This is a genomic window from Nocardia sp. NPDC056564 (assembly GCF_042793755.1).
Lineage (GTDB): Bacteria > Actinomycetota > Actinomycetes > Mycobacteriales > Mycobacteriaceae > Nocardia.
The window spans coordinates 226,392-284,062 of the sequence record NZ_JBHTUR010000009.1; the positions used below are offsets into that span (position 1 = coordinate 226,392).

Annotated in this window: 48 protein-coding genes (2 of these 48 cut by a window edge); 24 read left to right on the top strand and 24 right to left on the bottom strand. The window is 69.5% G+C overall.

What is annotated here, in order from left to right:
- Positions 1 to 609, top strand: partial view of an alkyl/aryl-sulfatase gene (locus tag ACFQ9K_RS23480; protein ID WP_378720791.1) — the 3' portion only. Its footprint begins 1,434 nt before the window's first position; only the last 609 of its 2,043 coding nucleotides appear in the window; its start codon lies off the left edge, out of view; it ends in the stop codon at positions 607 to 609.
- A gap of 288 nt (positions 610 to 897) precedes the next feature.
- Positions 898 to 1,764 carry a hypothetical protein gene (locus tag ACFQ9K_RS23485; RefSeq protein WP_378720792.1) on the top strand — a complete coding sequence of 289 codons (867 nt, stop codon included), beginning with the start codon at positions 898 to 900 and terminating at the stop codon, positions 1,762 to 1,764.
- Positions 1,765 to 1,952: 188 nt separating this feature from the next.
- Here ACFQ9K_RS23485 and ACFQ9K_RS23490 read toward each other — a convergent pair whose 3' ends face one another.
- Complete coding sequence (locus ACFQ9K_RS23490) at positions 1,953 to 3,077, bottom strand: BTAD domain-containing putative transcriptional regulator (protein ID WP_378720793.1); 1,125 nt, start codon at positions 3,075 to 3,077, stop codon at positions 1,953 to 1,955.
- Between the two features lie 351 nt (positions 3,078 to 3,428).
- On the opposite strand from ACFQ9K_RS23490, the gene ACFQ9K_RS23495 reads away from it, so the two are divergent.
- The 8 genes from ACFQ9K_RS23495 (at position 3,429) to ACFQ9K_RS23530 (ending at position 19,354) form a co-directional block, all read left to right on the top strand.
- Entirely contained in the window at positions 3,429 to 4,361 is a 933-nt protein-coding gene (locus ACFQ9K_RS23495; RefSeq protein ID WP_378720794.1) for a LysR family transcriptional regulator, read from the top strand.
- 88 nt (positions 4,362 to 4,449) lie between these two features.
- Positions 4,450 to 6,192, top strand: a complete 1,743-nt coding sequence (locus ACFQ9K_RS23500; protein WP_378720795.1) for an AMP-dependent synthetase/ligase — start codon at positions 4,450 to 4,452, stop codon at positions 6,190 to 6,192.
- A gap of 103 nt (positions 6,193 to 6,295) precedes the next feature.
- Complete coding sequence (locus ACFQ9K_RS23505) at positions 6,296 to 7,546, top strand: NAD(P)/FAD-dependent oxidoreductase (RefSeq protein ID WP_378720796.1); 1,251 nt, start codon at positions 6,296 to 6,298, stop codon at positions 7,544 to 7,546.
- A complete protein-coding gene (locus tag ACFQ9K_RS23510) occupies positions 7,543 to 8,148 on the top strand; it encodes a GDSL-type esterase/lipase family protein (protein WP_378720797.1) in 606 nt (201 codons plus the stop codon). The genes ACFQ9K_RS23505 and ACFQ9K_RS23510 overlap by 4 nt, the downstream gene beginning before the upstream one ends.
- A 29-nt stretch (positions 8,149 to 8,177) precedes the next feature.
- Positions 8,178 to 14,534, top strand: a complete 6,357-nt coding sequence (locus tag ACFQ9K_RS23515; RefSeq protein WP_378720798.1) for a beta-ketoacyl synthase N-terminal-like domain-containing protein — start codon at positions 8,178 to 8,180, stop codon at positions 14,532 to 14,534.
- On the top strand, positions 14,531 to 16,660 hold the full coding sequence (locus ACFQ9K_RS23520; RefSeq protein WP_378720799.1) for a beta-ketoacyl synthase: 2,130 nt from the start codon (positions 14,531 to 14,533) through the stop codon (positions 16,658 to 16,660). The genes ACFQ9K_RS23515 and ACFQ9K_RS23520 overlap by 4 nt, the downstream gene beginning before the upstream one ends.
- Positions 16,657 to 18,237: a PfaD family polyunsaturated fatty acid/polyketide biosynthesis protein gene (locus ACFQ9K_RS23525; RefSeq protein WP_378720801.1), complete on the top strand. Its 1,581-nt coding sequence runs from the start codon at positions 16,657 to 16,659 to the stop codon at positions 18,235 to 18,237. Before ACFQ9K_RS23520 ends, ACFQ9K_RS23525 begins: the two co-directional genes overlap by 4 nt.
- A gap of 112 nt (positions 18,238 to 18,349) precedes the next feature.
- The gene (locus ACFQ9K_RS23530; RefSeq protein ID WP_378720802.1) at positions 18,350 to 19,354 is read left to right on the top strand and encodes an acyl-ACP desaturase; all 1,005 of its coding nucleotides are present in this window, start codon (positions 18,350 to 18,352) and stop codon (positions 19,352 to 19,354) included.
- 18 nt (positions 19,355 to 19,372) lie between these two features.
- Here ACFQ9K_RS23530 and ACFQ9K_RS23535 read toward each other — a convergent pair whose 3' ends face one another.
- From ACFQ9K_RS23535 to ACFQ9K_RS23580, 10 genes are all read right to left on the bottom strand, one after another.
- A complete protein-coding gene (locus ACFQ9K_RS23535) occupies positions 19,373 to 20,098 on the bottom strand; it encodes a DUF998 domain-containing protein (protein WP_378720803.1) in 726 nt (241 codons plus the stop codon).
- Entirely contained in the window at positions 20,095 to 21,267 is a 1,173-nt protein-coding gene (locus tag ACFQ9K_RS23540; protein ID WP_378720804.1) for a lipase family protein, read from the bottom strand. The genes ACFQ9K_RS23535 and ACFQ9K_RS23540 overlap by 4 nt, the downstream gene beginning before the upstream one ends.
- A 220-nt stretch (positions 21,268 to 21,487) precedes the next feature.
- Entirely contained in the window at positions 21,488 to 22,300 is an 813-nt protein-coding gene (locus tag ACFQ9K_RS23545) for a carbohydrate ABC transporter permease (RefSeq protein WP_378720805.1), read from the bottom strand.
- Complete coding sequence (locus tag ACFQ9K_RS23550) at positions 22,290 to 23,252, bottom strand: carbohydrate ABC transporter permease (protein WP_378720806.1); 963 nt, start codon at positions 23,250 to 23,252, stop codon at positions 22,290 to 22,292. The genes ACFQ9K_RS23545 and ACFQ9K_RS23550 overlap by 11 nt, the downstream gene beginning before the upstream one ends.
- A gap of 4 nt (positions 23,253 to 23,256) precedes the next feature.
- Entirely contained in the window at positions 23,257 to 24,117 is an 861-nt protein-coding gene (locus ACFQ9K_RS23555) for a metallophosphoesterase (protein ID WP_378720807.1), read from the bottom strand.
- A complete protein-coding gene (locus tag ACFQ9K_RS23560) occupies positions 24,114 to 25,487 on the bottom strand; it encodes an ABC transporter substrate-binding protein (RefSeq protein WP_378720808.1) in 1,374 nt (457 codons plus the stop codon). The genes ACFQ9K_RS23555 and ACFQ9K_RS23560 overlap by 4 nt, the downstream gene beginning before the upstream one ends.
- 47 nt (positions 25,488 to 25,534) lie before the next feature.
- Positions 25,535 to 26,662: an ABC transporter ATP-binding protein gene (locus tag ACFQ9K_RS23565; RefSeq protein ID WP_378720810.1), complete on the bottom strand. Its 1,128-nt coding sequence runs from the start codon at positions 26,660 to 26,662 to the stop codon at positions 25,535 to 25,537.
- A gap of 9 nt (positions 26,663 to 26,671) precedes the next feature.
- Positions 26,672 to 27,562: an alpha/beta fold hydrolase gene (locus ACFQ9K_RS23570; protein ID WP_378720811.1), complete on the bottom strand. Its 891-nt coding sequence runs from the start codon at positions 27,560 to 27,562 to the stop codon at positions 26,672 to 26,674.
- Positions 27,559 to 28,083, bottom strand: coding sequence for a PaaI family thioesterase (locus tag ACFQ9K_RS23575; RefSeq protein WP_150406938.1), 525 nt, complete (start codon positions 28,081 to 28,083; stop codon positions 27,559 to 27,561). Before ACFQ9K_RS23575 ends, ACFQ9K_RS23570 begins: the two co-directional genes overlap by 4 nt.
- A gap of 29 nt (positions 28,084 to 28,112) precedes the next feature.
- The gene (locus tag ACFQ9K_RS23580) at positions 28,113 to 29,270 is read right to left on the bottom strand and encodes an acyl-CoA dehydrogenase family protein (RefSeq protein WP_378983587.1); all 1,158 of its coding nucleotides are present in this window, start codon (positions 29,268 to 29,270) and stop codon (positions 28,113 to 28,115) included.
- A 147-nt stretch (positions 29,271 to 29,417) separates the two neighbouring features.
- Here ACFQ9K_RS23580 and ACFQ9K_RS23585 point away from each other — a divergent pair, with 147 nt between their 5' ends.
- Positions 29,418 to 30,347 carry a PDR/VanB family oxidoreductase gene (locus ACFQ9K_RS23585; RefSeq protein ID WP_378722789.1) on the top strand — a complete coding sequence of 310 codons (930 nt, stop codon included), beginning with the start codon at positions 29,418 to 29,420 and terminating at the stop codon, positions 30,345 to 30,347.
- 13 nt (positions 30,348 to 30,360) lie between these two features.
- Here the strand turns inward: ACFQ9K_RS23585 and ACFQ9K_RS23590 are convergent, their stop codons facing one another.
- A complete protein-coding gene (locus tag ACFQ9K_RS23590) occupies positions 30,361 to 30,798 on the bottom strand; it encodes a hypothetical protein (RefSeq protein WP_378722788.1) in 438 nt (145 codons plus the stop codon).
- 245 nt (positions 30,799 to 31,043) lie between these two features.
- Between ACFQ9K_RS23590 and ACFQ9K_RS23595 the strand changes: the two genes are divergently transcribed.
- A complete protein-coding gene (locus ACFQ9K_RS23595) occupies positions 31,044 to 32,588 on the top strand; it encodes a phytoene desaturase family protein (RefSeq protein WP_378722787.1) in 1,545 nt (514 codons plus the stop codon).
- A gap of 4 nt (positions 32,589 to 32,592) precedes the next feature.
- Here ACFQ9K_RS23595 and ACFQ9K_RS23600 read toward each other — a convergent pair whose 3' ends face one another.
- The 3 genes from ACFQ9K_RS23600 to ACFQ9K_RS23610 are packed head-to-tail and all read right to left on the bottom strand — an operon-like array spanning position 32,593 to position 34,466.
- Positions 32,593 to 33,576, bottom strand: coding sequence for a zinc-binding dehydrogenase (locus ACFQ9K_RS23600; protein WP_378722786.1), 984 nt, complete (start codon positions 33,574 to 33,576; stop codon positions 32,593 to 32,595).
- A gap of 15 nt (positions 33,577 to 33,591) precedes the next feature.
- Positions 33,592 to 34,014 carry an organic hydroperoxide resistance protein gene (locus ACFQ9K_RS23605; protein WP_378722785.1) on the bottom strand — a complete coding sequence of 141 codons (423 nt, stop codon included), beginning with the start codon at positions 34,012 to 34,014 and terminating at the stop codon, positions 33,592 to 33,594.
- Positions 34,011 to 34,466 (bottom strand): MarR family winged helix-turn-helix transcriptional regulator, encoded by a 456-nt coding sequence (locus ACFQ9K_RS23610; protein WP_378722784.1) that lies wholly within the window; start codon positions 34,464 to 34,466, stop codon positions 34,011 to 34,013. Before ACFQ9K_RS23610 ends, ACFQ9K_RS23605 begins: the two co-directional genes overlap by 4 nt.
- Positions 34,467 to 34,717: 251 nt before the next feature.
- On the opposite strand from ACFQ9K_RS23610, the gene ACFQ9K_RS23615 reads away from it, so the two are divergent.
- The gene (locus ACFQ9K_RS23615; RefSeq protein ID WP_378722782.1) at positions 34,718 to 35,515 is read left to right on the top strand and encodes an SAM-dependent methyltransferase; all 798 of its coding nucleotides are present in this window, start codon (positions 34,718 to 34,720) and stop codon (positions 35,513 to 35,515) included.
- Here the strand turns inward: ACFQ9K_RS23615 and ACFQ9K_RS23620 are convergent.
- Positions 35,512 to 36,294, bottom strand: coding sequence for an IclR family transcriptional regulator (locus ACFQ9K_RS23620; RefSeq protein ID WP_378722781.1), 783 nt, complete (start codon positions 36,292 to 36,294; stop codon positions 35,512 to 35,514). The two genes, ACFQ9K_RS23615 and ACFQ9K_RS23620, sit on opposite strands and share 4 nt — an antisense overlap.
- Before the next feature lie 87 nt (positions 36,295 to 36,381).
- On the opposite strand from ACFQ9K_RS23620, the gene hutH reads away from it, so the two are divergent.
- The 5 genes from hutH (at position 36,382) to hutI (ending at position 43,324) form a co-directional block, all read left to right on the top strand.
- Positions 36,382 to 37,929: a histidine ammonia-lyase gene (gene hutH / locus ACFQ9K_RS23625; RefSeq protein ID WP_378722780.1), complete on the top strand. Its 1,548-nt coding sequence runs from the start codon at positions 36,382 to 36,384 to the stop codon at positions 37,927 to 37,929.
- A 64-nt stretch (positions 37,930 to 37,993) separates the two neighbouring features.
- A complete protein-coding gene (gene hutU, locus ACFQ9K_RS23630; RefSeq protein ID WP_378722779.1) occupies positions 37,994 to 39,646 on the top strand; it encodes a urocanate hydratase in 1,653 nt (550 codons plus the stop codon).
- Between the two features lie 50 nt (positions 39,647 to 39,696).
- The gene (locus tag ACFQ9K_RS23635) at positions 39,697 to 40,878 is read left to right on the top strand and encodes an allantoate amidohydrolase (RefSeq protein WP_378722793.1); all 1,182 of its coding nucleotides are present in this window, start codon (positions 39,697 to 39,699) and stop codon (positions 40,876 to 40,878) included.
- Positions 40,875 to 42,179 carry a formimidoylglutamate deiminase gene (locus tag ACFQ9K_RS23640; RefSeq protein ID WP_378722777.1) on the top strand — a complete coding sequence of 435 codons (1,305 nt, stop codon included), beginning with the start codon at positions 40,875 to 40,877 and terminating at the stop codon, positions 42,177 to 42,179. Before ACFQ9K_RS23635 ends, ACFQ9K_RS23640 begins: the two co-directional genes overlap by 4 nt.
- Positions 42,167 to 43,324: an imidazolonepropionase gene (gene hutI, locus ACFQ9K_RS23645; RefSeq protein WP_378722776.1), complete on the top strand. Its 1,158-nt coding sequence runs from the start codon at positions 42,167 to 42,169 to the stop codon at positions 43,322 to 43,324. Before ACFQ9K_RS23640 ends, hutI begins: the two co-directional genes overlap by 13 nt.
- Before the next feature lies 1 nt (position 43,325).
- Here the strand turns inward: hutI and ACFQ9K_RS23650 are convergent, their stop codons facing one another.
- Positions 43,326 to 44,447 carry a PQQ-dependent sugar dehydrogenase gene (locus ACFQ9K_RS23650; protein ID WP_378722774.1) on the bottom strand — a complete coding sequence of 374 codons (1,122 nt, stop codon included), beginning with the start codon at positions 44,445 to 44,447 and terminating at the stop codon, positions 43,326 to 43,328.
- Positions 44,448 to 44,564: 117 nt separating this feature from the next.
- Here ACFQ9K_RS23650 and ACFQ9K_RS23655 point away from each other — a divergent pair, with 117 nt between their 5' ends.
- The 3 genes from ACFQ9K_RS23655 (at position 44,565) to ACFQ9K_RS23665 (ending at position 47,624) form a co-directional block, all read left to right on the top strand.
- A complete protein-coding gene (locus ACFQ9K_RS23655; protein ID WP_378722773.1) occupies positions 44,565 to 45,464 on the top strand; it encodes a LysR substrate-binding domain-containing protein in 900 nt (299 codons plus the stop codon).
- A gap of 73 nt (positions 45,465 to 45,537) precedes the next feature.
- A complete protein-coding gene (locus ACFQ9K_RS23660; RefSeq protein WP_378722772.1) occupies positions 45,538 to 46,119 on the top strand; it encodes a TetR/AcrR family transcriptional regulator in 582 nt (193 codons plus the stop codon).
- 8 nt (positions 46,120 to 46,127) lie between these two features.
- Positions 46,128 to 47,624, top strand: a complete 1,497-nt coding sequence (locus tag ACFQ9K_RS23665; RefSeq protein ID WP_378722792.1) for an FAD-dependent monooxygenase — start codon at positions 46,128 to 46,130, stop codon at positions 47,622 to 47,624.
- 3 nt (positions 47,625 to 47,627) lie between these two features.
- Here the strand turns inward: ACFQ9K_RS23665 and ACFQ9K_RS23670 are convergent, their stop codons facing one another.
- Positions 47,628 to 48,533, bottom strand: a complete 906-nt coding sequence (locus ACFQ9K_RS23670; protein WP_378722770.1) for a dienelactone hydrolase family protein — start codon at positions 48,531 to 48,533, stop codon at positions 47,628 to 47,630.
- A gap of 352 nt (positions 48,534 to 48,885) precedes the next feature.
- Here ACFQ9K_RS23670 and ACFQ9K_RS23675 point away from each other — a divergent pair, with 352 nt between their 5' ends.
- A complete protein-coding gene (locus ACFQ9K_RS23675) occupies positions 48,886 to 50,883 on the top strand; it encodes a CocE/NonD family hydrolase (protein WP_378722769.1) in 1,998 nt (665 codons plus the stop codon).
- 1 nt (position 50,884) lies between these two features.
- Here ACFQ9K_RS23675 and ACFQ9K_RS23680 read toward each other — a convergent pair whose 3' ends face one another.
- Both ACFQ9K_RS23680 and ACFQ9K_RS23685 read right to left on the bottom strand, forming a co-directional pair.
- Positions 50,885 to 51,745: a class I SAM-dependent methyltransferase gene (locus ACFQ9K_RS23680; protein ID WP_378983591.1), complete on the bottom strand. Its 861-nt coding sequence runs from the start codon at positions 51,743 to 51,745 to the stop codon at positions 50,885 to 50,887.
- Position 51,746: 1 nt separating this feature from the next.
- The gene (locus ACFQ9K_RS23685; protein WP_378726833.1) at positions 51,747 to 52,667 is read right to left on the bottom strand and encodes an LLM class F420-dependent oxidoreductase; all 921 of its coding nucleotides are present in this window, start codon (positions 52,665 to 52,667) and stop codon (positions 51,747 to 51,749) included.
- A gap of 81 nt (positions 52,668 to 52,748) precedes the next feature.
- Here ACFQ9K_RS23685 and ACFQ9K_RS23690 point away from each other — a divergent pair, with 81 nt between their 5' ends.
- Both ACFQ9K_RS23690 and ACFQ9K_RS23695 read left to right on the top strand, forming a co-directional pair.
- Positions 52,749 to 53,639, top strand: a complete 891-nt coding sequence (locus ACFQ9K_RS23690) for a dihydrodipicolinate synthase family protein (RefSeq protein WP_378726835.1) — start codon at positions 52,749 to 52,751, stop codon at positions 53,637 to 53,639.
- 301 nt (positions 53,640 to 53,940) lie between these two features.
- Positions 53,941 to 54,417: a gluconokinase gene (locus ACFQ9K_RS23695; protein WP_378726842.1), complete on the top strand. Its 477-nt coding sequence runs from the start codon at positions 53,941 to 53,943 to the stop codon at positions 54,415 to 54,417.
- Between the two features lie 97 nt (positions 54,418 to 54,514).
- On the opposite strand, the gene ACFQ9K_RS23700 is transcribed toward ACFQ9K_RS23695, so the two are convergent.
- The 4 genes from ACFQ9K_RS23700 to ACFQ9K_RS23715 form a co-directional block, all read right to left on the bottom strand.
- Positions 54,515 to 55,078, bottom strand: a complete 564-nt coding sequence (locus tag ACFQ9K_RS23700) for a DJ-1/PfpI/YhbO family deglycase/protease (protein WP_378726837.1) — start codon at positions 55,076 to 55,078, stop codon at positions 54,515 to 54,517.
- Between the two features lie 67 nt (positions 55,079 to 55,145).
- The gene (locus ACFQ9K_RS23705) at positions 55,146 to 56,030 is read right to left on the bottom strand and encodes a DUF5995 family protein (RefSeq protein ID WP_378983595.1); all 885 of its coding nucleotides are present in this window, start codon (positions 56,028 to 56,030) and stop codon (positions 55,146 to 55,148) included.
- 170 nt (positions 56,031 to 56,200) lie between these two features.
- Positions 56,201 to 56,941, bottom strand: a complete 741-nt coding sequence (locus ACFQ9K_RS23710) for a M50 family metallopeptidase (RefSeq protein ID WP_378983598.1) — start codon at positions 56,939 to 56,941, stop codon at positions 56,201 to 56,203.
- A gap of 57 nt (positions 56,942 to 56,998) precedes the next feature.
- A protein-coding gene (locus ACFQ9K_RS23715; RefSeq protein WP_378722721.1) for an AMP-binding protein crosses the window boundary here: on the bottom strand, positions 56,999 to 57,671 show its final stretch. It continues 881 nt past the right edge of the window; the window shows 673 of its 1,554 coding nt (coding positions 882-1,554); its start codon lies off the right edge, out of view; it ends in the stop codon at positions 56,999 to 57,001.

A 57,671-nucleotide genomic window follows, 5' to 3' on the forward strand; every position in this document is an offset into this window, starting at 1 on the left:
CTGAAGAAGGCGCAAACCGCCTACGACACAGGTGATTACCGCTGGGCCACCCAGCTGGCCAACTATGTGATCTTCGCCGACCCGCGCAACGACACCGCGAAACGCTTGCAGGCGAGCATCTTCGAACAACTCGCCTACGGTGCCGAGAACGCCACCTGGCGCAACTTCTACCTCAGCGGCGCCGCCGAACTGCGCAACGGTTCGTTCGGTACGCCGACCCAGGGCAACTCCCTCGGCGTGCTCGCCGCGCTCACCGTCGACCAGGCCTTCGACGCGATGTCGTTACGCATCAACGGCCCCGCGGCCTGGGACACCACCGTCACCTCCGACTGGCGCTTCCCCGACGACGACAACCGCCTGCACCGCGCCGAACTCCGCAACGGCGTGCTCATCCATTACGACCGCACCCCTGCCGACGGCCTGCCCGCCGCTGACGCGACGGTCACCCTGACCAGGGCCGCGTTGGCGCGAACCCTGCTGGCCGGTCAGGACTTTCAGGCCGCCGTACTCAAGGGTGACATCGCCATCGAAGGCGACATCTTCGCACTGAAGAAGCTGAAGGACCTCTTCGACAAACCGGACCCGAACTTCGCCATCGTCACCCCGTGACGGTGTGTTCCCCACTCGACTGGGGAGCCCCGCGACCGGTCCTTCGTGACATGCTTCAGTCGGCTGTCCGGAAAGTGGCGGCAGACAGCGCGGACCTGCACGTGCGCACCACGTCTCGGTAGTTCCGGCTGCGCTCATCGCGCCGGTCCCGCGCGGAATTGTCTGTCGCGCTGGACGATTCGCGAACTCGGCCGGGTGTGGTCGCGCGCCCGGCGGTGACTCCGTCGACGGCGGGACTCGGGATGCGGCCAGGCCGCGCAGCCGACGTCTACAGGGAGTGGTTGACCGATGCGAAAATCTGGCCCGATCACCGGATCGGTACTGATAGTGGCCGGGCTGCTGATCACCGGCTCGGCGGCGCAGACCACCGCGCACCCGAACACACCGGAGAACACGTCGGACAACTCGCCGGCGCTCTCGATCAGCCTGCCGGACCTGACGTCGACCGAGCCGCCGCCGACCGATCCGGCCCCGGTCGACGGCGCCCTGCCAGACGACAGCACGACACCCGCCGATCCGCCGATCGTGCCCTTGGACTCGACGCCGTCGGAATCGCTGGACTACACGCCACCGGCCGAAACCCCGGCGGACCCGGCGCCGATCGCGGACCCCGGCACGACCGATCCGCCGGTCCTCACCACGACGGACCCGCCGATCACCACGACAGATCCGCCGATCACCACCACGGATCCGCCGATCACGACGACGGATTCGCCGACGCCGACCTACACGACGGATCCCACGTTCCCGACGCAGCGACCGCGGATAGAGCTGTCGATCGAAGTGACGATCCAGGTCCCCGGCCGGTCCCCGGCCCCGTGCGGCGTCTACTACTGCCCGAGTTCGACACCGTCCGTGTCGCCGACGCCGACGACTACGCGTCCGCTGGAACCTTGCCCGACCACATCGACCCTGTCGAGCACCCCGCGACCGACCACATCGCCGCCGCGAACCCCGTCCACCGTCCGCCTCCCGCCTGGAATGTCCACCACGACACCGACATCCACCCCTACGCCGACCCCGTCATGCCGCCCCATCACCACAGTCCTGCCTTACCAGCAGCCGACTACTACGACGTCGACCACCACCCCATCGCGAACCCCCACCACAACCCCCACCCGAACGACCACCCCCACCCCCACACCACGCAGATAGAAGAGAGCGCCGAAACCGACCCCGCCGCGGATTCCCGAACACGACGGGCAGTACGCGTCAGGGGGCGAGGAGCGGCTGGTGCGGATCAGGTCCGCGGTCGTTTCAGGTGTCGACCAGTCGGTCTCGGCTGAAACCAACTCTCGCCCCACCCACCAACGGCCCACTAACGACGCACCAACGAACCGGTCTCACCCCGCCGGGACCAGCGTGAACGTCAGCTCGTAGTCGCCGATCCGGATCACTGCCCCGTCGATCAGCACCCCGGTGTCGACGATCCGCAGCCCATCGACGAAGACCCCGTTCGACGACAGCAGATCCTTGATCAGATAGGTCAGCCCGTTGTGCAGAATCGCCGCGTGATGCCGGCTGACCTTGCCGTGCTCGAGCACGATGTCGTTGTCCGGCAACCGGCCGAGCCGGGTGATCGTGCCGGTGAGCGGGTAGGTCTGGCCGGACCGCTCGCGCAGCAGCGCGGTCTGCGCACCGGAGCTCTGCTCGACGATCGTCGTCGCCCCGATGGAGGCCGCCACGGCGTGCGCCCGGCTGTCCAGGGGGTCCTGCCGGAGGATGCGCGCTTCCAGCTCACGAATGGGCGGGCTCGGATCGATGCCGAGTTCGTCGGCCAGCGTCGCCCGCAACCGCCGGGCGGCGTCGAGCGCGTCGGATTGCCGCCCGTCGGCGTACAACGCGGTGATCAGCTGCGCCCACAACGGTTCACGCAGCGGATAGTCCCGGACCAGCAGTGCGAGTTCGGACGCGACCAGGCCGGCCCGTCCCTGCGCGATGTCCGCCTCGGCCCGCGCCTCGATCGCGCTGAGCCGGTCGTCGTCGAGCACGGTCGCGTACGCGTCGGCGAAGGCGAGGCCACGCAGATCCGCGAGCACCGGCCCACGCCACTGTTCGATCGCACTGGACAGCAACTCACTGGCTTGCCGGAACTGCCCCGCGCTCAACGCCCGCAACCCGGCGTCTTTGCGCACCCGGAACCGCTGCACATCACTGGCCTCGTCGGCCACGGTCACCCGATATCCGGCGCCGACTTGGGCCAGCACGGACCGTGCATCGATCCCGTTGTCCCGCAGCGGCTTCCGCAGATTCGAGACGATGGTGTGCAAGCTCGTCCGGATGTCCGGCGGCGGATTGTCCTCCCACACCGCCTGCGCCAGCGCCTCCACCGACACCGGCCGGTTCGCGTTGATCACCAGATACGCCAGCACCGCCCGCTGCTTCGGCCCGCCGAGCGCCTGCCCGGCGCCGTCGATGGTCAACTCCACCGCGCCGAGTACGCCGAACCGCGCGCGCACCTCGGTCATGGCAGGTCTCCTCCCCACGTGCGGCATCCATCCGTCGTCTGTGAGCCTACCGAGCCCGGGACCCGCTTCCGGCGCGCGAGCGCGAAACACGCGTCGCGCGGGCGGTTCGCGACGGTATTCTGCCTGGCCCGCAACGTTTTCCGGGGGTGCGGGGGAAGTCGGGGGCTTGCCCCGCGCTGCCCGATCGGGGATGCTGATTGGTCACGGGATGCGACTTAGCACATGTCCCCGCCGGACCGGGGTGAGTTCACCCGCCCGCAACGGTCCCGGCGACATCCGTGCGATCGCGGTTCATCCGGGGTTACCCGACGCGGCCTACCTTTCGGGGTACGCGGAAAAGGAGCCTGCGGCATGGAGTTCCGACATCTGGTTTCATTCATCACGATTGCCGAAGAGCTGCATTTCGGCCGCGCAGCGCAGCGCCTGCATCTCACGCAGCCAAGTCTCAGTGCCCAGCTACAGAAGCTGGAGAAGTCGTTGGGCGTGCAATTGGTCGCACGCAACTCGCACGAGGTCAAGCTGACCCCGGCGGGCCGGGAGTTCGAGGGCCAAGCCCGCATCATCGTCGCACAAATGGACCGGGCCGCCCAGGTCGCGAAGGCGACCGCGGAGGGGCGGGCCGGCACCCTGAACATCGGCTACAACCTGCCGGCCAGCAGACACGTGCTGCCCGACGCGTTGACCAGGATGACCGAGCAGCACCCCGATATCGTGGTGTCGCTGTGGGAGAAACGCACCGGGCCGCAACTCGCGGCGCTGGCCGACGGCTCGCTCGACCTGGCCATGGTCTACGGCCACCCGAGCACCACGGATTTCCGGTACCGGCGTCTGCTGCACCGGGTTCCGCTGGTGGCGGTGGTCGGCCGGCGGCACCGATGGGCCGACCGGCCCGGTGTGCCGTTCGCCGAACTGGAGGGCCAGGAGTGTGTGCTGTTCGCGCGCGACCAGTGTCCGGCCATGTACGACTCGATCTTCCGCGCGGCGGCCGATACCCGGATCACGCTGTCGGTCGCGCAGACGGCGGACGATCCCGGCGCGACCGCGCACATGGTCTCGGTGCGGCCGCTGGTGGGGTTCGCCTCGCTGCCGCGCGCCATTTCGATGGGTATGGGCGCCCCGGGCAGCAGCTCGGTGGCGGTGAAATTGCTCGATCCGGTGCCGACGCTGGATTTGTACGCGGTGTGGCGTGCGGACGAATCGAATCCGGCGGTATCGCTTTTCCTGGAGTGCGTGGCGTCGCCGGAACCGGCACGCATCGATATTGCCCGTGCGGTGTCGGCCTAGTCTCGTCGATAGGCCATGACATTCGCGCGGTAGGAACCGCGATATCGACCGGTCCCTAATTCGGCACCGACCACCAGAATTCGACACTGTGAACAAAGTGTCTGTCACCGCGGTATCCAGCACCGAGAATGGAATCGACCTTCCGGACGACGCGAGTTTGTACTCGGTGATTTCCGGAGCGGCCGCCGAACATCCGCAACGGCTTTCGCTGTGCGGCGCCGACGGAACGCAACTCACCTGTGCCGACGTCGATCGGCAGGCCCGCGCGCTGGCGTCCGCACTGGCGGCGCGCGGGGTGACGGCGGGGGATCGGGTCGCGATCCTGGGCCGCACCGGCCTGGAGTGGGCGCTGCTCGATTGCGCCGTGCTCGCGCTGGGCGCCGTGGTGGTCCCGGTGTACCCGACCTCCTCGGCGGCGCAGATCGAGCACATCCTCGCCGACAGCGGCAGTGCGTATTTCGCCGCCGAGGACGAGACGGACGCGGTGCGCCTGAAGGCGGCCGGCGCCGAGCAGGTGTGGACGTTCGCCCAGCTCGCCACCTGGGCGGGCGGCGACGTCGACCCTGGCCTCGCCGAACGCGTCGCGGCGGTGCGCGCCGACGACCTGGCCATGATCGTCTACACCAGCGGCACCACCGGAGTGTCCAAGGGCTGCTTGATCACTCATCGCAACATGTTCGTCTCCGCGGCCAACACGGTGCGCCAGACCGGCGCGATGTTCGACGGGACGACCGTGCTCGCGCTGCCGCTTGCGCACGTGTTCGGCCAGACCATCCTGTTCGCCTGCCTGGCCGGCGGCAGCCGCACGCATCTGCTGCCCGGTATCCCGGACCTGGTGCCGGTGCTGCCGACGCTGCGCCCGACCTTCCTGGCGCTGATCCCGTTCGGGCTGGAGAAGATTCGCAAGTACTGCCGCACGCTGCTGTCCGGCGCCGAAGAAGCGGAGGCGGTGGCGCGCGGGCTGGAACTGCTGAATGCGCGCGCGACCCCGGAACTCTCGGATCATCCGGTCGCCGCCGCGCTCGGCGGGCGGCTGCGTCACGTCATCTCCGGCGGTGCGTCCCTTGATGATTCGACCGCTGGCTTCTACGCGGGCTTCGGTGTGGTGCTGCTGAACTGCTACGGGCTGACCGAGGCGGCGACCGCGGTGACCGTGAGCGCGCCGGAGACCAACCGGGTCGGCACGGTCGGCCGCCCGATCCCGGGGACGTCGGTGGCGATCGCCGAGTCCGACGGCGAGGTGCTGGTCGGCGGCCCGCACGTCTCGCCCGGCTACTGGGGTGCCGCCGCGGATCAGGCCCACCCGTCGCCCGACCACCACCCCTCATCGAGTCGCTCCGCGACGCAGCTGTCGATCGACGCCGAAGGCTGGTTGCGCACCGGCGATATCGGCGAACTCGACGCCGACGGATACCTGCGCATCACCGGCCGCAAGAAGGAAATCCTGGTGACCTCCGGCGGCAAGAATGTCGCGCCGGCCCCGCTGGAAGACCGGGTGCGACTGCATCCGCTGGTGAGCAACTGCATGGTCATCGGCGACGGCCGCGACTTCGTCACCGCGCTGATCACCCTGGATCCGATTCAGCTGCTGCGCTGGCGCGAGCAGACCCCCGACGGCGATCTGTCCGCCGCCATCCAATCCGCGGTCGACGACGCGAATTCGCTGGTCTCCCGGCCCGAGTCGATTCGGGCTTTCCGGATCGTAGACGGTGATTTCACCGTCGAGGACGGATTGTTGACTTCGTCACGGAAATTGCGCCGGGCCGCGATCGCCGCCGCATATGTCGCGGATATCGACGTCCTGTATCAGCCGCGGCAACCCGCTGTATAGGCGACACCGATCGCCCGATGAATTACGGCTTCCCCGGTGGTTATCGCCTCCGGCGGGCCACAGACTCAATTTCAGTATTCGACTACCGGAAAGTGATGCGAACATGTACGACGTCATCGTTGTCGGAACTCGGGTCGCGGGTTCTCCGCTGGCCATGCTGCTCGCCAGGAAGGGCTACCGGGTCCTCGCGGTGGACCGCGCCACCTTCCCCAGTGACACCCCCTCGACCCACTACATCCACCAGGCCGGCCTCGGCCTGCTGCGGCAGTGGGGCCTGCTGGACCAGGTCGTCGCCGCCGGCACCCCGGCGATCCGGCACCTGAACTTCTCCTACACCGACATCGTGATCAAGGGCTTCGCCGACGTGTCGGCCGACGGCATCGACGCCGTCTACTGCCCGCGCCGCACCGTGCTGGACAAGATCCTGGTCGACGCCGCTGGCAACGCGGGCGTCGAGGTGATCCACGGATTCACCGTCAACGAGCTGATTTTCGACGGCGACACGGTGGCCGGCATCCGCGGCCGGGTCGGCGAGGGCGCCGAGCAGGAGTTCCGGGCCAAGCTGGTGATCGGGGCCGACGGCTCGAACTCGACGGTCGCCAAGGCGGTCGGCGCCGAGGTCTACGCGGGGTCCCCGGCGGCCTGCTTCATCTACTACTCCTACTACGACGGCCTGGACTGGGGCATGCAGCACCGCACCGGTTTCGGCGAGCAGCAGTTCGCGTCCTGGCCGACCAACGACGGCCTGGCCCTGGTCGCGGTGATGCGCAAGCGGGACCGGTTCCGCGACTTCCGCACCGACCCCGATGCCGCCGTGCAGGAGATCGTTTCTCAGATCGACCCGGAACTCGGTGTGAGCCTGAAGGATTCGGGCAAGCGGGTCGAGCAGTTCCGGCCGATGCTGTACCCGGACAACTACCGCCGCCGCTCGTTCGGTCCCGGCTGGGCGCTGGTCGGCGACGCCGGCTACCACAAGGACCCGTTCACCGGCTGGGGCATCACCGACGCGTTCAAGTACGCGCAGCTGCTCTCGGACCTGGTGCACGAGGGCCTGTCCGGCGCCCGCCCGATGGCCGAAGCGCTGGCCGAGTACGAGCGCGAGCGCGACCTGCAGAGCGCGAGCACTTACGAACTGACCGAAAGCATTTCGGGCCTGTCGCTGTCGCCGTACTACGACTCGGTGTTCCGCGCCACCAGCTACGACGCCGAGTACACCAAGGGCTTCTTCGGCCTGATCGCCGGAATCTACTCCCCGGAGAAGTACTTCGGCGAGCAGGAGCTGGCCGACCTGTACGAGAAGGTCGACTTCCCGGCCGCCGCACGGCATGTCAGCAAGGACGGGATTTCCGCATGAGCATCCCCGGCCTGACGGCGTTGGGGGACAGCTTTGTCGAGGGCCGCGGCGATGCCGCGGCCGGGGGCGGCTACCGCGGCTGGGTGCCGCGACTCGGTGGCCAGCTGGGGCTGCGGCCCGCGGCGGTGCGCAACTTCGGCGTGCACGGCGCGACCACCGCCGTGGTGGTGGAACAGCAACTGCGCCGGGCAGTTTCGGCCCGGGCGGCGCTGTTCGGGGTCGTGGTCGGGGTGAACGATCTGGTCAGCGACTTCGACGCCGCGCGCTTCGAACGCAATCTCGCGACCATCTTCGGCATGTTGCGATCCAGTGGCGCAACGGTATTCACCGCGAGCTACCCCGATATCCCGGCCCGCCTGCCGGTTCCGGACAGCTTCCGGGCACTGCTGCGGGAGCGGTTCGATTTCGCCAACCTGGTGCTCGCCGAGGTCACCGCCGACACCGGCACGCTGCTGCTCGATATCGCGACCGAACCCGAGTGGGCGCTGCCCGAGGTGTGGACCGAAGACGGCCTGCACCCGAGCTCGCTCGGCCACCACATGTTCGCTGCGGGCGCGGCCGAGCTCATCGCGTCGCGTACCGCGACCACCGTCGCCGCCTGATCTTTTCATCCGGTTCGAGAGGAACTTTCGTGACAGACGACAGACGCCTGGCGCGCAACCCGATCGCCATCGTCGGGATGTCCGGGCTGCTGCCCCACGCGCACAACCATCGTGAGTACTGGCAGAACATCGTCGACGGCGTGGACTGCACCACCGAGGTGCCCGCGTCCCGATGGAGCCTCGACGACTACTTCGATGCCGACCAGGACGCACCGGACAAGACGTACTCGCGTCGCGGCGCCTTCCTGCCCGACATCGAGTTCGATCCGCTGGAGTTCGGGCTGCCGCCGAACCAGCTCGAGGTCACCAGCACTATGCAGACGCTGAGCCTCGGCGTGGCCAGGGACCTGCTCATCGACGCCGGTGCTGTGGACTCCACCTGGTACGACCCGGGCCGCACCGGCGTGGTGCTCGGCACCACCGGACCGGTGCCGCTGATGCATCCGCTGGCCGCCCGACTTTCCACGCCGGTGCTCAAGGAGGCGGCGCGCTCGGTCGGGCTCTCCGATACCGACGCGGACGCGATCGCGGACAAGTTCGTCGCCGCGTTCGCGCCGTGGGAGGCGAATTCGTTCCCCGGCCTGCTGGCCAACATCACCGCGGGCCGGGTCGCGAACCGGTTGGGCCTGGGCGGCATCAACTGCACCGTCGACGCGGCCTGCGCGGCCTCGCTGGCCGCCTTGCGGACCGCGATCGCCGAATTGCAGGACGGCCGCGCCGACATGATGATCACCGGCGGCGTGGACACCGAGAACACCATCTTCATCTACCTGTGCTTCAGCAAGGTCGGGGCGCTGTCGTCGAGCGGGCAGATCAGCCCGTTCTCCTCGGACGCCAACGGCACCCTGCTCGGCGAGGGCATCACCATGCTGGCGCTGCGCCGGCTGGAAGACGCACGGCGCGACGGCAATCGGATCTACGCGGTGATCCGCGGTCTCGGCTCGTCGAGCGACGGCCGGGCCAAGAGCATCTACGCGCCACGGGCCGGCGGCCAGCGCGTCGCGCTCGATCGGGCCTATGCCGACGCCGAGTGCTCGCCCGCCGATGTCGCGCTGATCGAGGCGCACGCCACCGGCACGCCGGTGGGCGACAAGACCGAGCTGACCGCGCTGAAAGGGCTGCTCGCCGATGCGACCTCGGAGCCCCGGTTCGCGGCGCTCGGCAGCGTGAAGTCGCAGATCGGGCACACCAAGGGCGCGGCGGGCACGGCGAGCCTGATGAAGCTGTCGTTCGCGCTGCACCAGAAGGTGTTGCCCGGCACCATCAATGTGGCGGCACCCAACGCGGAGATCGCCCCGGCCGACGCGCCGTACTACGTGAACACCCGCACCCGTCCGTGGATTCGCGACCCGCAGCGTCCCGTACGCCGGGCCGCGGCGTCGGCCTTCGGGTTCGGCGGCACCAACTTTCACGTCGTGCTGGAAGAGGCCGACTCGACGCGCGATCAGCCGGTGCTGCACCGCACCGCACGCGCGCACCTGTGGCACGCGTCCGATGTGGCCGGCCTGGTGGACGCGGTGCGCAGCGTGGAGGCGATCGACGGCGGCGATATCCCGGAAAGCCACGCGCGCATCGGCTTCGTCTCGGTGGACGACGAGAACGCCGAGCATCTGCGCGGTCTCGCGGTCGACGAGCTGGTGCGCCGGCCAGACGCCGCGGCCTGGGATCACCCGGAGGGCGTGTACTTCCGCTCCGCCGCGCTGCCCGACCGTAAGGTCGGCGCGTTGTTCGCCGGGCAGGGCAGTCAGTACGTCGACATGGGACTGGATGCGGCACTGAACAATCCGGCGGTCGGCGCGGCCTTCGACGCGGCCAACGTCGCGTTCACCGGTGCGCCGGTGCGGGTGTCGTCGGTGGTCTTCCCGCCGCCCGCGTTCGACGACGAGACCGCGCAGGAGCAGGAAACCGTCTTGCGCCGTACCGAATTCGCGCAGCCCGCGATCGGTGCGCTGGCGGCAGGTCAGTTCCAGGTGCTGGCCGGGTACGGGTTCCGGGCCGACGGCTACCTCGGGCACAGCTTCGGTGAACTGACCGCGCTGTGGGCCTCCGGCGCCATCGGCACCGCGGAGTTCTTCGAGCTGGCCCGGGCACGCGGTGTGGCGATGACGCCGGAACCTGGTGTCGAGGCAGGCACCATGGTGTCGCTCGGCGCTACCCGGGAGGTCGCCGAGGAGCTGCTCGACGGCATCGACGACGTATGGATCTGCAACCACAACGCGCCGGACCAGGTGGTCATCGGCGGTGGCGTCGAGGGCGTCGCCGCGGTGGTGGCGCGCAGCGCGGAGCGCGACGTGCGCACCCGGGAGCTGCCGGTGTCCGGCGCGTTCCACACGCCCTATGTCGGGCACGCGGTGGCCGAGTTCGCGAAAGCCACTGCGGCGGTGCCGATCGGGGTTCCGGACGCGCCGGTCTATGCCAACACCCCCGACGCGCAGTACGGCAGTGATGTCGCGGCGAACCGGGACCTGATCACCGAACAGCTCAGCAAGCCGGTCGAATTCGCGTCGGCCTTGACGGCGATGCGGGAGGCGGGCTGCACGGTCTTCGTGGAGTTCGGCCCGAAGCAGGTGCTCACCTCGCTGGTGCGGCGCACCCTCGGTGACGACGTGGTCGCCATCGCCACCGACTCGGGACCGATCGGCAACAGCGATCTCACCCTGGCGCGGGCCGCGGTCCGGCTGGCCGTGCTCGGCTTCGGCCTGCACGAGATCAACCGGCACGCCGCCCCGGAGGCGGTGCGGCACACGCCGAGCCGTCCGATGACCGTGACGATGTCCGCGCCCGAGTACGTGCCCGCGACTCGTCGGGAGGCGTACGCCGCCATGCTCGACGACGGCTACCGGGTGAGCCTGGCGGCACCGGCCGCCGCCTCTTCTCCTGTCGACACCGTGGTCGATCGCCTGCCCGAAACACCGGTCGTGGCCCCATCTATCACCGAAGCAACGGAGACCACCGTGTATCAACCCGCTGATTCCTCCGACCCCGGAGCGGACGCGCTGGACAGCGCGCTGGTTCAGCATCTACAGACGCACCGCCAATTCCTCGACGGGCAGCTGGATATGGCCCGCGGACTGGCCGGCGTGCTCGGCAACGGTTCGCTGGACGACGCGATGGTGCGGGCGATCGAGGCGGTCAAGGACCACGGCGTCGCGATCAGCGAGAGCCACTCGCGGGCCAGCGATGTGCTCGCCCAATTGGCCGAGCTGGAAAGCGGTTTCGCGCCGGCGCAGCGGGCGGCGGCCCCGGCCCCGCGCCGGGTGGAGTCGGCGCGGCAGCCGGCCATCGAGTCGGCGCCGCAGCGCCGGCCGCTGACCACCGCACCGGCGGTGGCGCGGCCTCAGTCGGTCGCGCACGTGGAACCTGTTGCGGCTCCGGTTGTCACGGAGGTCCAGGTGGCTCCGGCGGTTCCGGCGAACGGCAACGGCAACGGCAACGGATCGCACCCGCAGGTCGCCGAGGCCGACGGTCAGGTGGCGGCCGATACGCTGCGCCTGGCGTTGCAGGAGGTCGTCGCGGAGAAGACCGGTTATCCGGTCGAGATGGTCGATCCGTCGATGGACCTGGAAGCCGACCTCGGCGTCGACTCGATCAAGCGAGTTCAGGTCATCGGTGCGCTGCAAGAGCGTTTCCCGCACCTGCCGAACCTCGGGCCCGAGCAGTTGGGCACCTTGCGCACGCTCGACCAGATCGCGAGCCTGCTCAGCGAGGCCGAGCTGAATGGAGCTGCCACCGGTCCGAACGGCGCGGATGCGGCTCCGAACGGCGCGGTTCCGGCGGACGCCGACGCGCCCACCGGCGACACCCTGCGCCGCGCATTGCAGGAGGTCGTCGCGGAGAAGACCGGTTACCCGGTCGAGATGGTCGATCCCTCGATGGACCTCGAGGCCGATCTCGGCGTCGACTCGATCAAGCGGGTGCAGGTGATCGGCGCACTACAGGAACGGTTTCCGGACTTGCCGAGCCTCGGCCCGGAGCAGTTGGGCACGCTACGTACCCTCGATCAGATCGTCGACGAGCTCGCCACGTCGGTGGGCGGTGATGTCCACCCAAAAGCTGAGGCCGCGGCCGAAACGCCGCGGCACGCCGTCGAACTGATCATCCTGCCCGCCGTCGACCGGGTTGACGCGCCCTACCGCGCGGATGCCGACATCGCGCTCCTGGACCTCAGCGGGGAGGCGGAAGCGGACTGTGCCGCACTCGAATCCGCGTTCGGCGCCCTCGGCTGGACGGTGCATCGCCGCAGCGGCCCGGATCTGGCGGAGCTCGACTCTGTCGATGTGTGCCTCGTTGTCATCGGCGATGCGGCCGACTGGGATTCGGCACAGCAGCGCCTCGGCGCGACCATCCTGGCCGCGGGTCAGGCGGTGCCGTTGTTGCGGAAGGCCGATGACCGGGCGGGCTTCGTCACGGTCACGCGCCTCGATGGCCAGCTCGGCTTCGCGGGCACGGCAGATCCGGTGAGCGCATTGCTCGGTGGCGTCGGCGGCGTGGTGAAAACGCTTGCCGCCGAACAGCCGTCGTTGTTCTGCCGGGCGCTGGACCTCGACCCGGCGATCACGCCGGCACGGCTGGCCGATCTCGTGACCGCCGAAGTGTTCGACGCGGCCCGGGACACGCTCGAGGTCGGGATCGAAGCGGCGGGGGAGCGGCGGACACTGGTCCCGAGTGCGTATGCGCCCGCCGGCTCGGTGACCATCGTGCGTCCCGGCGCCGAGCAGCAACCGAGTCTGCTGACGGCGGCGGATGTTCTGCTGGTCACCGGCGGCGCGCGTGGCGTCACCGCGACGTGTGTGAAAGCGCTGGCGCAACGCAGCGAGGCCCGGTTCGTCCTGCTCGGTCGATCCGAGCCCGCGCCCGAACCCGACTGGGCGGCAGGCGTTCCCGACGCGGACCTCAAGCCCGCGGCGGTGCGTGCGCTGGCGGGCACAGGCGTGCAGCCTCGCGAGATCGAGCGCGCGTGCTCCGGAGTGCTTGCGGCGCGGGAGATCCGGGCCACGCTGACCGAGCTGGGTTCACGGGCTGAGTATCTCGCGGTGGACGCCACCGACGAGACCGCGGTGCGGACCGCCCTCGCACCATGGCGCGACACCATCACCGGCGTCGTCCACGGGGCCGGGGTGCTGGCCGACTCGATGATCACGGACAAGACCGCCGAATCCATCGGACGCGTCCTGGAACCCAAGATCGCCGGACTGGCCGCCGTGCTCGCCGCCCTCGGCGAACTGCGGCACCTGGTGCTGTTCACCTCGGTGGCGGGCCTCTTCGGCAACGCGGGTCAAGCCGACTACGCGGCCGCGAACGAGGCGCTGTCCCGGTTCGCGGTGAGCTGGCGGCGGCATCAGCCCGACTGCCACGTCACCGCGATCGACTGGGGCGCCTGGGACGGCGGCATGGTGACGCCCGCGCTCCGTGGTCACTTCCTGGCCCGCGGCATCGCGCTGCTGGACCCGGAGATCGGGGCGGCTGCCTTCGCCGAGCAGTTCACCGCGGATCATCGCGAGGACACCGTCGTCCTCATCGGCCCCGCGAACGGACTGTCCGGCGACGCCGGAGTCGAACCGAGCGCTGTGTCCGCTCGACGGGTACTGACCGGACTCACCGACGAGCCGATCATTCAAGCCCACCGCATCGGCGAACACGTCGTGCTGCCTGCCACTTTCGGCCTCGGCGCGATGATCAACCTCGCCGAGCGCAGCCTGGCCGGCCGAACCGTGGTCGGTGTCCGGGACTTCGAGGTGCTCAAGGGAATCGTGTTCGACCGCCCGATCGACGAGGTCGAGCTCGAACTGATCCCCGGCGAGGCGGCCGACGGCCGGACGTTGGTGGAAGCGAACATTCGCGGCGGCAACATCCTGCACTTCCGTGCCACGTTGCTGCTCGGCAGCGGTGCGGAGGACGCGCCGAGCAAGCTGATCCCGAGCGGATCGGCCAGCGACGCGAACATCTATCGCGACGCCATCCAGTTCCACGCGCCGGCCCTTCAGGGTCTGCGCATGGTGCGGGCGGCCTCCGACGACGCGATCGTCTTCGACTGCTCGCTTCCGGCAGCCCGAGTGGCGAACGGCGCCTACGCGGGCCGCCTGCACGATCCGGTCCTCGCCGACCTGATCCTGCAAGGCCCGCCGGTTCTCGGCTACCGCCTGCTCGGCGGTGCCTGCCTGCCCCTCGGGGTCGGCCGGGCGGACTACTACCGGCCGTTGCCCGCGGACGAGACGTTCCTGCTCGTCGTGGACAACCCGCGCACGGGACGCGTCGATGCCCGCATCGACGCCACCGCGATGACCACGGACGGCACAGTGCTGCAACGGTTCTCGGACGTCACCGTGGTGACGACGCCGGATCTGACAGAGAAGTTCCAGACCTCGGTGAGGCGGTGGATGGCATGACAGTGCTCGAGTTCGACGGAATACCGTTCGACCCGACGGGTTCCGCGGTGGCGATGAGGTCCGAAAACAGTGGCGCGGCCCCTGATCCGGATCTGTCTGCTGAACGGGCGGACGCGGTGGCGACCAGCGGGCCGCAGTACCCGCACGGCTCGCCGAGCGGCGAACGGCAGGGCGCTGACCCGGCGGCTCCGAGCTCCGGAAACGGCGGCATCGCCGCCGGTGGTGGCCCGGCGGTCGCCTCGCCGCGCGTCGGTGCGGCACGAGTCGGTCACCCGCTCAGCGAGATTCGCTCCGGTGTGGTGACCGCGCACCGTGCGGCATTGAGCGCGCAGGTGGCCTTGCAGCGGGCGGTCTGGCAACGGACGCTGCGTGCGGCGACCGGTGGCACTCAGCCCGGCACGGCAGTCGGCGAACAGCCGGCCGGCCACGGCGACGTCCCCGGTTTCGGTGGCGGCAACGGCGCCGTCGCCGAAACCGCGGGCGTAGCAGCCGAGTCGGCGTTCAAGCCGCTGGCCCGCACCCGGCTGCGGAGTCTCGACCGCGCGGCTCTGCTGCGCCTGGCCGACGGCGAGGTCGCCGGTGTGTTCGGCGCTCGGCACCAACGAGTCGGCGTCACCTCGGTGGCGCGCCTCGCCGCGGTCGAGCCCCTGGTACTGACCGAGGTCACGGCGATCGAGCTACGCGGCGGCACCGGAAAGGGGCGCGTGGTCGCGCACTTCGACGGAGATCCACGCGCGGCGGCGGTGCAGGCAGCGGAGGTCTTCGCGCTCTTCACCGGCATGCAGCTGTGCCTGTCGGGCAGCACGCTGAACACCACTCGGCTCAGCGGCTCGGTCGAAGGCGGCGCCGGATCGGTGGAACTCGTCGTCACCGACATCGACCTGATACCGAGGCCACACGTCTCCGCGACCGCGAACTTCGCTGGCGCACAGGGACAGGTGCAGGTGACCGTCACGGTCGCCGAACCGGCAGGCGGCGGAGTCGGGCCGGGCGAGGCCGCACCGTCGCTGCTGCTCAACGAATTCCACATGGCCCACCTCGCCCGCGGTGACCAAAGCATCGCCATGGGAACCGAATTCGCCGAATACACCGGCGTGCGCGCGACCCGGCTGCCCACCGGCGGCCTGCTGCTCGTCGACCGGGTGATCCGATTCGACGGCGCGCGTGGCCGGTTGGACGGCGCGACCTACACCACCGAATACGACTCACCCGCCGACTCCTGGTATTACGGCGACACCGCCAACGAGTCCATGCCGCATTTCGTCTACATGGAGACCTCGCTTCAGGCGGCACTGCTGATGGGTTACTACGCGGGACCGACGCTCACCCAGCCGGGCGTCACGCTCAGCCTGCGCAATCTCGGCGGTACGGCGACGGTGCTCCGTCAGATCGAGCTGCGGGACAAGACGATCGAGCAGTCGTCCCGGCTGCTGTCGACCACGATCCTGCCCGGCTCGTCGCTGCAGACGTTCGACTACACGCTGAGCGTGGACGGTGAACCGTTCTACGCCGGCGAGACCATGTTCGGCTACTTCAGCGACGAGGCCCTGGCCAACCAGACCGGTCTCGACGCGGGCCGGGCGGCCCCGACCTGGCTGGACGAGCACGCGGACGCCCGGATCCGGACCATCGATGTGGCCGCGCGCCGCGCCGACCCGGCCGCCGGGCTGTGCGCGCGCCGGACCCTCGCGCTGATCGAACACCTCGACGTGGTCGACGGCGGCGGGAAATACCAAGCGGGCTACCTGCATTCGCTGCGCGCGATCGACCCGTCGGACTGGTACTTCGAACGGCACTTCCACCTCGATCCGGTCATCCCGGGCTCGCTGGGCGTCGAGTCGGTCATCCACGCGGTGCAGGAGTGGATGCTGGACGCGGGATTCGCTGCCGCGCTGCGTGATCCGGTCTTCCGCATCCCCGCCGGGTTACCGTTCGGCTGGCGCTACCGCGGCCAGTTGCTGCCCACCGACGGCACCGTGGAACTGGACGCGCACATCAAGGAGATCCGGCGCGGACCGCACGGCGTCACCGTCCTCGTGGACGGTTCGCTCTGGAAACCAGGCCTGCGCATCTACGAACTCAACGACCTCGCGGTCGAACTCGCCGAGCGAGAGGACCACCGATGACCACCGCGCAGACGAGCGCCGTCGCGCAGACGGCCGAAGAGATCGGCGCCGTGCTGCTCGAGGTACGGCAGCCGGCCTGGGTCGTCCGCCACGACGGCGGCGTCGGCGTGACCTCCGACGCGGGCATCGCCGCCCGCGCGGAGGTGCTCACCGCGGTCGCCCCGCTGCCGCCGGAGCTGCTCGGCGACAAGCAGTTCCACGCCACCCACGGCGTGCGGGCCGCATACGCGGCGGGGGCGATGGCCAACGGGATCGCCTCGCCGGCCCTGGTTTCGGCGATGTCGCGGGCGGGCTATCTAGCCTCGTATGGCGCCGCGGGGGTCACGCCCGCGGTGGTGGACGCGGCGCTCGCCGAACTCAGCGCCGCGCTGCCCGGAAAGCCGTTCGCCTGCAACCTGATCCACAGTCCGTCCGAACCGGCGCTGGAACGCGGCATCGTCGATTCCTGCCTGCGCCACCAGGTGCGCTGCGTGGAGGCCTCGGCCTTCATGGGCCTCACCGCCGAGGTGGTCCGATACCGGGTCGCCGGTCTCGGCGTCGATCGGCACGGGCAGGTCGAGGTGCGGAACCGGTTGATCGCCAAGGTTTCCCGGGTCGAGGTGGCCGAGCCGTTCCTGCGGCCGGCGCCGGCGAATCTGCTGCGTCAGCTGGTCGCGTCGGGCGACATCACCACCGAACAGGCGCGGTTGGCCGAGCAGGTGCCGATGGCCGACGACATCACCGCGGAGGCGGACTCCGGCGGGCACACCGACCGCAGGCCGCTGCTGGTGCTGCTGCCGGAACTGATCGCCGCGCGCGATCGGAGCACCCTGCCGGCCGCTGCCGCGGTACGCATCGGTGCGGCGGGCGGCATCGGCACACCGGCGGCCGCCGCCGCGGCGTTCGCGCTGGGCGCCGCCTACGTGGTGACCGGCTCGATCAACCAGGCCACCCGCGAGGCCGCGCAATGCGAGACCACCAAAGCGCTACTGGCCCGAGCGGATTTCGCCGACTGCACGATGGCGCCGTCCTCGGACATGTTCGAACTCGGTGTGCAGGTACAGGTGCTGCGCCGGGGCACCATGTTCGCCGCCCGCGCGCAACGTCTCTACGACACCTACCGCGCGTACGCCGGAATCGACGACATCCCGGCCGACCTGCGCCGTGACCTGGAGGCCACGCTGTTCCGGCGACCGCTGGACGCGGTGTGGCAGGACTGCGTCAGCTACTTCACCGAACGCGATCCGGGTCAGCTGATCGGTGCGGCCGAGGACCCGAAGCGCAAGATGGCGCTGGCGTTCCGGTGGTATCTCGGCCTGTCGTCCGGATGGAGCATCCGCGGCGAGGCCGACCGCACCGCCGATTATCAGGTGTGGACCGGGCCGGCGATGGGTGGCTTCAACAGCTGGGTCAACGGGACTTACCTGGCCGCGCTCAGCAACCGGCACGTCGCCGACATCGCCGATCAGCTCATGCTCGGCGCCGCCTATCTCACCCGGATCGCCCAGCTCCGCACGGCGGGCGCGCGGCTGCCCGCCGACTGCCACCGCTTCGTGCCGCGGCCGCTCGGCGCTGCCACCAGTTCTGGGGGCAGCTGATCGGCCGGTTGAATTGCCACCTACGGATCCGTAGGCTCGCGGAGGTTGTCGCGCTGGCGGTCGTGTTCGGTCCCCGCGCAAAGTGAGCCAAAAAGTCTGAGGGGTAACGCAAATGGGCCGACTTCTGACCCAGCTCGAGCTGCTCACCGAGCTGGAACCGGTGGCGGCGGACAACGTCAACCGGCACCTGTCGATGGCGAAGGCCTGGCATCCGCACGACTACGTGCCGTGGGACGAGGGCCGCAATTTCGCCGCGATGGGCGGCGTCGACTGGGACCCCAGCCAGTCGCAGCTGTCCGACGTCGCCAAGGCCGCGATGATCACCAACCTGCTCACCGAGGACAATCTGCCCTCCTACCACCGGGTGATCGCGGAGAACTTCTCCCAGGACGGCGCGTGGGGCACCTGGGTCGGCCGCTGGACCGCCGAGGAGAACCGGCACGGCATCGTGATGCGGGACTACCTGGTGGTCACCCGCGGGGTCGACCCGGTCGAGCTGGAGAACGCCAGGATGATCGCGATGACCACGGGCTTCGACCCGCTCGCCGTCGCGAAGTACGGCACCGTCGATCCGAGCGAGGTTCCGGACACCGGATTCCTGCTCGGCGTGGCCTACGTGACCTTCCAGGAGCTGGCCACCCGCCTGAGTCACCGCAACACCGGCCGGGTGTGCAACGACGCCGTCGCCGACAAGATGCTGCAGCGCATCGCCGCCGACGAGAACCTGCACATGATCTTCTACCGCAACATGTGCGGCGCGGCGCTGGACCTGGCCCCCGACCAGGCCATCGAGGCGATCGCCCTGGTCCTGATGAACTTCCAGATGCCCGGCGCGGAGAACCCGAACTTCCGCCGTTACGGCACCCTGATGGCCAAACACGGCATCTACGACATGCGCCAGCACCTCGAGGACGTGGTGATGCCGGTGCTGCGCATCTGGAAGATCTTCGAGCGGACCGACTTCACCGCCGCCGGCGAGCAGACCAGGGAGAAGCTCGCCGACTATCTGGCGAAGTACGAGCGCGACATGCTCAAGTTCGAGGAGCGCCGCGACCGCATCGCCGCCCGCCAGGCCACCAAGCGCGATTCCGCCCCGCTCACCACCACGCTGCGCTGATCGGCGGCGGGTAAGGCCTCACGCATCGGTCGAGCGCGTGGAACCGACGGCGGTTTCGTTGCCCCGGAGCAGGATTCGGGGCGACGCGAGGAGCAGCACGACGCCGGTGAGGATTCGCCAGACCACGAACGGATCGATCGCCAGGCGTTCGGCGGTGCCCGCGCCGAGGCCGAGGTGGTCCGGGGCGAGACTGGCGATCATCCCGATGACGGTGATCGCGATCAGCGCGAGAGTTGTTGCGGCATAGGCGCGCTGGGCGCGGTAGAGCACGGCGATGATGATCATGATCGCCAGCCCGGAGAGCAGCTCCAGGTAGGCGCCCGCGGGGTGCAGGACGGCGCGCAGCCGGTCGCCGCCGGGCACCTCGCCCGCGCTGCCCGGGAAGGCGCCGACCAGGACTATGCCGAGGCAGTTGATCAGCGCCAGATACGGGATCGCCTGTGCCGCACGGGTATTCGGGAGCATCGGGGCAAGGATCAGGGCGGCGGCGAGGACCAGGACGCCGAGCAGAATGAACTCGGCGGACATGAGCGCGTGCCACGGCGAGCAGATGTAGCGCGGGGTGGTCGCGCCGTATTGCGCCATGTCGCCGAAACATTCGGGGACGCCCAGGTCGCTGATCATGTTCGCGGACCAGCTGTAGGGGTTCGCGTCGGCCCAGCGGCTGCCCACCACCAGTTCGGCGAGGTAGTACGTGATCGTCAGGAACAGCAGCGCCGCACCGGCGCTGCGGCGGGCGTTCATGCGCGGCAGGTGGTCGGCGGGACGGGCAGACCGGCGAAGCGGTCGTTGATCCACGCGGTGACCAGATCGCCGCGGGCGCGCCAGGCCTCGTGCCCGCCGGGCAGCACGTGGTCGACCAGGTTGATGCCGAGGCGGCACATATCGGCCACCGCCTGGTTGCCCCACGCGGTATTGACCAGGTCGTCGCTGTCGCCGCGGGAGATGAAGGTCGGGATGTCGGTGGCCACCTTGGGCAGGTTACCGCCGCTTTCGTAGTCGGCGAGCAGGCTCTTCGCCGTGTCGTCGACGAACTGCGCGGCGGCCGGCGTCGCGGCCTGGCCGACGGCGAAGTCCTTCAGCGTCGACTGGCCGGTGCACAGGCCCTCGAGCCGGGGCGCCGCGGCGAGCAGCGGACCGTGCAGGATCTTGTCGTAGGAGTAGTCCGGGTGGTCGTACCGGACGGCGGCGACCAGATAGGGCAGCAGCAGGTACTGGCCGACGGTCAGCGTGTTCGTCTCCGCGGCCTTGGCGAGCTCGCTGCGCAGCGCGGGCGAGAGCAGCACATTGCCGAGGATCTTCAGCTCGGGCGCGTAGGTCTCGGCCGTCTCGGCCGCGGACTCGGTGGCCCGCCCGCCCTGCGACAACCCGACGAGCACAACGTCTTTGGTCACCGGCAGGTCGAGTTGCCGCACCGCGCGCACGGAGTCGAGCACGTCGTAGCCCGAGGACTCGGCTTGCAGATAGGGCGCGGAGCCAGGGCCGTCCAGGCCCTGATAGTTGGTCATCACCACGGCCTTGTGCGCGTCGAGGAGGTTGGCGACCGTGACGTCGTTGCCGAACAGCTCGGGCGAGCTGGTCGGCGCGCACTCGTTGGCGACCCCGGAGGTGCCGTGCCCGTAGGCGACCAGCGGCCAACCCCCTTCCGGCGCGGTGCCTTTCGGCAAGTACACCGCCCCGGATACCTCGATGGGCGCTTTATCCGGTGCGGTGGAGACGTAGCGGATATACGTCGCCGAACCGGCCGACGCGGAGATCTTCGGACCGCCGTTGGTCAGCGGCCGCTGGGAAAGGAGCGTGCCCGGCTTCGGCGGCGTCTCGGCGGCGGTGTCCGGCGAAGACCCGCAACTCGCGGCGATCAACGCCGCGGCGGCGGCCAGGGAAACCCACGTCAGTGCCCTCTTCGGACGCACGATCCATTCGCTCCTTCGACTCTGCTGCGCACCGTTAGCTATCCCCGCATCACCCTGTGCCCCTGCGTCGACGATCTGCTCCGCGCTGTGACAGCGCGTCGGGTCGACCGCAGGCCGTGATGTTCCCAGCAAGATCAGGATGTCGTGTGATCGCCGTCTCCGCACGGCCGAGTGAGCGGAATCTCAGTTTGCGGACCGATTCGTAACCGACGGCCTGAAACTACTTAAGCCCCGACCGCACGAACGCGTTCACGATGTGGCGTTGCAACAGCAGATACAGCACCAGGACCGGCAGGCAGGCCAGGCTCGCCAGCGCCATCATCGGCCCCCACTGATCACCCTCGGTGCCCATGAAGCTGCGTAGCCCGAGCTGGAGCACGCCGTTGGACTGCCGCAGCACCACCGCGGGCCAGAAGTATTCGTTCCACGCGTTGATGAACAGCAGAATGCCGAGCGCGGCCAGCGCGGGCCGCAGGTTCGGCACGACCACGGTCCACAGGATCGCCCAGGACGAGCGGCCGTCGATCTTGGCGGCGGCCACCAGTTGCTTGGGGAAACTGGCCATGTGCTGCCGCAACAGCAGCACCGCGAGGGCCGAGCACAGCGTGGGCAGCACGACGCCGATCAGCGAGTTGATCAGGCCGAGCCGGGTGAGCAGCACGTAGTTCGGCAGCATGGTCACCTGGAACGGCACCAGCCAGGTGCCGACGAACGCCAGATACAGGATCTTCTGGAACGGGAACGTGTACATCGCGAACGCGTAGGACGCGAGCAGCGCGACGAGCAGCTGCCCCACCGCGGACAGCGCCGCGATGATGAAGGTGTTACCGATCAGCCCGGCCACGTCGACCTTGGCGGCCGCGTCGGTGTAGTTGGCGAACGAGATCGGCCACGGGATCGGCGACAGCGAGGTGACATCTTCGGGCCGGCGCAACGAGGTGGCGAACAGCCAGTAGATCGGGAAAATGCACACCAGCGCGGTGACCGCGAGCAGCACATGGCTGCCGGCGGTCCGCAAACGATCAATCATCATGGAAGGCAACCTTTTCCGAGATCCACACCAGGATCCCGGCGAGCACGCCGAATCCGGCGAACAACAGCACTCCGGCCGCCGCGCTGAGCCCGGCGTCGAAGCTGTGGAAGGCGTAATCCCACAGCAGGTAATAGATATTCGTGGTGGCCTGCGCGGGACCGCCCTGGGTCATCGAGTCGATGAGCGGGAAAGTCAGCACGGGACTGAGCAAGACGGTGGTCAGCACGAGGAACATCACCGTGGGGGACAGCAGCGGCATGGTGATCCAGCGCCGGATCTGGCTCGGGCTCGCGCCGTCGACCTGGGCCGCCTCGTGGTAATCCCCACTGATACCGGCCAATCCGGCCCACACCACCAGCACGGAGAACCCGAGCAGCTGCCAGCCGGTGATCGCGATGATCACGATGTGCGCGGTGCCCGCGTCATAGACCCAATTGCGGTTCGAGCCGATCAGCTGGTCGACGAATCCGCTGCCGGGATGCAGCAGCCACCGCCACACTGCCGCCGCCGCAACCGGAGCCACCAGGAACGGCACGAAGATGAACGCCTGATAGATCGTCCGGGCCCGCCCCTGCACTCGCTTGCTCGCCAGCGCGATCAGCACCGGCAGGATCACCGTGAACGGCAGCATGCCGACGATCAGCGCGCCGGTGCGCCCGATCGAGTTCCAGAAGGCAGGCAGGTCCATCAGCCGCTCGTAATTGCCCGTCCCGACCGGCTTCATCGGCGAGGTCGGCAGCAGATTCCACGAGTAGATGGACAATTCGAACGCCTGCACCAGCGGCCGGTAGGTCCACACGACGAGCAGGAACAGCGCGGGCGCCAGATACAGGTACGGCACCACGAACCGCCCCGCCCGGCGGAACCGGGCGAGGCGGTTCGGTGGCGGCACCGGGGAAGCGACCGACTCGGCGACTTCCTCGATGGCGCGCGGAGTTTCGATGACGAACATCGACCTACCCGGTCTCGGCCGCGGCCAACGCGGCGAGCTGATCGAGCACGTCCTGTTCCGTTCTGTCGTAGACGGTTTCGGCGGGGGTCGCCTCGATCGCGGTGGCCACCAAGGTCGCACCGAGCAGATCGATACGGCTGTAACCGAATCCGACCAGCCCGCGGTGCCGCCCGACCGGTGCGATCGGATCGATCCGGTAGGACAGCGCCGGCCCGATCCAGACCGGGATGCCGCCGAGCGCGGACGCACCGGTGAGGTGGTTGTGCCCGCAGATGATCAGCCGCACATCGGATCCCGAGAGCACCTCCGCGAGCAGCTCGGGCTGTTCGAGCTTGAGGTACTCGGTGGTGGCGATCGGCGACGGGATCGGCGGGTGGTGCAGCACGAGCAGTGTGCCGTGCCGCGCGGGCGTGCGCAGCTCGCCGGCCAGCCAGTCGAGCTGTTCGGGTTCGAGCCGGCCGTCGTGCCGGCCCGGGGTGGTGCTGTCCAGCGCGATGATCCGCAACCCGGCGACATCGGTGACGCTGTCGTGGGTGAAGTCGGGATCGATTGCCGTGGAATCGGTTCCGAGCAGCTCGGTGCCGAACGCCGCGCGCTCGTCGTGATTGCCCATGGCGTACACGGTCTGCGCGCCGAGGTCGGCGGCCACCGGCTCGACCGCGTCGCGCAGCCGCCGATACGCCTCGGGCGAGCCGTTGTCGGTCAGATCCCCGGACAGCACCAGCGCGTCGATGCTCTGCCCTGAGGCTCGAAGTTGTTGCAGCACATGGGTGAGGTTCTCGTAGGTGTCGACACTGCCGTGGACCCGTTCCCCGGCGGGCCGGATGTGGGTGTCGGTCAGCTGGACGATCGTGACCCCGCTCATGACGCGGGCAGCAGTTTGGCGCCCTGCTCCTCGGCGGCGGTCAGGGTGGACTGCGGATCCTTGCCCTGGAACACGATCGCCTCGACCGCGTCCATCATGCCGTCGCGGATCTGCAGATAGTTGGTGCCCGGCATGGAGATCCACGGCTCCATGTTCGCCAGCTGGGCGACGTTCGGCTGCAACAGCGGGTTCTTCGCCGCCCAATCCTTCAGTCCGGCAGGGTCATCCATCAAACTGGTGCGCAGCGGCAGGTAGCCGATGCCCTGGGAGATCTTGGTGTAGGCCGCTTCGCTGGTGAGGAACTTGATCAGCTCCCAGGACGCGCGCTGCTTGGCCGGGTCGTTGGACAGGATGTGTAGGGAAGCACCGGAATTCGTCGGCACCGTCGGCTTGCCGGCGAAGCTCGGCATGGGCGCGGCGCGCAGGTCCCACTTGTCCTTGGCGCCGGTGGTGAAGGTGCCCTGGATCGCGCTGGTCTCCAGGATCATGCCGATGTCGCCGCGGGCGAACGCCTCGTAGCCCTGCTTCTGGTTGAGCTTGGGCATGCTGCCCGACTCGACCAGCTGCTGTTGCTGCCGCGCGACCTCGATGACGGGCGCGTCGGCGAAGGTGAGCGACTTGCGGTCCTCGGCGATGACCCGGCCGCCGTTGGACCGAACCAGCGACTGGAAGCACCAGTCCTTGGCGGTCTTGGTCAGGCAGTCGACGTAGATGCCGCCCTTGCCGGTTTTGCCGGTGATCGCGGCGGAGGCCTCGGCGACCTGCTGCCAGGTGGCCGGCGGCTTGGCCGGATCCAGCCCGGCCGCGCTGAACAGCGAGGCATTGAAGTAGAGCACCGGGGTGGAGAACACGAACGGCACGCCGTAGGTGTGGCCGTCCCAATCGGCGAGGGTGCGGGCCTTCGGCGCGTACGGATGTGTCGCGCCGTCGAAGTTGCGCGCCACCTCCTGCTTGGAGACCAGCGTGTCCAGCGGCTTGGCGCCCAGCTGATGGACGGTGTAGTCCAGGTCGCTGAAGCCGAGCTGCGCGACGTCCGGCGGCGTGCCCGCCACCGTCTGGTTCTGGATGCTGGAGATGGTGTCCGTGGCCGGGTTCGGGCTGTTGCCCTGCGGTTTCTGCGCGGTCACCGTGATGTTCGGGAACTTCGTGCGGAACTCGCCGATGAGCGTGTTGAAGGTATCGGTCCACGCCCCGGCGAGTCCGTAGTTGTAGGACTCGAACACGATGGCCACGTGCTGATCCGGGTTCAGGTCCGGAATCGGCGCGGTGCCGGAGTTCGAGTCTGTGCTGGTGCTCCCGAGTCCGCCGCAAGCGCTGAGCGCGACGGTGGTTGCGAACACCATGCCCAAGATGGGCGCGGTGCGGTTCACGGTGTTCTCCTCATTGATTCGGTGATATCGGACGGCGTTGTCCCGAGTCAGGCGACGGCGACGGCCTCGTCGGCGCGCAGCGAATCCGGTTGTGGCTCCTGCCAGGTCATGCGCAGGCCGGATTCGGGGTCGAAGAAGTGGATGTGGGCGGGGTCGGCGCGCAGCCCGATGCTGTCGTCGGGCTGGACCCCCGCGGGCCGCGAGGCGCGGGCGCAGAGGGTGTGCGCACCGGTGGTGAAATGGATCAGCTCCTCGCTGCCGAGGTTTTCCACCATGCGCACCTCGCCGCGGATGTCGGCGGCGGTCGCGTCGAGGCGCAGCTGTTCGGGGCGGATGCCGGCGATGACCTCGACGGTGCCGCCGAAATCCCCGGCGGGGATGGCCAATTCGACGTCGATGCCGTCGGCCACCAGGAACAGTCCGCCGTCGCGTTCGGTGACGATGCCGGGGAACAGGTTCATCGGCGGGGCGCCGAGGAAGCCCGCTACGAAGGTGGAGCGCGGCCGGTCGTACAGCTCGGTCGGGGTGCCGACCTGCTCCACCCGGCCCTCGTTGAGCAGCGCGATCCGGTCGGCCATGGTCATCGCCTCGACCTGGTCGTGGGTCACGTACAGAAACGTCGCCCCCAGCCTGCGGTGCAGCGCGATCAGCTCGGCGCGGGTCGCGCTGCGCAGCTTGGCGTCCAGATTGGACAGCGGCTCGTCCATCAGGAACGCGCCGGGATCACGAACCATGGCGCGGGCCAGCGCGACTCGCTGCCGCTGGCCGCCGGACAGGGCGCCGGGCTTGCGCCGCAGCAGCTCGTCGAGCCCGAGGGTCGAGGCGACCTCGGCCACCCGCTCGGCGATCTTCGCGCGCGGAGTGTGCCTGGCGCGCAACGGGAAACCGATGTTCTTGGCCACGGTCAGGTGCGGGTAGAGCGCGTAGCTCTGGAACACCATCGCCAGATCACGTTGTTGCGGCGCGCGGTGGGTGATGTCGTTGTCGTCCAACCGGATCACGCCGCCGGTCGGATCCTCCAGTCCCGCGATCATCCGCAGCAGCGTGGACTTGCCGCAGCCGCTGGGGCCCAGGAGCACCAGGAACTCGCCGTCGGCGATGTCGAGGCTCACCTCGCGCACCGCGTAGGTCGCGCCGAATTGCTTCGACACCTTCTCAATTCGCAGTCTTGCCACCAGTTCTCCTCAGCCGGGCAGTTCGCCGGCGACAATCCAGGTCGCGACCCGGGCCGCGATCGCCGGGGAATCCTTGACCCAGGTGAAGTGATCGCGATGCTCGACCGGCGAGTCCTCGTCGATGTGCCACTGGGTGACCTGCGCCTTCGGCATCCGGGAGACCAGGAAGTCGACATTGGACTTCGGGCCGAGGACGTCGTCGGACAGCGAGATGGCCAGCACCGGCTTGGGCAGGTTGCGCAGCAGCGTGTTGTACTGCCGCGCCGAACCTTTGGGGCGGTAGTAGCTGGTCAGCGAGTGCATCGCCCAGTCCCGCATGACGCCGCCGGGCATCGGCGCGGGGATCAGCACGCCGCCGGGCCAGTGGCCCTTCCAGCGCGAGACCAGGCCGATCCACTGGATCTGGCTCAGCGCCTCGAACCAGCGGCGCGGGCCGAACGCCCACCAGAACACGGTGCCGGTGCCGATGACGGTCACGCCGGCCACGGAGTCCGGTTCGGCGGCGGCGTAGAGCAGCGCGACCTGGCCGCCGAGGCTGTGGCCGAACAGGTGCAGCGGCGCTTCCGGAAAGCGTTGCCGCACAGCGGCGACGATCGCGGGCAGGTCGATCTCCAGCATCTCGCGATAGCCGAAGTCGCGGTGCAGGCCGAGTTCCGGTTGTGCCTCGCCGTGGGCGCGCAGGTCGCAGGTGGCGACCGAAAGGCCTTGGGCGTTGAGCTCTTTGGCGAGCAGCAGGTAGTTCTTCGCCTTCATCGCCATCGCGGGCAGGATCAGCACCACCGGTGCGTCGGCCTTCTTGCCGGGCAGGAAGCGGACGGTGAAGGTGGCGTCGTCGGAGGTCGAGACGGTCGCCGACTCGAGGGCGGTGAATTCCGAGGGCTTCGGGGCCGTGGTCGTCACCGGTCCGACTCCGGGATGGTCACGTCGCAGACGTAGTCGAAGGTGAACTTGGCGACGACCACGTCGCCGTCGTCGACCAGAGAAGCCTTGCCGGACAACTCGAAACGGTTCGACACGGTGGCCGTGAGCACCGCGGCGAGCTCGCGCTCGTCGACGGTGGCGATGGCGCGGATCCGGCCGATGGCCGGCTTGCGGTAGGACGCGGTGCCCGAGCGCAGCACCAGGCGTTCGACGGTGGACAGGCGCGGGGCGGCCGCACCGACGAACGCGGCCGCGCCGCCGATGTCGGCGGCGGTGAACAGCGCGCCGGCGTGCACCGTGCCCATGTGGTTGCCGACGGTGTCGCCGACCGGGATCTCGACGACGGCGCGCTCCGGGCCGATCTCGGTGATCCGGGTGCCGACGTGGCGGCCGAACGGCACCAGATCCTGGGACACGGCGCGCAGGTATTCGTAGTCGACGGCGGCGCCGTCGAGTTCAGGGTAGGCGGCGGCGAAGCCGGCGATCTCTCGCGTGGTCATTGCGGTACTCCCCTCAGCGATAACGGATGTCAGCGATTGCGCAGTGCGCGCCTGGCGATGGACCAGCGCAGCACCTCCGACGGGCCCTCGTAGATGCGGAACGCCCGCGCCTCCACCAGGAATCGGGCCACCAGGTAGTCCTCGCAGACGCCGAGTCCGCCGTGCAGCTGCACGGCGCGGTCGAGCACCCGCCAGACCGCTTCGGAGACGAAGGTTTTCGCGATCGACGCGTCGTGGCGCGCCTGCGAGGAGGTCGGGCCCTGCGCGTCGATGGTCTCGGCGGCGGTGCGGATCACGCCGCGAGCGGCGGCGATATCGATCTCGTTGTCCGCGACCATGCCTTGCGCCAGACCGTGATCGGCGATCGGGACGCCGAACGAGGTCCTGGTGCTGATGTGCTCGATGGCGAGCCGGTGCGCGCGGACCGCGAGGCCGAGCCAGTTCATGCAGAACACCAGCCGGGACGGGGCGAGCCGCACCTGGGCGAGCACCAGGCCCTGGCCGACCTCGCCGAGCACGGCGGAATCGGGGACCACGCAGTCGACGAAGTTCACTTCGCAGTGCCCGCCGGGGGCGCTGGTGTGGTCCAGGGTCGGCATCCGGCGGCCGACCCGCAGGCCCGGGTTGTCCGCGTCGACCAGGAACATCGTCGGTCCGTCGCCGGTGCGGGCCACGCAGATGGTGAACGCGGCGCCCTGCGCGCCGGTGGTGAAGTGCTTGGCGCCGTTGATGATCCAGCCGTCGTCGGTCTCCTCGGCGACGGTCTGCAACATGGCGGGGTCCGAGCCCGCGCCGGGGGCCGGTTCGGTCATGGCGATGGCCGAGCGGACCTCGCCGGCGGCCAGCGGCGCCAGGTAGCGCTCCTGTTGCTCGGGATTGGCCACGTGCGCGAGCAGATGGATGTTGCCGTCGTCGGGCGCCCACGCGTTCACCGCGAGCGGGCCGAGCAGGCTCGCGCCCGCCGCCTCCAGTACCTGGGCCTGGGCCCGGGTGTCCAGGCCGAGGCCGCCGTACTTCGGCTCGGACAGCGGGCCGAACACGCCCGCCTCCTTCGCCCGCTTCTGCAGGTCGAGGCGCAGCGCGTCGTCCATCACCCGCCCGTCGACGATGACCTCGCGTTCCACCGGAACGACCTGGTCACGAATGAACCGGGTGGTTTTGTCCACCAATTGCCCCACAGTCGTCATGGCGCCAGTTTCGGGGCCGCGGGGCCGTCTGAGTCGGGGCGATAGTCAACGTCGATCGCCCGAATCGACTGCCCGTTCGCCTGCTGCGCGGCCAGGCGATCTCGGAGACGGTGATCGCGCGGACCAACCCCGCGAAGGAAGGCTGAAATGACCGAGTTTCCGGTTCGGGTGTCGGCGCGTCGCGACGAGGCCGAAGGCGTGTTCTCGCTGGAGCTGTCCGCCCTCGGCGGTGAGTTGCCGCGGTGGACGCCCGGCGCGCACATCGACGTGGCCGCCGGTGCCGCGGGAGTCCGCCAGTACTCGCTGTGCGGCGACCCCGCGGACGCGGACCGCTGGCGGATCGCGGTGCTGCACGAGCCCGCAGGCCGGGGCGGATCGCGTCATCTGCACGACACCGCACTGCCCGGCACGGAGCTGCGAGTGTCGAAGCCGCGCAACAATTTCGAACTGATCACCCGCGAGAGCTACGTCTTCATCGCCGGCGGCATCGGCATCACCCCGATCCTGCCGATGATCGCCGCCGCAGCGACCGCCGCCGCGCGCTGGTCGCTCTACTACGGCGGCCGCACCCGCGCCCACATGGCCTTCGCCGACGAACTGAGCACCAGATACCCCGCCGTGAATCTCCTGCCACAAGACGAACACGGCCTTTTACCCCTCGCCGAAATCTTCAGCACCCACCCCCACGCCACCGTCTACTGCTGCGGCCCCGAACCCCTGCTCGCCGCCGTAGAAGCCGAAGCTACCCAACGGGGCCGACCGGTCCACCTCGAGCGATTCGTCCCCCGCCCAACGACATTCGCGCCCACCAACGAGTTCGACGTCCAACTGGCAAGCACCGGCCGAACCTTCCACATCGCCGCCCACCAATCCATCGCCGACGTGCTGGACCGGGCCGGCATCCCGCTCGTCACCTCCTGCCGCGAAGGCACCTGCGGCACCTGCGAAACCGCCGTCTTGTCCGGCATGATCGACCACCGCGACTCGGTGCTCACCGCTGCCGAGCAGGCGCGCGGGGACACCATGATGCTCTGTGTGTCGCGGGCCGAGTCAGAGGTTCTGGTGTTGGACCTCTGACTCGGTTCGGGGGTCAGCCTGCGAGGGACCAGTTGCTGCCGCTGGGGCCTTGGATGGCGTAGTCGATGGACTTCTTGGTGCCGTAGACGTCGCCGCCGACGAGCACGCCGAGTTTTTCCGCGACCGCCTGGGCGATCTTGAAGGAATTGCAGGTCGAGATGTAGATGTTGCCGGTGTAGCCGCCGGGCAGGATGGCCTTGATGATGCCGGCGAGCTGGTCCGCGTTCAGATCGATCACCGGGCCTTTGCCGGGGGTGGAGTCCTCGTCGCCGATGGAGGTCTCGTCGCCGTGGGCGGTGATGAAGAGGTTCTCGGTCTTGCCCAGCGTGGCACAGGGCCAGAGTTTCTTGCTGTAGGCGTACGCGCGGCCGAACGTGGCCGGCTTGTAGGCGGAGTCGTCGTATCCGGCCTCGAGAACATCGATGTCTTTGGCGATGAAGACAACAATCATGAGCTTGCCATTTCTTGTGACGAAAGCCTCTATACAACGGAATCGCTTGCATCCGTTAAGCTTTCGATCTATTCGATGCGTAGAGAATACCGCGCCGCGCACGCGGCAACGGCAATTCCGCACAGGGGACCAGTCGGTTCACGACGTGGGCCGCGGGTGGTCATATCGACGGTGAACGCTCGGGTTTTCGCCGTGTTGGGCCGCCGGGTGGACGGGATTCGTGCTATCGAGGACGGATGGAACCGATGCGGCGGTCATATGACGTGGTGATTGTGGGGGGCGGGCACAACGGGCTGGTGGCCGCGGCGTATCTGGCGCGGGCCGGGCGGTCGGTCGTGGTGTTGGAGCGGCAGGGGAGTACGGGCGGGGCGGCGGTGTCCGCACGGGTGTTTGCGGGGGTGGACGCTCGGTTGTCCCGGTATTCGTACTTGGTGAGCTTGTTGCCTCGGCGGATCGTCGAAGAGCTGGGGTTGTCGTTTGTTACCCGGCGGCGGCGGATCTCGTCGTATACGCCGGTGGGGACGGGCGGGTTGCTGGTCGATACGGGGTCGGCCGAGCGGACCAGGGACAGTTTCGTCGGGTTGACCGGATCGGATCGGGATTTCGTTGCGTGGCAGCGGTTTTACGCCATGACCGGGCGGCTGGCCGAGCGGGTGTTCCCGACGTTGACCGAGCCGCTGCCGTCGCGGGCCGAATTGCGCGGGCTGATCGACGACGAGGTCGCGTGGGCGGCATTGTTCGAGCGGCCGCTCGGCGAGATCGTCGAGGCGGAATTCACCGACGACACGGTGCGCGGGGTGGTGCTCACCGACGCGTTGATCGGGACGTTCACGCACGCGCACGACGCGTCGCTACGGCAGAATCGGTGCTTCGTGTATCACGTGATCGGGGGCGGCACGGGAGACTGGGACGTGCCGGTGGGCGGGATGGGCGCGCTCACCGACGCGCTGGCCGCCGCGGCGCAAGCCGCCGGCGCCGAGATCGTCCCCGGTTGCGCGGTGACCGGCATCGAAACCGACGGGCGCGCAGCGGAAGTCAGCTATGCGGGCGGGGTGGTCGGCGCGGGCCACGTGCTGGTGAATGCCGCGCCGCACGAGCTCGCACGGCTGCTCGGTGCACCGGCGGAGCCGAAACCCGAAGGCGCGCAATTGAAGGTCAACATGCTGCTGACCCGGCTGCCTCGGCTGCGCGACAGCTCGGTCGACCCGCGGGAGGCGTTCGCGGGAACCTTCCACATCGGTGAATCGTATGCGCAACTGGATCGCGCCTACGGCGAGGCGGCGATCGGGCGGATCCCCTCGGCGCCGCCGTCGGAGATCTACTGCCACACGCTGACCGATCCGTCGATCCTGTCGCCGGAGCTGGCGGCGCAGGGCGCGCACACGCTCACCCTGTTCGGATTGCACACACCGGCAAAGCTTTTCGCGAAGGATCCGCAAGGGGCGAAGGCCGAGCTGCTGAAAGCGACCATCGCCCAGCTGGATTCGGTGCTCGCGGAGCCGATCGGCGACTGCCTGGCCGTGGACGAGAACGGCGAGCCGTGCCTGGAGGCGAAGACCCCGCTCGATCTCGAGCAGGAGGTCGGCCTGCCCGGCGGCCATATCTTCCACCGCGACTTGGCGTTTCCCTATCGGGACGACGACTCCGATGCGGACCCGGCCACCCGCTGGGGTGTCGCGACCGGCCACCGCAACGTCCTGCTCTGCGGCGCGGGCGCAGTACGAGGCGGCGGGGTCAGCGGCATCCCCGGACACAATGCCGCCATGGCCGTGCTCGAACTGCGCCCGTAGCGCGTCAGACCTTCGGCGCCAGCATGACTTTGGCGCTGCGTCCCGGACTCTCGGTGGCGACGGCCGCGTCGGCCGCCGCATCCAGCGGATAGGTGGCCTCGGCATCGAGCTGCAATACACCCTGCGCCGCCGCGGACACCAGCTCGCCGATCAACCGCCGGCGATCCTCGGCGGAGGTCTCCTCGATCCGCTTGGCGCCCCAGAAGCCCTTGACCACGGTCTGTTTGAAGATCAGATCACTCGGGCTCAAGGTCATCGGCTGCCCGGACAGCGCGCCGAACGAGATCAGCTCGCCCTTGGTCGCCAGCAGCGCCATCGCGTCGCTCGCGGCCGGTCCGCCCACCTGATCGACGGCACGCACGATCGGCGCACCCGACGTCGCGGCGACGGCCGCGTCCCGCCACCCCTCGGCCTCGGTGTCGAACACCGGCTCGAAACCGGCCGCCCGCAACGCCGCCACGGACTTCGGCCCGCGCACCAGATTCAGCACATGGACGCCACGCTGGCGCGCAAGCACATTCACCAGCCGCCCGACCGCGCCGTTGGCCGCGTTGATCGCGATCCACTCGCCGGAAGCCACGTCGAGATCCTCGAGCAGCATCAGCGCGCTGAGCGGCATGGCCAGCAGCTGCGCGGCGGTCTCGTCGGACACCGAATCCGGCACGGGCACCACCTGGGCGGCCTTGACGACGAAGTAGTCGGCCCACACGTTCTGCGCGCCGGACACCGTAACCCGCTGGCCGACAGTAAGTCCGGTCACGCCCGGACCGAGGGCGTCGATCCGGCCGACCCCCTCGGTGCCGGGGATCGCGGGCAGCGGCGGTTTGTAGCCGTATACGCCGCGCACGATGGCCAGGTCGTGATTGTGCACGGGCGCGAGGATCAGCTCGACCCGCACCTCGCCGTCGCCGGGTTCGGGCAGCGGCCGCTCCGCCGTGGTCAGTACGTCCTTCGGTTCGCCGAAACTCTCGATGACTACCGCACGCATGGCTTGCTCCTCCGATCAGTCTTCGGCGACAACGACATCGACGTCGATGTTGCCGCGGGTGGCGTTGGAGTACGGGCACACCTGGTGTGCCTTGTCGGCGAGGGCCTGCGCGTCCTCGCGGGACAGATGGGGCAGCGACACCTCGAGGGTGACCGCGAGCTGGAAGCCGCCGGCGTCGTTCGGGCCGATGCCGACCTTCGCGCCGACCGCGGAGTCGTCGACATTGGCCTTGGCCTGCTTGCCGACCAGGCGGAGCGCGGAATGGAAGCAGGCCGCGTAGCCCGCCGCGAACAGCTGCTCGGGATTGGTGCCCGCCCCGCTGCCGCCCATCTCCGGCGGGGTGGCCAGGTCGACGTCGACCTTGCCGTCGGTGGTGCGGGCGTGGCCGTTGCGGCCGTCGCCGGTGGCCAGGGCCTCAGCGGTGTACAGGACCTTCATGTCTGTTCTCCTTCGATCGGTGGTGCCGTGAGTGCGCTGGTCAGTCGCCGCAGGGTTGCGCGCAGGGCCAGGAATTCGTCCACGGAAAGCCCGCATGCCTCGGCCATCTCGGCCGGGATGCCGCGGGCTTCGGCGCGCAGGGCGCGTCCGCGGTCGGTGAGCTCGATGTCGACGCGGCGTTCGTCGTCCGCGGCACGTTGCCGACGGACGAAGCCCGCCGCCTCCAGCCGCTTGAGCAGGGGAGACAGCGTGCCGGAGTCCAACGCGAGAGCGTGGCACACCTCGCCGACGCTACGCCCGTCGCGTTCCCACAGGGCGAGCATCACCAGGTATTGCGGGTAGGTCAGCCCGAGCCGTTCCAGTTTCGGCCGGTAGACCGCGGTCATCGCCCTGGACGCCGCGTACAGCGGAAAGCAGATCTGCTCATCGAGGGTGAGATGGTCGTCGGTCATGTCCAATAACGTAGTCCTCAATTATATTGTGCACAACCAATCTCCAGGTGTCGCCGGTCACAGTCCTGGACGCCGCCGGATGTAGAGTGTTCAAGCCCACCGGGCTGGCGAGAACCACCTTCCGCGCGTTCGGCGGAACACGCGACTCGTGTCCGATCTGACTCTTCGGTGTTTATGTCTGAATTCGCCGACGAGAGCCCTTGGACGCTTGTACAGTCAGCCGCACGTACCACCTCTCGAGGAGCCGCATCATGGTCCGCGAAAGCGATCGGCTGATCCGCACCGATGTCCCCCATTCCGCCCGTATCTGGAATTACTGGCTCGGTGGTCAGGATTATTACGAAGTCGATCGAATAGCCGGCGAGTCGGGCGAATCGGTGTTTCCCGAAATCGGCACCATGGCCCGCCAATCGCGCCGGTTCCTGATGCGCGTCGTGCGCTACCTGGCCGAGGAGGGCGGGATCCGGCAGTTCCTCGACATCGGCACCGGCCTGCCCACCATGCAGAACACGCACGAGGTCGCACAGGGTGTCGCGCCGGAGTCCAAGATCGTCTACGTGGACAACGATCCGCTCGTGCTCGCGCATGCCCGCGCGTTGCTGATCAATACCACCGACGAAGGCGTCACCGCGTTGGTCGAAGCGGATTTCCACGATACCGACCAGGTGGTGACCGAAGCGCGCAACATTTTGAACTTCAACAAACCGATCGCGGTCATGTTCATGGGCGTTCTCGGTCATGCCCGCACCTGGGACGACGTTATCCGGATAACCGGCGCTTTGCAGGAAGCCATTCCGTCCGGAAGTTATTTCGCGATGTACGAAGGCACCACCGAAGATCCACGGCTGGTGCGCCTGTCGGACTACTACTCGAAAACCGGCGCGGTTCCGTACTACGTGCGCACGGTCGATCAGGTCCGCGAGGTGTTCAAGAATCTCGATCTCGTCGAGCCCGGCATCGTGCCGGTCAACCAGTGGCGTGCCGACAGCTCCGAGCCCGCGAGCGAGGTGCCGTCGGCGGCGTGGGGCGGCGTCGGCCGCAAGCTCTAGCCGGCTCGACCGCCGATGCGCTGCGTGAGGCTGTCGGCGGCGGTGCGGAGCCGGTCGGCCAGTGGCGTCCAGTCGGCCTGGCACGGCGTGGCCTCGCAGTGGTGTCGGAAGGTGACACTGATGGCCGCGATCGGGCGCTGGTTGTGATCGAAGACGGGATAGGCGACCGAGGCGAACCCCGGGGTGATGTGCCCGTCTTCGCTGGCCCAGCCGCGATGGCGTTCGACGGCCAGCACCGTGCGCAGCGACGCGAGTGAGTTCGGCCCGCGCTCGGTACGCCGCACGAACGAGGACGCGGACGGAAACAGCGCGCGGATCTGCGCGGCGGGCAGGTAGGCGAGGATCGCCCGCCCGCAGGCGGTCAGATGCGCGGGCAGCCGCACGCCCACCCCGGTGATCAGCGTTTCCGGCCGGATCGGGCGTTCCTTGATCAGGTAGAGCAGCTCGTTGCCGTGCAGCACGCCGAGGTGCGCGTTGTGCCCGACCTGCTCGACCAGCTCGCGCAGCAGCGGCCCGGCCAGCCGCTCGAGCGGGTCGTGACGCAGGTAGGCCGAGCCGAGCTCGAACGCGGCGATGCCGAGCCCGTAGCGGCGTTCGCTGGGCAGCCGGGTGACGAATCGGGCCGACTCCAGCTCGCCGAGCAGGTGATAGGTGGTAGACCGGGGGAGGCCGAGTTCGCGCGCGATGGTCGACGCGGAGATCGGGCCCGCGCGCCCCGCGAGTAGTTGCAACACCGCCAGGCCACGGCGCAACGCCGGGACGTCGCTGCTCGTTCCCATGCCATCTCCTCGGCAAGTCTTGGATATCAGACACAATCGGACCGTCCCTCATTCTCCACTGCCCGTGCTGACGGTGGAATGGACCCCATGCCCGAAACTGCACAGCTACCGACCGTCGCGCTGGACGGACCGTTGACCGGGGAACAGGTCGTCGCCGTCGCCCGGCTCGGCGCCAAGGTTCACCTGAGCGCGGCCACCGAGGAACGGCTGGCGCTGGCCAGGGCGCACGTCGACGCGCTGGCCGCGGGGACGGTGCCGACCTACGGCGTCTCCACCGGTTTCGGCGCGCTCGCCACCCACAGCATCCCGCAGGAGAGCCGGGTCGCGCTGCAGCGTTCGCTGATCCGCTCGCACGCGGCGGGCGCCGGGCGCCCGGTCGAGCGCGAGGTGGTGCGCGCGCTGATGGTGCTGCGGCTGCGCACCCTGGCGACCGGCCACACCGGGATCCGGCCGGAGACCGCGGCCACGCTCGCCGCCCTGCTCAACGCCGACATCACCCCGATCGTGCACGAGTACGGCTCGCTCGGCTGTTCCGGCGATCTCGCGCCGCTGGCCGCGGTGGCCCTGGCCCTGATGGGCGAGGGCGACGTCATCGACGCCGCGGGCACCGTGACGGACGCGGCAACGGCCTTGCGCACCAACGGGATCAAGCCGGTCGTGCTCGCCGAGAAGGAGGGCCTGGCGCTGACCAACGGCACCGACGGCATGCTCGGCATGCTGATGCTCGCGCTGGCCGACCTGAACATGCTGCTCGACGTCGCCGACGTCACCGCCGCGATGAGCGTCGAGGCGCTGCTCGGCACGGATCGAGTGTTCGCGGCGGATCTGCAGGCGCTGCGGCCACATCCGGGTCAGGCGCGGTCGGCGGCGCGGATCAGTGCCGCGCTGGCCGGTTCGGAGATCGTCGCGAGTCACCGTGGGCCGGACTGCAATCGGGTGCAGGACGCCTACTCGCTGCGCTGCGCCCCGCAGGTGCACGGTGCGGCCAGGGACACCGTCACCCACGCCGAACTGGTCGCCGGCCGCGAATTGGCCTCCGCCGTCGACAATCCCGTGGTGCTCGCCGACGGCAGGCTGGAGTCCAACGGCAACTTCCACGGCGCGCCGATCGCGTACGTGCTCGACTTCCTCGCCATCCCGGTGGCGGACGTGGCGAGCATGGCCGAGCGCCGCACCGACCGGATGCTCGATGTCGCCCGCTCGCACGGGCTTCCGGCGTTCCTGGCCGGCGACCCCGGCGTGGACTCCGGGCACATGATCGCCCAGTACACCCAGGCCGCCGTGGTGAGCGAGCTCAAGCGCCTCGCGGTGCCCGCGTCGGTGGACTCGATCCCGAGCAGCGCGATGCAGGAGGACCACGTCTCGATGGGCTGGTCCGCGGCCCGCAAGCTGCGCACCGCGGTGGACGGCCTGACCACCGTGCTGGCCGTCGAATACCTCACGGCGGCACGGGCACTGGACTTCCGCGCGCCGATGCGTCCGGCGCCGGCCACCGCCGCGGCGCTGGCACTGCTGCGCTCGAAGGTCGACGGCCCCGGCTCGGATCGTCATCTCGCGCCGGAGATCGCGGCCGCCGAGGCGCTGGTCCGCTCCGGCGAACTCACCCGCGCGGTCGCACCACACCTCGGCGAATGAGCGCCACACCGGCCGCGACCCGCGGCTCACTTGATCTCGATTGTGCTGGAAGGGCGGCGATTTCATGACTCGGACCATTCGGGCGGCGCGCGGTACGCAGCTGACCGCGAAGAATTGGCAGACCGAGGCGGCGATGCGGATGCTGCACAACAACCTCGATCCGGAGGTGGCCGAGCGGCCGCAAGACCTGGTGGTCTACGGCGGCACCGGCAAGGCGGCCAGGAACTGGGCCAGCTTCGACGCGATCACCCACTCACTGACCACGCTGGAGCGCGACGAGACCCTGCTGGTGCAGTCGGGCAAGCCGGTCGGGGTGTTCCGCACCCACGAGTGGGCGCCGCGGGTGCTGATCGCCAACTCCAATCTGGTTGGCGACTGGGCGAATTGGCCGGAGTTCCGCAGGCTGGAATCGCTCGGCCTGACCATGTACGGGCAGATGACCGCGGGCTCCTGGATCTACATCGGCACCCAGGGCATCCTGCAGGGCACCTACGAGACGTTCGCCGCGGTGGCGGACAAGCGCTTCGGCGGCACCCTGGCCGGCACGCTCACGCTCACCGCTGGGCTCGGCGGCATGGGCGGCGCGCAACCGCTGGCGGTCACCATGAACGGCGGTGTCGCGCTGGTCATCGAGTGCGATCCGGCGCGGGCGCGGCGACGGGTGCAGGAGCGCTACCTCGACGAGATCGCGACCGACCTGGACGACGCGGTGATCCGGGTCTCGAACGCGCGCAGGCAGCGAAAGGCGTTGTCCGTCGGCCTGATCGGCAACGCGGCCGAGGTGCTGCCGAAGCTGCTCGCGATCGGCCTCGACCCGGAGATCGTCACCGACCAGACCTCCGCGCACGACCCGCTGGCCTACCTGCCGCGCGGCATCGCGGTCGAGGACTGGGCCGACTACGCGGCGAAGAAGCCCGACGAGTTCACCGACCGGTCGCGCGAATCGATGGCCGAGCACGTCGGGGCCATGCTCGGCTTCCTGGACAAGGGCGCCGAGGTTTTCGACTACGGCAACTCGCTGCGCGGGGAGGCCAAGCTCGGCGGGTGCGAGCGCGCCTTCGACTTCCCCGGCTTCGTCCCGGCCTACATCCGCCCGCTGTTCTGCGAGGGCAAGGGCCCGTTCCGCTGGGCGGCGCTGTCCGGCGACCCGAAGGACATCGCGGCCACCGACCGCGCCATCGTCGACCTGTTCCCGGAGAACGAGTCGCTGCGCCGCTGGATCCGGATGGCCGGCGAACGCGTTGCCTTCCAAGGGCTTCCGGCCCGCATCTGCTGGCTCGGCTACGGTGAGCGGCACCTGGCCGGCCTGCGCTTCAACGAGATGGTGGCCAGCGGCGAGCTGTCCGCGCCGGTGGTGATCGGTCGTGATCATCTCGATTCCGGCAGCGTCGCGTCGCCGTACCGGGAGACCGAGTCGATGGCCGACGGTTCCGACGCCATCGCGGACTGGCCGCTGCTCAACGCCCTGCTGAACACCGCGTCCGGCGCGACCTGGGTGTCCATCCATCACGGCGGCGGCGTCGGCATGGGGCGGTCCATCCACGCCGGCCAGGTGTGTGTGGCCGACGGCACCGAGCTGGCCGCGCAGAAGATCGAACGGGTGCTCACCAACGACCCGGGCACCGGCGTGATCCGGCACGTGGACGCGGGCTACGACCGCGCCGCCGAGGTGGCCGCCGAACGCGGCGTGCGCACCCCGATGCACGAGGCGCCGTGAACCAGACCCCAGAGCACACCAGGAGCGACGCCGTGGGCGTGAATCAGCTGATGAACGAGATCGCCGGGGTCGGCCGGGATTCCCGGCGCGGCGGCTACTCCCGGCATGTCTACGACTACGCCGATTTCGAGCTGCGGGACTGGTTCATCGACCAGGCGCTGGACAGCGGGCTGGACGTGAACACCGATCGCAACGGCAACATCTGGGCTTGGTGGGGAAGTCCAGGACCCGGTGCGGTGGTCACCGGCAGCCATCTCGATTCGGTGCCGGGCGGCGGCGCCTACGACGGCCCGCTCGGTGTGGCCAGCGCGCTCGCGGCGGTGGAGATCTTGCAGGGCAAGGGCTTCCGGCCGGCCAAGCCGCTCGCGGTGCTCGTGTTCGCGGAGGAGGAGGGCGGGCGATTCGGCGTGCCCTGTCTGGGTTCGCGACTGCTCACCGGTGCGATCGACCCCGATCGTGCCCGGAATCTGCGCGATGCCGAGGGCGTGACGCTCGCCGAGGCGGCGGTGAAGGCGGGCCACGATCCGAAGCGGTTCGGCGCGGATCCCGAATCCCTCGCCCAGATCGGCTGTTTCGTGGAGTTGCACGTGGAACAGGGGCGCGGCCTGATCGAGCTGGACAGCCCGGTCGCCACCGGCAGCAGCATCATCGCGCACGGCCGGTACCGATTCTCGTTCTCCGGCCAGGGAAATCACGCGGGCGCGACGCGGCTCACCGATCGCCACGATCCGATGCTGCCCGCCGCGACGGTGGTGGCGGCCGCGCGCCGGGCCGCCGCCGCGATGGCCGACGCGCGGGCCACCGTCGGCAGGCTGGTACCCAATCCCGGTGGCACGAACGTCATCGCGTCCAGCGTGGATCTGTGGCTGGACGCCAGGGTCGCCGGTGACGGCCGCACCGCCGCGCTGGTCGAGGACATCACCGAGGCCGCCAGGGAGGCCGCGGCCGCCGAAGGGTGTGCGCTGACCGTCACCGAGGAGTCCTACTCGGACGACGTCGTTTTCGACGAGACGCTGCGTGGCCGGATGGACAAGGTGCTCGGCGGCGTACCCGCGCTGCCGACCGGCGCCGGGCACGACGCGGGCATCCTCGCCGGGCACGTCCCCTCCGGCATGCTCTACGTGCGCAACCCGACCGGGATCAGCCACGCCCCCGAGGAATTCGCCGAGCCCGCCGACATCGACAGCGGCGCAAGCAGTCTCGCGCGGATCCTGGAGGAACTGGCCGGATGAGCACCTACTGGGCCGAATACGCCTGGCTGCCGGACGGCGTCGCCGCGTCGGTGACGATCGAGGTGAACGGCGCGACCATCGAGTCGGTCACCAGCGGCACCGAGCGCACCGGCACGGTACTGCCCGGGCTGACCATCCCGGGTTTCGCGAACGCGCACTCGCATGGCTTCCACCGTGCGTTGCGCGGCCGTACCCAGCACGACCAGGGCACCTTCTGGACCTGGCGGGAGCGCATGTATGCCGTTGCCGCCCAACTGGATCCCGATTCCTACTACCGGCTCGCGCGCGCGGTGTACGCCGAGATGGTGCTGGCCGGGTACACCAGCGTCGGCGAGTTCCACTACCTGCATCACGCGCCCGGTGGCGCCCGGTATTCGGACCCGAACGCGATGGGCGCGGCCCTAGCGGCGGCCGCCGTCGACGCCGGTATTCGCCTCACCCTGCTCGACACGTGTTACCTGGCCGGCGGATTCGGTGTGGAGCTGGGGGAGCACCAGCTCCGGTTCAGCGACGGCAGCGCCGATGCGTGGGCCGAACGCGCGACCGCGTTCACCCCGGAGCAGGAGCTCGTGCGAACCGGCGTCGCGGCCCACTCGGTGCGCGCGGTTCCCGCGGCGGCGCTGTCCGTGGTCGCGGCGGCGGCCGCCGGACGGCCGCTGCACGTGCACCTTTCCGAGCAACCCGCGGAGAACGCCGATTGCCTTGCCGCGCACGGCGTTACCCCGACCGCATTGCTGGCCGGAGCGGGTCTGCTCGGCCCGCGGACGGTCGCGGTGCACGCGACCCACCTCACGGCCGCCGACGTCGCCCTGCTCGCCGACAGCGGCACCCGCGCGTGTTTCTGCCCCACCACCGAACGCGACCTCGGCGACGGCATCGGCCCGGCCCGCGCCCTGGCGGACGCCGGTGTCGGTCTCTGCCTCGGCACCGACAGTCACGCCGTGATCGATGCCTTCGAGGAGTGGCGCGCGCTCGAACTCGACGAGCGGCTGGCCAGCCGGGCCCGCGGCCGCTTCACCCCGGCCGAGCTCTACCGCGCCGCCACCGATCACGCGTCCATCGGCTGGCCCGAGGCCGGCCGGATCGCCCCGAACGCCGCGGCCGACCTGGTCACGCTCGACCTCGGCTCGATCCGCACCGCGGGCGCCGCCCCGGCCGCCGCGCTGTTCGCCGCGACCGCGAGCGACATCCGCTCGGTGCTCGTCGCGGGCCGGCCGATCGTGTCCGAGCACCGCCACCTACAGGTGCACCACCCGGAAACCGTGTTGCGAGAGGAAATCGAGGCACTGTGTCGACCCTGATCACCGGCATCGGCGAGCTCACCACCAACACCGAGGGCGGCCCGCTGCGCGACGCCGCGGTGGTCCTCGACGGCGAGCACTTCGCCTGGGTCGGCCCGGCGCAGGACGCGCCCGCCGCCGACGACCGCGTCGACCTCGGCGGCCGGGCCGCGCTGCCCGGCTGGGTGGACAGCCACACCCACCTCGTCTTCGCCGGCGACCGCACCGCCGAGTTCGAGGCCAGGATGGCCGGTCGGCCGTATCGTGCGGGCGGCATCGCCACCACGGTCGCCGCCACCCGCGCCGCGTCCGACGACGAGCTGTCGGTCAACCTGGCCAGGCACCTCGCCGAGGCGCGCAGGCAGGGCACCACCTGTCTGGAAACCAAGACCGGTTACGGCCTCAGCGTCGAGGACGAACTCCGCTCGGCCCGATTGGCCGCGGCCGCCGCCGACGAGGTGACGTTCCTCGGCGCCCATCTGGTTCCGACCGACATGGACGCAGACAAGTATGTCGACCTGGTGTGCGGCGACATGCTCGACGCGGTCGCGCCGTACGTCCGCTGGGCCGATGTGTTCTGCGAGACCGGCGCTTTCGACCGGGACCAGTCCGATCGGGTGCTGCGCGCGGCCAAGGCGCACGGCCTCGGCCTGCGCGTGCACGGCAATCAACTCGGCGAGGGTCCCGGCGTTCGATTGGCGGTCGAACACGGCGCGGCGAGCGTGGATCACTGCACCTACCTGACCGACGCCGACATCGAGGCGCTCGCCTCCTCGGACACCGTCGCCACCGTGCTGCCCGCCTGCGACCTGTCCACCCGGCAGCGCCTCGCCCCGGCCCGCGCGCTGCTGGACGCGGGCGCCACGGTCGCCCTGGCCACCAACGCCAACCCCGGCAGCTCCTACACCACCTCGATGGCCTTCTGCGTCGCGACCGCCGTGCTGCAGATGGGACTTTCGGTGGCCGAGGCGGTGCACGCGGCGACCGCGGGCGGCGCGCGAGCGCTGCGCCGCGACGACGTCGGCGTCATCCGCGCCGGCGCCCGTGCGGATCTCCAGGTGCTGGACGCACCGTCGGTCACCCACCTCGCGTACCGTCCGGGTGTTCCGCTGACCTACGCGGTCTGGCGACTGGGCCGTCGGCTCGGGACGCCGATGCTCGACTGACTCACCGCGCCGGGAAGCGAAGCACGCGATCGTCATTCGTGCGCGGGTTGCCGCGCCCGTCGGTGTTGGACGTGCTGAGCCACAGCGCACCGTCGGGCGCGACCATGACCGTGCGCAGCCGGCCGTAGCTGTCCCGGAACACATCTCGCGGCTGGCCGACCGTGCCCTCGCGCAGCGGCACGGTCCACAGCCGTTCGCCGCGTAATGCCGCGGCGTACAGCGTGTCTCCGGCGATCGCGATCCCCGAGGGCGACGCCTCGGCGGTGGACCAGGTCGTCAACGGTTCGGTGAACCCGCGATCCGCCCCGCCGACCCCCTCGACCGCAGGCCAGCCATAGTTGTGCCCCGGCTCGATCAGGTTGATCTCGTCGAACCGGTTCTGCCCGAACTCCGCGGCGAACAGCCGCCCCTCGCGGTCCCACGCCAGTCCCTGGACGTTCCGGTGCCCCAGGCTGTACATCGGCGAGTCCGCGATCGGATTGTCCGGTGCCGGGCGGCCTTCCGGTGTCAGCCGGAGGATCTTCCCGTTGGGGCCGGCCGGATCCTGCGACCGGCCGCTCTGCCCCGCGTCACCGGTCCCGGCGTACAGCATGCCGTCCGGCCCGAACGCGATCCGGCCGCCATTGTGGTTGGCCGCCTTGGCAATCCCGTCGAACAGCACCTCCGGCTGCCCGTCGAGCCGGAAGCGCACGATGCGATTGTCGTTCTGCGCGGTGAAATACGCATACACGTAACGGTTCTCGGCATACTCCGGCGACAGCGCCAGGCCCAGCAGCCCGCCTTCGCCGCCGGCGACGACACCCGGCACCCGATAGACCTGCTCCGGCGCGTGCCCCGCGCCGATCCGCAGGATCCGCCCGCTGTCGCGTTCGGCCACCAGGGCGTTGCCGTCGGGCAGGAAGGCCAGTCCCCACGGCACGTCGAGCCCGTGCGCGATCTCCTCCGCCGCGCCGAGATCGGGTGCGCCCTGCGGTCTGCTCGGCGCGGTGGTGCGCACGGCCTCGGTGGCGGGTGCGGGCCGGCTGTCGCTCGCACAGGCCGAGAGCGCGCCGGCGGCCAGCGCCACGGTGATCGCGACCCCGATCCCGCGACGTCGCGCCGACCTGACATTCGGATATCTCACGCGGGCACCTCCGACGATATTTGTGTGGTCGCGGCGCGCGGGACGAAGCCACATCGGCTGGCCGCGCACCCCGGGCGGTAGCCTGACCCAGTCTTGTCCCCGAACCACGTTGAGGTCATGGAACTTCGTCAACTGAGGTATTTCGTCGCGGTGGCCGAGGAGCTACATTTCGGCCGGGCGGCGGAACGGCTGATGATCGTGCAGTCGTCAGTCAGCCAGCAGCTCGGTCGGCTCGAACGCGAGCTCGGCGTCGTGCTGCTGGAACGGTCGCCTCGTAGCGTCCGGCTCACCGAGGCCGGGGCGGCGTTCCTGCCTGCGGCGAAGAAGGTGCTCGCCGCCGAGAAGCGCGCCAGGACCAGCGTCGCGGACTTCCTGACCACGCCGACCGTGCTGCGCATCGGCACCAGCCGGGGGATGGGGGAGCGGCTCGAGCGGCTGCTCGTCGCGCTGAAGTATCGCGCGCCGGGGATCAAGGTGGAACTGACGTCGGCGGCGCTCGGGCAGCGGCTGCGCAAGGTGTCGGAGCACGAGTGGGACGCGGCCTTCCTGCGCGGCGAGGTGGCCGCGCCGGAGGGCGTGCAGCAGATTCCGGTCTGGTACGACGAACTGGTCGTCGCGCTGCCCGCCGATCACCCCTCCGCCACCGAGCGGTGCGTCGATCTCGCACAGCTCGCCGAGCTGCCGCTCTATCTGACGAACCGGCAGAACAACGCGTTGCTCGACGATCTCGTGCTGACCGCGTGCAGTAAATCGGGATTCGAACCGGTGCTCGGCCCCGAGCAGGTCTCCATCCAGGACACCCTCGCCGCGCTCGGCGCCGGCGCCGCGGGCTGGACCGTCCTCTACGCGCCGCACGCCCGGCTCCTGCACAGCAGCCGGGTGGCCTTCCTGCCCGTGTGCACGCCGGGCGTGCTGGCGCTGCCCACGGTGCTCGCCGTGCGCACCAATGCCATGGAGCGACTGGCCCCGCTGCTCGAGGCCTGCCGGGACGTCGCGCTCGGCGATCAGATTCTGTAATCGGCCTTGTGCCGTCCCCGGTGTTCCGTTATCGTCGAAGTGAACGAAACCGTACCGTTCACTTGGAGGGACTGTGATCAGGGGCGCGGAACGCGAGCAGGCGATACTCGCCGCCACCTACGCGTTGCTTGGCGAAATCGGCTACGCGGCAATCACAATGGATGCCGTCGCGGCCAGGGCGCAGGCCAGCAAGGCGACCATCTATCGGCGCTGGCCGGGAAAACCCGCGCTGGTGAAGGCGGCGATGGACGCGCACGACGCCGAGTACGTCGCGGAGATCCCGGACACCGGGACGGTGCGCGGCGATCTGATCGCCGCGCTCGTCGATCTGACCGCGCAGGTCGATGAGCACTACGTCACCATGATGACCGGCCTGATGCACGCCATGCGGGTGGACGCCGAGCTCGCGGCGGCGCTGCGCGAGCACGTCGCGGACGAGGATCTCGGCCCGTTCCGCACCGTCGTCGAGCGCGCCGTCGCTCGCGGCGAATTACCGGACGGCACCGCGACCGAACTGGCCCACCAGGTTTCGGAAGGCCAGATCATGCGGCGGATGTTCCTCGGCGAACCCCTGGATCGAGCGTTCCTCACCGATCTGGTGGACGAGCTGCTGCTGCCGATCCTCACCCGGACTTTCCCGAAAGAGCGCAGATGACAACAGAATTGCCGGTGCTGATCGTGGGCGCCGGGCCGACCGGACTGACGCTGGGGTGTGAACTGGCCCGGCGCGGGATCGAGTGCCTGGTGGTGGACCGGGCCCGGGGACTGTTCCCCGGCTCGCGCGGAAAGGGTTTACAGCCGCGGACTTTGGAGGTGTTCGACGATCTCGGCCTGATCGACGCGGTGGTCGCGGCGGGGGCGCCGTTCCCGTCGTTCCGCATGTATGTCGGCACGGAGGTGACGATGACGCGGACGGTGGAGGAGATGCTGGGGCTCGCGCCCCTCGAACGCGTCGACGGCGTGCCGTATCCGCAGGCCTGGATCCTGCCGCAGTGGCGCACCGACGAGCTGCTCCGCGACCGGCTGCTCGAACTCGGCGGCCGGCTCGAATTGAACACGGAATTCCTCGATTTCGTGCAGGACGACACCGGCGTCACCGCGACGCTGCGGCGCGACGGTGAACTGCTGGAGCTGCGGGCCCGGTACCTGGTCGGCTCGGACGGCGGTGGCAGCGCGGTGCGCAAGCGGCTCGGCGTCGGCTTCGAGGGCGAAACCTTCGAGACCGAGCGAACGCTGATCGGCGACGTCCGGGCGCAGGGGCTGACCGGCAGCTACTGTCACATGCTGACGACCGGCAGTGTCCGGGAACGGTTTTCGCTGTGGTCCCTGCCGGGGACCGACTACTACCAGTTCATCGCCAACCTGACCGCGGACGACGTGCCCGAGCTGACCCTGGATGCCGTGCAGAGGATTCTCGACGAGCGGTCCGGCCGCTCGGATATCCGGTTGTCCGACGTGAACTGGATCTCGGTGTACCGGGTGAATGCCAGGATGGTGGACCGGTTCCGGGTCGGGCAGGTGTTCCTGGCCGGCGACGCGGCGCACGTGCATTCGTCATCCGGTGGGCAAGGGTTGAACACCAGCGTGCAGGATGCCTACAACCTGGGCTGGAAGTTGGCGGCGGTGCTGGCGGGCGCTCCGGAGCGGCTGCTGGATACCTATGAGGCCGAGCGGTTTCCGATCGCGGCGCGGGTGCTGGACGTGACCACGCGCTCGCATCGGCAGGACTTCCGCGACGCGGAGCCCGGGGAGGGGAGTCTGGATATCTTCCAGCTGAAGGTCAACTATCGGGGCGGGCCGTTGGCCGTGGAGACGCGCGAACGGCCGGGCGCGGTGCGTGCGGGCGACCGTGCTCCGGACGGCCGGTGCGGTGCGTCGAGCCTGTTCGACCTGTTCCGTGGCACCCATTTCACGCTGCTGGGATTCGGCGGCGATACCGCCGCCGCGATAGCCGAAGTCGTTCGTACACAGGGCGATCGGGTTCGGGGGTGGGTGATCGAACCCGCCGGAGTGGTGGCGGGCACCGTCGGCGACCCGTTCCGCAACTACGACATCGACCCGGCGGGTACCGCAACGCTGGTGCTGGTCCGCCCCGACGGCTACATCGGAGTCGTCGCCACCGATCGCGAGCCGATCCAGGACTTCCTCGCCGCTTGCTGACCCCTAGCCCAAATAGGTTCCGTACCAATCGAGTACCCGCCGCCAGGCCTCGTCGGCGGCGGCCGGTGCGTACCGCGGTCCGGTGTCGTTGAAGAACGCGTGATCGGCCTGCGGTGCCACCCAGATTTCGTGCGGCGCGCCCGCGCGCGCGAGTGCCGACTCCGCGGCCGGACGGGTGGCATCCACCCGGGCGTCGGCCGCCGCGTAGATCCCCAGCACGGCGGCCTTCGTGGCGGTGAGGTCGCCGTGGTCGGGGAAGGGGCCGTAGAACGGCGTGGCCGCGGCGAGGGCGGACGGCCCGGAGGCGAGCAGCAGCCAGACCAGCCCGCCGCCGAAGCAGAACCCGGTCGCGCCGAGCTGCTTGCCCGGCACCCGCCGTCCGAGCTCGTCCAGCCCCGCGCGCAGGTCGCCGATGAACTGATCCTGCGGAGTCCTGCTCAGCTCGGCGGTGGCCTGCGCCGGATCACCGAAGGCCTCGGTGCCGCCCTTCGCGGACAGCAGGTCGACGGCGAGGGCGGAGTAACCGGCTCCGGCGAATCGCCCTGTCACCGAACGGATGTGGTCGGTCAGCCCCTTGTTCTCGTGGATGACGAGCACGCCCCCGCGAGGTTGCGCGGCGGCCGCCCACGCACCCCGCAACTCCCGATTGTCCGGGCCCGCGAAGGTGATCGGCGTAGTCGGCAGTGCCTTACCCGACCCCGGCGGCGTGGATGGCGGTGCGGCGGAGGGCGGTTGGGCGGTCGCCGGTTGATCCTTGGACTCGGTGGCGCACGCCGCGAGCAACGCGGCCGCCGCCGGAACGCCGAACCCGAGCAGCCCGAGGCGGCGCAGCGCCTCGCGCCGATTCAGCAGGCCGTCGGCGTGATCGAGGGCGATTTCTTCCGCGATATAGCGCTGCAGCGGCGTCATGCCCACCAAGGTAGGCCCCGGCATGCCGATCCGCGGGGCTTTGCCGCATCCGGTGAGCAGGCGTTGAACGACTGACCGGAAGGGTGTGTGCGCCGGAGTGTTAAACCAAACTGCTAGGTATCTACAGTGCCCGATTTGCGCAAATCCGCTATCGCGCAACCGGATCGGTTCGCCGGGGCGCGGGCAACACGACAAACCGGCCGATTCGTATCTCCCGGTGATTTGCGCGCAGATTGCTATCTTGTCAATCCGAAACGGCGAACTCCATCAACGTGCGGCACATCGGTCGAGGAGCAGAATGCTTTCGGGGCAGCAAGTGGTACAACGGTTTGTCCGCGCGGCTCGATTGGCGATGGTGCTATCGATCGTCGTAGTTGGCGGTGGGTTTGCGGTGAGTCCGGCGGCGGCGCAACCGGACGGCGGTTCCCGCAGCGATCAATGGACCGCGCTGCACGACGGGCCGCAGCCGTACGCCGACGTGCACATCGACTGGGATGTGCCGATCCGGATGAGCGACGGCGTCATCCTGAAGGCGAACGTGTACCGGCCGGTGACTGCGGACGGGGAGGTCGAACAGCGTCCGCTGCCGACCATCGTGAACCTCACGCCGTATACGAAACTGCTGTCCAACCTGGTCGATTCGGCTATCTCGGCGCCCGGCCTACAGCCGGTGGTGATGGACCTGCTGCGCCGGATGAACCTATCCGGAACGCCGATCAGCGGCTTCGGCGACCTGTTGCACGCGCTCGACGGCGGCACCGTGCAGACGGTGCTCGGCATCGACCGCTACCTGATCCGCAGCGGCTACACGCTGGTGGTCGCCGACGTCCGCGGAACCGGCTTCTCCCAGGGCACGTGGGACACCCTCGGCGCCCGTGAGCAGTTGGACACCCGCGAGGTGATCGGCTGGGCCGCCGCGCAACGCTGGTCCACCGGCAAGGTGGGGATGAGCGGCGGCTCCTACGCGGGCATCACCCAGCTGCGCGCGGCCGAAAACGCCCCGGCCGCACTGAAAGCCATCTTTCCGGTGGAACCGGGCAGCGACCTGATGCGTGATGTCGTCGCGCCGGGCGGCGGCATCGGCACCACCTTCCTGCCGCTGTGGCTGAGCAATGTGAACCAGACGAAACTCATCCCCGACGTGCGCTCGATGCTGGCGGGCACGTTCGACTGGCGTTGGCTCGACGACCGGCTGGCCGACCCCGCCACCAACTACGACCTGCTGACCCAGGCGCTGCTCACCCCGTCGCTCGACCAGGTCCCGCAGGCGCTGGCCGCCGCCCTCGACCACGACAGCGATTTCCGGCAGGCCATTCTCGGGCATCCGGAGCGAATCACGGTGCCCACCTTCGTCTACGGCGGCTGGCACGACATCTTCGCCAACAGCGCGACCACTCTGTTCAACGCGATTCCGTTGCCCGCCGAGCAGAAACAGCTGCTCGTCGGCGACACGTATCACGCCAATCCGGGCGCGGGCACCGGCCTGCCCGGCGGTCCGGCGCGGCTGGAGGTGCTGCAGCGGGTGTGGTTCGACAAGTGGCTCAAGGACATCGACCACGGTCTGGGCGAATTCGGTCCGGTGACGGTGTGGGAACAGGGTGGCGGCTGGCGGACGCTCGATCGGTTTCCCCAGGCGGGCGCGACCCATCGGCGGGTCTATCTGTCCGCGGCCCCCAGCGGTACGGCGGCGAGCGTCTACGACGGATCACTGTCCGCGACAATGCCGATGGAGGGTCGCGCCCTCACGGTCGCGCCCGGCCTCACCACCGTGTGCTCGCGCGACACCGCGCAGGGCGCCGCCGGGATCCCCGCGATAGTGGATATGTGCGCGAAGGATTCGCGCATCGCCGAACGTAACGCGTTGACCTTCACCGGCACCCCCGTCACCGAGCGAACGGTCATCTCCGGCCCGATCAATGCGCACCTCAACGCCGTGCACGACGGGACCGACGGATATTGGGCCGTCACCGTGAACGACGTTGCCCCGGAGGGAACTTCCACGGTGCTGAGCACCGGCCAGCTCACCGCGTCGATGCGGGCGATCGACCAGGCGAAGAGCGCCCGCTCACCCGACGGCGACTACACCGCCCCATACAATCCGATCACCCTGGACAGCCTGCTGCCGGTCACCGCGGGCGAGCCCGTCGTGCTGGACATCGCGGTGATCCCGATCCAGGCGGTGCTCCAGCCGGGACATCGACTGCGCGTCGACGTGTTCGCCGGAAACTCCCCGAAGGGACTGCCCTTCCGGCCGCTGCTCAACAACACGGAACTGAAACCGCAAACCCTGCAACTGGATCCGGCCCAGCCGAGCTTCGTGAACCTGCCGACCAGCAGGCCGCTCGGGTGAGTCAGGTGCGGCGGGCGCGGGCGATGCGGGCGTGCAGGCGTTCGGGTTCGGGGCCGAGCTCGGCCGCACCGACATAGCTCGCGATGAGTTCCGGTGCGCTGAGATCCTCGACCTCGTCGAAGCCTGCCGACCGTAGTTCCGTCGCCAGTTCGGCGGAAGTGAGGGAGCTCAGCAAGGGTTCGCCGACCGCGGCCATGCGCTCGGCACGCGTGCGGAGTTGCGCCCGGTGCGCCGGTGCGGCGTCGGCGGCCGGCGGGATGTAGTCGAAGACCAGCCGGACCGGGGCCGCCTGCTCGGCCAGATAGCGCAAGGTCGACCGGATGGCGTCTCTGGTCAGATACATCACCACGCCGAGCCAGACGAAGGCCGCGGGCTGGTCTCGGTCGAGGCCCGCCGCGGCCAGACCTGTTGCGAGGGTTTCACTCTCGAAGTCGATCGGTGCGAACGTGAGGGAATCCGGGACGGTGATTCCGGCGTCGGCGAGCAGTTGCCGTTTCCACGCCTGCGTCGCGGGGTGGTCGACCTCGAATACCCGCAGCGCCGGATCGGGGTTGCGGTAGGCGAAGGTGTCCAACCCCGCGCCGAGGATCACCACCTGCCGCGTCCCCTCCGCCACCGCGTCGGCGACCGTTTCCTCCGCGAAGCGCGATCGGCTGGCCATGAACAACCGGCGGACGCGATGAAAGGCGATGTCCTCGCCCGCCGCCGCGGCGATCGTCTGCGCGGTCAGCTCCTCGGGGCTCAGGCCCATGATCGGCCCGGCCAACGGGTCGGTGAAGACCCGCGGCTCGGGCGCGATCTGGTGATAGGCCCGCGCATGCGCGGTGGCGAGCGCCGTGCGGCTCGGCTTTCCGACCTGCACGTCAGAGCTTCCCCTGCACCTGACCGGCGATCAACTCGAGGTGGTCGAGATCGGTGAGGTCCAGTATTTGCAGGTAGATTCGCTGCGCGCCGATCTCGGCGTAGCGGCCGATCTTGTCGACCACCTCGGCGGGCGAGCCGGCCAGGCCGTTGGTCTTCAGCTCGTCCACCTCGCGGCCGATCGCCGCGGCCCGGCGCGCCACCTCGGCGTCGTTCGCGCCCACGCAGGCAACCAGGGCGTTGGAATAGACCAGGTCGTCGGCGCGCCGCCCGCGCGCCTCGGCCGCCGCGCGCACCCGGCCGAACTGGGCGGCGCTGTCCTCGATCGAGGAGAACGGCATGTTGAACTCGGTCGCGTACTGCGCGGCCAGCCGCGGCGTGCGGGTGGCGCCGTGGCCGCCGATCAGCACCGGCACCGGGTCCTGCACCGGCTTCGGCAGCGCGGGGGAGTCGGTGAGCTGGTAGTGCCGGCCGGCGAAGTCGAACTTGTCGCCCGGCTTGGTCGCCCACAACCCGGTGATGATCGCGAGCTGCTCCTCCAGCCGCGCGAACTTGTCCGCGGGGAACGGGATGCCGTAGGCGGCGTGCTCCTCGGCGAACCAGCCGCTGCCGAGGCCGAGTTCGACCCGGCCACCGGACATCTGGTCCACCTGGGCGACCTGGATGGCCAGCGGTCCCGGCAGCCGGAAGGTGGCGGCGGTCACCAGCGTGCCGAGGCGGATCCGCTTGGTTTCCCGCGCCAGCCCGGCGAGGGTGATCCAGGCGTCGGTCGGGCCGGGCAGCCCGTCGCCGCCGCCCATGGCCGCGTAGTGGTCGGACCGGAAGAATGCGTCGAAGCCGAGATCCTCGGTGGCTTTGGCGACGGTCAGCAACGTGTCGTAGCTCGCGCCCTGCTGCGGTTCGGTGAAGATGCGCAATTCCATGATTCCATCGTGCCCCAGGACGCTTCCGTCCGGAACGGCCGGGGTGCAGGGCATGATCGGGGTGGCGGAATGGAGGTGGCGATGAGTGGGTCGATCGCGGGAATCGTGGCGTATCCGGTGACGCCGTTCGGCGTGGACAGCGGCGAGGTCGACGAGCGGGCGCTGCGCGGGCTGGTCGACCGGCTGGTCGGCGCGGGCGTGGATGCGGTTGCGCCGCTGGGAAGTACGGGGGAGGCCGCGTACCTCGACGACCAGGAGTGGGCGGCGGTGGCATCGATCTGTATCGAGCAGGTCGACGGCCGGGTGCCGACCGTGGTCGGGGTGTCGGAGTTGACCACGGCGGGAACCATTGCGCGGGCACGGCTCGCGGAACGGCTGGGCGCCACGGCGTTGATGCTGCTGCCGGTCGCCTACTGGCGGTTGACCGAGGAGGAGCTGGCGCGGCATTTCGCGGCGGTGGCCGACGCGGTCGCGCTGCCGATCATGGCTTACAACAATCCGGGCACCAGCGGGATCGATATGACACCGGAGTTCCTGGTGGAACTCGTCGGGGCCGTGGACAACATCACGATGGTCAAGGAATCCAGCGGCGACATCGCACGGATGCGACGGCTGGCGGAGCACAATGTGCCGTTCTTCAACGGCAGCAACCGGCTCGCGCTCCAAGCGTTCGACGCCGGTGCCATCGGATGGTGCACGGCCGCACCGTGTTTGGTGCCGGAGCAGATCGTGGCGGTGTGGCAGCTGCTGACCGCCGGCGAAACCGATTCGGCGGCACAGCGTTTCGAACGGCTGGATCCGCTGCTCGGCGCGATCTCCCGGGGCGGCCTGCCGCGAACGGTCAAAGCGGGGCTGCGCTCGCTCGGCATCGAAGTCGGCGACCCGCGACGGCCGCTGCTGCCGGTGGACGACGACACCCGCCGCGCGATCGCCGAGCTGATCACCGCGGCGGTGGATGGGCATCGGGCCTGAACCCCGTGCCGGGTGCGGCCATTGTGCTCAGGCCGAGGCTTCGTTCGGGTGCTCGACAGCAGGATCACCCCTGCATCGAGCGAGCCCGCCGACGCACCATCCCCGTCCCGCTCGACGAACGGACCGACACCGAGTGGGACATGGCGGCGGCAAAACGCTGGTGGTCCCGCCCTGATGCCCCGCTCGACGAACAACGCGCTCGCGCTAATGTCGGGTCGGAGATGTGCGTCGCCCGCCGCGGGGGAGTGCACCGAGCAAAGGAGCCGATGTGCCGGAACGTGCGCTGCCCGTCGTGGTCGTGATGGGGGTGTCGGGGTCCGGCAAGTCGACGGTCGGCCGGGCGCTCGCGGCCGAGCTGGGTGTCGAGTACGGCGAAGGCGACGATCTGCATCCCAAGGCGAACGTCGAGAAGATGGCGGCCGGAATCCCGCTGGACGACGAGGACCGATGGCCGTGGCTCGACAAGGTGGCGGCCTGGATGGCCGAACGATCCGCGCGGGGCGGGGTGATCACCTGCTCGGCGCTCAAACGGGTCTATCGCGATCGGCTCCGTGCCGCCGCGCCTGACGCGTTCTTCCTGCATCTGGCCGCGTCGCACGAAGAACTCGCCCACCGGATGGCCGATCGCACCGGTCATTTCATGCCGTCGAGCCTGCTCGACTCGCAGCTGGCCGCGCTCGAACCGCTGGCCGATGACGAACGCGGCACCACCGTCGACGCCACCCGCGACCCTGCCGAGCTGGCCCGCGAAACCTCGGCGGTACTGCACGCCCGCTGAGGCGCGCGGCCTATCCGCCGCCCACCTTCCGACGTCCCGCACGTGGACTCGCCGCGTCGGCGCGCGCGGATGTCAGAAGGCGGGCGGCTCGGCCGAGCTATGACGTCTCGACCAGCTCCTCGGTGATCGCCCGGCAGAAATCGTCCAGATCGTCCGGATTGCGCGAGGTGATGAGCGCCCAGTCGTGCTCCGCGGAACGCACCACCGGCTGATCGACCCACCGGCCGCCCGCGTTGAGCACATCGGTGCGCAGCGAGAAATACGACGTCAGCGTCTTGTCCGGGGTGAGTTCGGCCTCCACGAGCAGCCACGGCCCGTGGCAGACCGCGGCGATCGGCTTCCCCGCCCCGGCGAACGCCTTGGCCAGCTCGACCGCGCGGTCCTCGGTGCGCAGCTTGTCCGCGTTGACCGTGCCGCCGGGCACGACCAGCACGTCGAAGTCGTCCACATCCAGATCGTCGAACGACGCGTCCGGCTGCACGGTCACGTCCTTCTCGGTGTCGTGCTCGAAGGTCTGCACCTGCTCGTTCTTGGGCGCGGCGTGCACGACCGTCGCCCCGCGCTCCGCCAGCTGTTTCTGCGGAACCAGCAGCTCATCGCGCTCCACGCCGGTGTTCGACGTGATGATCAGTACGCGCTTCCCGTTCAGCTCTTCCGACATACCGGAAACTCCTCTCGCTCGTTCGTCTCAGGAGTAGGCGTGCCGCGAATCCGGAAAGCTAAACCGGCTAGAGCCCACCGAGTCGGGTGAGCACCTCGAATGCCACGTCGGCGCTGCGCCACAACGCGTCGATCTCGACCCGGGCGGCCGGCGCGAGGGCCGGATCGGTCAGCGCGAGTCCGTTGCCGAAAATCACCACGTTGGCGCCCAGATCGGCCAGGCGCAGCAGTTGCGGCGTGGCCACACCCTCGCCGAAGAGCAGATCGAGGCCCTCGCCGACGAAGTAGAACCGCCACAGCGGCCCGAGATCGCCGTGATAGATCTCCTTGGTGGCGGAGACGATCAACGAACCCTGCTGCGCGATCGAGTCGACGATCTTGAAGTAGTCCGGCGCGTTCGCGGTCGTGCCGCCGACCGCGGCGACCGCATAGGCGAGATCGACGGACAGATGCGCGTTGTATCCGGCCATCGCGACTCGTGCGGGCGACAGCTCGCAGCGGCGGGCGAGGTCGAAGTAGTTGGTCCAGTGCGGATCGGTCGGCTCACCGGTGAATTCGGCGTGCACGTTGCGCAGGAAGCGCGACAGCAGTTCGAGGCTGATCCGATGCGCCCACTCCGGATCGATGAACGACGCCGGGTCGCGCTGCAACGGCATCACCGCGGCCTGCTCGACGGCGTCGAGGCCGAGCCCGAAGACGCCGCGCAGATCGCGGTGCTCGACCAGGATCCGGGTGAGCCGCCGGTGGTTGTCGACCGCTCGCTCCAGCTGTTCCATCGACGAGCCGGTGAGCGTGGTCGTGTCCGAAAGCTCGGCGATCGAGGAGATCTCGGCCTGCGACAGCGCGCTGCCGCAGGCCGAGCCGGCGACGGCGGCGGCCTGCCCGCCGCCGAACAGGCCGGCGCAGGCGAGGACCAGGGTCGAGACGACGGCGAGGCGGATGGACGTGATCATGTGCGGCTCCGGGATGTTCACGCACCGCGTTGTGCGTCGGCGACGGGCGATCGTGCGCAGACGGTCGGCGCCGGCGAGGGCGAGAGGAAACGCTCCGGCGAAACCGGAGGTGGCCCAACATTAGCCGACCGAATCGTCTGCGGGCAGCCACCCGAGCCGATTCCGGCGGGCTAGTGCCCGGGCGCGCACGCTCCGCCGGGCAGACAGACCCCGGAGATATCGGAGATCAGGAAGCCGGCGCCGATCACCAGCGACCCCACGGCGATCACCCCGAACAACCCGACCCACAGGATTCCCGGCAGGTGCGTGAGCCGCGCGAGCTGGTCCGCGTCGGAGGCGACGTCCTCCTGATAGCGGCTGCGCAGCTGCCGCGACCGCCCGCGCTGCAACTCGATCACCGGCCGCGCCCCGGCCAGCAGCAGGAACCACGCGCCGAGATAGGCGAAACCCGCCTGCAGTGTGTCGGTGCCGAACCAGGACACCGCGAACACTGTCGCGCCGACCGCGAACACGGTCAGCATGCCGTACACATTGCGGGTCATGATCAGCACCCCGGCCAGCAGCGCGATGGCCACCCACAGCATCAGGGTGATCCGGCTCGCGCCGAGCAACGCGGCGAAGCCGAGCCCGAGCAGCGGCGGCCCCGGATAACCCGCCATCGTCGTCAGAATCATGCCCAGCCCGTAGGGTTTTCCGCTCGACACGGTGAGACCCGAAGTGTCCGAATGCAATCGGATGCTGTTGAGCTTGCGCCCGGTGAGCAGCGCGACCAGCGCGTGCCCGCCCTCGTGCGCGATGGTGACGATATTGCGGGTGAACCGCCAGATGGGCGTGTATCCGACCAGCACGAGCGCCACGACGCCCGCGCCGGCCACCAACCACCACGGCGGCTGGGTTTGCGTTGTCGTCAAGCGGTCGACGATGGAGCTGCCTCGCTCGACCCATTCGGCTCTGTCCACCGCCGCACCTTATCCGGCGTCGGACATCTCCGCTCGGAGCTGACGTTTGTAGATCTTTCCGGCATCGTCGCGGGGGAGTTCGGTGACGATCCGCACCACCCTCGGCACCTTGTACGCGGCGAGCTGCCCGGCCAGGCCGGCCCGGACGCCGTCCTCGGTCAGCTCGGCGCCCGGGCGCGGAACGACCTGCGCGGCAACGGCTTCGCCGAGATCACCGGAATGCGGGATGCCGAACACCGCGACGTCCTCCACGCCGTCCAGGGCCATGATCGCGTTCTCGATCTCGGCCGGATAGATGTTCACGCCGCCGGAGATGATCAGCTCGCTGGAGCGTCCGGTGAGATAGAGATAGCCCTCCTCGTCGAGGTAGCCGCGGTCGCCGACGGCGAGGAAATCCGGCAGCGGACTGGGCGCCTCGCCGGTGTCGTGCAGATAGCGGAACTTCGGCCAGTAGTCGGCGCCGCGCACGAACACCTGACCGGTCCGCCCGGCGGGCAGCGGCTCGCCCGCGTCGTCGAGGACAACCACGGCCGCGCCGTCCGCCGGGCGGCCGACGCTACCCGGATGGGCGAGCCACTCGGCGGCCGAGATCCAGGTGATGGTGCCCGCTTCGGCGCAGCCGTAGTACTCGGTCAGCGCGTCGCCGAACCAGTCGATCGCGGCCCGTTTCACCGCGGGCGGA

Bases quoted from the DNA above. Each gene is read 5' to 3' on its own strand.
- ACFQ9K_RS23485 (WP_378720792.1), top strand. From the start codon at position 898: ATGCGAAAATCTGGCCCGATCACCGGATCGGTACTGATAGTGGCCGGG.
- ACFQ9K_RS23490 (WP_378720793.1), bottom strand. From the start codon at position 3,077: ATGACCGAGGTGCGCGCGCGGTTCGGCGTACTCGGCGCGGTGGAGTTG.
- ACFQ9K_RS23495 (WP_378720794.1), top strand. From the start codon at position 3,429: ATGGAGTTCCGACATCTGGTTTCATTCATCACGATTGCCGAAGAGCTG.
- ACFQ9K_RS23505 (WP_378720796.1), top strand. From the start codon at position 6,296: ATGTACGACGTCATCGTTGTCGGAACTCGGGTCGCGGGTTCTCCGCTG.
- ACFQ9K_RS23510 (WP_378720797.1), top strand. From the start codon at position 7,543: ATGAGCATCCCCGGCCTGACGGCGTTGGGGGACAGCTTTGTCGAGGGC.
- ACFQ9K_RS23520 (WP_378720799.1), top strand. From the start codon at position 14,531: ATGACAGTGCTCGAGTTCGACGGAATACCGTTCGACCCGACGGGTTCC.
- ACFQ9K_RS23525 (WP_378720801.1), top strand. From the start codon at position 16,657: ATGACCACCGCGCAGACGAGCGCCGTCGCGCAGACGGCCGAAGAGATC.
- ACFQ9K_RS23530 (WP_378720802.1), top strand. From the start codon at position 18,350: ATGGGCCGACTTCTGACCCAGCTCGAGCTGCTCACCGAGCTGGAACCG.
- ACFQ9K_RS23535 (WP_378720803.1), bottom strand. From the start codon at position 20,098: ATGAACGCCCGCCGCAGCGCCGGTGCGGCGCTGCTGTTCCTGACGATC.
- ACFQ9K_RS23545 (WP_378720805.1), bottom strand. From the start codon at position 22,300: ATGATGATTGATCGTTTGCGGACCGCCGGCAGCCATGTGCTGCTCGCG.
- ACFQ9K_RS23550 (WP_378720806.1), bottom strand. From the start codon at position 23,252: ATGTTCGTCATCGAAACTCCGCGCGCCATCGAGGAAGTCGCCGAGTCG.
- ACFQ9K_RS23555 (WP_378720807.1), bottom strand. From the start codon at position 24,117: ATGAGCGGGGTCACGATCGTCCAGCTGACCGACACCCACATCCGGCCC.
- ACFQ9K_RS23575 (WP_150406938.1), bottom strand. From the start codon at position 28,083: ATGACCACGCGAGAGATCGCCGGCTTCGCCGCCGCCTACCCTGAACTC.
- ACFQ9K_RS23580 (WP_378983587.1), bottom strand. From the start codon at position 29,270: ATGACGACTGTGGGGCAATTGGTGGACAAAACCACCCGGTTCATTCGT.
- ACFQ9K_RS23585 (WP_378722789.1), top strand. From the start codon at position 29,418: ATGACCGAGTTTCCGGTTCGGGTGTCGGCGCGTCGCGACGAGGCCGAA.
- ACFQ9K_RS23590 (WP_378722788.1), bottom strand. From the start codon at position 30,798: ATGATTGTTGTCTTCATCGCCAAAGACATCGATGTTCTCGAGGCCGGA.
- ACFQ9K_RS23595 (WP_378722787.1), top strand. From the start codon at position 31,044: ATGCGGCGGTCATATGACGTGGTGATTGTGGGGGGCGGGCACAACGGG.
- ACFQ9K_RS23600 (WP_378722786.1), bottom strand. From the start codon at position 33,576: ATGCGTGCGGTAGTCATCGAGAGTTTCGGCGAACCGAAGGACGTACTG.
- ACFQ9K_RS23605 (WP_378722785.1), bottom strand. From the start codon at position 34,014: ATGAAGGTCCTGTACACCGCTGAGGCCCTGGCCACCGGCGACGGCCGC.
- ACFQ9K_RS23610 (WP_378722784.1), bottom strand. From the start codon at position 34,466: ATGACCGACGACCATCTCACCCTCGATGAGCAGATCTGCTTTCCGCTG.
- ACFQ9K_RS23615 (WP_378722782.1), top strand. From the start codon at position 34,718: ATGGTCCGCGAAAGCGATCGGCTGATCCGCACCGATGTCCCCCATTCC.
- ACFQ9K_RS23620 (WP_378722781.1), bottom strand. From the start codon at position 36,294: ATGGGAACGAGCAGCGACGTCCCGGCGTTGCGCCGTGGCCTGGCGGTG.
- hutH (WP_378722780.1), top strand. From the start codon at position 36,382: ATGCCCGAAACTGCACAGCTACCGACCGTCGCGCTGGACGGACCGTTG.
- hutU (WP_378722779.1), top strand. From the start codon at position 37,994: ATGACTCGGACCATTCGGGCGGCGCGCGGTACGCAGCTGACCGCGAAG.
- ACFQ9K_RS23635 (WP_378722793.1), top strand. From the start codon at position 39,697: ATGAACGAGATCGCCGGGGTCGGCCGGGATTCCCGGCGCGGCGGCTAC.
- ACFQ9K_RS23640 (WP_378722777.1), top strand. From the start codon at position 40,875: ATGAGCACCTACTGGGCCGAATACGCCTGGCTGCCGGACGGCGTCGCC.
- ACFQ9K_RS23655 (WP_378722773.1), top strand. From the start codon at position 44,565: ATGGAACTTCGTCAACTGAGGTATTTCGTCGCGGTGGCCGAGGAGCTA.
- ACFQ9K_RS23670 (WP_378722770.1), bottom strand. From the start codon at position 48,533: ATGACGCCGCTGCAGCGCTATATCGCGGAAGAAATCGCCCTCGATCAC.
- ACFQ9K_RS23675 (WP_378722769.1), top strand. From the start codon at position 48,886: ATGGTGCTATCGATCGTCGTAGTTGGCGGTGGGTTTGCGGTGAGTCCG.
- ACFQ9K_RS23685 (WP_378726833.1), bottom strand. From the start codon at position 52,667: ATGGAATTGCGCATCTTCACCGAACCGCAGCAGGGCGCGAGCTACGAC.
- ACFQ9K_RS23690 (WP_378726835.1), top strand. From the start codon at position 52,749: ATGAGTGGGTCGATCGCGGGAATCGTGGCGTATCCGGTGACGCCGTTC.
- ACFQ9K_RS23695 (WP_378726842.1), top strand. From the start codon at position 53,941: ATGGGGGTGTCGGGGTCCGGCAAGTCGACGGTCGGCCGGGCGCTCGCG.
- ACFQ9K_RS23700 (WP_378726837.1), bottom strand. From the start codon at position 55,078: ATGTCGGAAGAGCTGAACGGGAAGCGCGTACTGATCATCACGTCGAAC.
- ACFQ9K_RS23705 (WP_378983595.1), bottom strand. From the start codon at position 56,030: ATGATCACGTCCATCCGCCTCGCCGTCGTCTCGACCCTGGTCCTCGCC.